Source organism: Mariniflexile fucanivorans, from assembly GCF_004341235.1.
Classification (GTDB): domain Bacteria; phylum Bacteroidota; class Bacteroidia; order Flavobacteriales; family Flavobacteriaceae; genus Mariniflexile; species Mariniflexile fucanivorans.
The window spans coordinates 288,356-331,442 of record NZ_SLUP01000006.1 but is presented as its reverse complement, the minus strand read 5'-3'; the positions used below and the strand labels follow the sequence as shown (position 1 = coordinate 331,442).

Below are 43,087 nucleotides of genomic sequence, written 5' to 3'. Positions count from 1 at the left end.
GGCTGTATCAAGAGGACGGCAAGTTTTGATATAGAACAGTACGATGCACTATCGATAACCTCGGCCATAGGAGAGATAAACGAGATTGTAGCCGTTGCAACGGGCGGTTCGGGCACCTACGAATATACCCTTAACGGGGAAGCTTACGGAAGCACCAATAAATTCTTGATCTATGAATCGGGCAACTATACGGTTTCCGTGACCGACAGTTATGGATGTTTTGCCTCGGAGACCAAGTATTTTGAGTTCATCGATCTGTGCATCCCAAATTATTTCACCCCGAACGGTGATACCGTTATGGACACGTGGGCACCGGGATGCGCATTGCAATACCCGAACATGAAGGTTCTCATTTTCGATAGGTACGGAAGAAAATTGGCCACTTTGGGCGTAAACGATACCTGGGACGGTAAGTATCAAGGAAAAGGCCTTCCATCGGGCGATTATTGGTATAGCATCAAGCTGAACGATAAGAGGTACGATAAACAGGTCGTTGGACATTTTACAATATACAGATAAAGAAAAAGGGCAACCAGTGGTTTTTTTTTGACCATTGAAAAAAACAAAACATTATGCGCAAAACAATCATATACCTACTTTTTATGGCCATTGGCACGTTGCACGGTCAAGAGCTGAACCTACCGGTATTCACGCAATATCTGGCCGATAACAACTTTGTGGTCTCACCGACCTATGCGGGGATCGGCGATAACTTAAAGATTCGTGCCAACGGCCTCACGCAGTGGGTGGGGATCAAGGACGCTCCGGACAACCAATCGCTGTATGCCGATTTTAGGATCGCGGACCGCTCGGGCGTAGGGTTTTCATTTTACAACGATAAGAACGGTAACACGATCCAGACGGGCGCCAAATTTTCCTTTGCGCACCATCTAACGTTGGACTATTACTCCAAGCAGTACCTGTCCTTTGGGATTTCGTATAATTTAAACACCTTTAGGATTGATGTCAACAACTTATATGGCTATGACGAAAATAACGGGACACCAATACCTTCGGGCTTAACGGATGATAGGCGTACGGCCAACAACAATTTCGATGTAGGTATCCTGTATAGGAACAAAGGGTTCTTCGCAAGTTTAAACGCGAACAATATCTTGGAAAAGAATATAGATGCGGATATTCGAAAAACCGAGCCTATCATGCTGCTCAACTACCAGATCTATTCGGGGTATACCTTTAAGGGCCCCAAGAACAGCGGGCTGGAGTTCGAGCCATCGGTGTATTACCAGATGTTCAGCAGCGACAAGCGCTCGAGTACGGACGTGAACTTCAAGTTCCGGAAATACAACAGGAACGATGATTATTATTGGGCGGGACTATCGTACCGTTATTTGAATGATCAGTTTTTCAAGCCCTTGAACGTAGGCCCTATGGCGGGTTTCAAGAAGAGCAACTTTTACTTTGGCTACGCCTACCAGATCACCATGAACGAGCTCTCTGGCTTTAACTCTGGCACGCACGTAATAACCATCGGGCTTGATTTTCTACAGGGCATCAGCAATTGTCCCTGTACACAAAACCCTGTGCATTATTAGTGTGATTTTCACTAGTAAAACCAAAGTGTTATACTATTTTTGCAACTTGAAAAGAAGGAGTCAATTAAATCTTTCTTGAAGTTAAATTATTATAGGTAGCAACAATGGAATTAAGGAACATACAACGTATCGCATTAAGTACTTATTTTTTCTTATCAGGTATTTGTTTTGCTTCGTGGGCATCACGTATTCCAACGATTAAAGATTTTTTTAATTTGAATGAAGCCGAACTAGGTACCATTCTTTTGGCAATGCCAATAAGTTCTTTAATTGGGCTTCCTTTTTCAGGATGGTTGGTATCAAAGTTTGATAGTCGCGTACCTCTTATTGTTTCATTCATTTTTTTCTCGATAGCTTTAACGTGTATTGGCTTTGCTACAACAACTTTTTGGTTAGTACTTTCGGTTTGTTTGTTTTCGTTTTCTATGCGAATTTTAAATATTTCGGTAAATACCCAATCTATAACGATACAGAAAAAGTTCGAAAAACGTATTGTTGGTGCTTTTCATGGGCTTTGGAGTACGGGCGGATTGGTAGGTGTTGCCTTTTCTACACTCATGGTAAAAATGGATATTTCTATGCAAATTCACCTATTAAGTATTTCAATATTTAGCTTAATAGTAGCATTAATAACTTATCAATTTGCTGTTAAAGGTGATATTTCTACTACGGGTAATAAGCTGATAATCGGTAAACCGGATCCCTTTATTTTATATTTAGGCATTATAATATTCCTAGCTGCTATTTGTGAGGGAGGCATGTTCGATTGGAGTGGGGTGTACTTTAAAGATGTTGTAAAGGAGGAAGTATTTACATATGGTTACCTTGTTTTTATGGGCACCATGGCGCTATCAAGGTTTTTTTGTGACAGACTAGTAGATGTATTTGGATTGCAGAAAACGTATATTTTAAGTTCGTTACTTATAGCATCGGGTATTGCAATTGCAATAATATTCCCATTTTTCTGGCCAGCTTTATTGGGTTTTTGTTTTGTAGGTTTTGGTACAGCGGCCATTTTTCCTGTAACATTTTCCTTGGCAGGAACATCAAAAAAATATTCGCCTGGTATGGCAATATCTATAATAACCACTTATGCTATTGCAGGAATGTTAATTGGACCACCATTAATAGGCTATTTGGCACATGCTTTTAATTTACGAAGTGCCTTTATAATTTTTATCCTACTTGGTTTTATATTTATTCCAGTATCTCGCGCTTTTTTTAAATTTCAATCTAAACAGATTCTATAAGTCATGATTTATAGTAGCCAAAATTTATATTATTTTACTTTATCAAAATGTTATGTTTTTAATAATGGGCTTAAAAATACTTGTGAAATTTAAATCTTAATCTTAAATTGCCTTTAAGGCGAATCTTACTTTCATGAATATTTATATTATTATACTTATAGAATTTTTATTTGTTGCAGCAAGTATACTTTTATTGTTTAGGCTTAGGTCTAAATTGGGCTTAGCACCACTTTATCTACTGTTGGGGTCTGTCAAGTATTTGTTAAATAGCTTAAGTACTACGTTAAGTTTTAATTTTTTTGGAGAGTATGTTATTTACCCAGGCTCGGTGGTTTTATTTAGTGCTGTTTTATTTGCCGTTTTGTTAATTTATATAAAAGAAGGTGTTTCAAGTGCCCGAACGCTTATTGTAGGAATTATTATTTCCAATTTTGTTCTAACAGTGTTATTTGATATTACGTACGCTCAAGATTTAATAATGAGTAATGCTACTGATATAAATTTAAATTCAGCTTTCATAATCGATTATAAGTATTTTATAATAGGCAATGTTTTATTGCTTTTAGACTTTTTTTTAATAGTCATTTTGTATCAATATTTAATTCTAAACTTTAAAAGGCTTCACTTTTTCTTAATCATTTTTATATCGCTCTTTAGTGTTTTAATTTTCGATGCTATTATTTATAATATAGCTAAGTTTTACGGTACACCTTATTTTATAAATTCAATGATAAGCCACATCATTGGTAAATCAATTTCCTCTCTAATATTTTCAATAATACTTTACGTGTATTTAACATTTTTAGACAAAGAGAAAAATAAAGCAACTTTTATAGCAAATCAAGAACGCAATATTTTTTCAATTTTAACATATAGAAAAAAATATTTTAACTTAAAAGTAGAGAAAAATGTAATAGAACAAAAGTTAACATCTCAATTAGAAACCACATTAAATAACATTTCAGATGGTTTTATTTCTTTGGATACCAATTGGTGCTATATATATGTAAATGGAAAAGCTTGTGAATATTTAGGAAGAACACCAAGTAATATATTGGGAAAAAATATATGGACAGAATTTCCTGAAAAGGCTAAACAGCCACTTTACAATGTATACCACAAAGCCGCAGAAACGCAAGAAACACAATATTATATAGAGTATTCCAAATTGCTTGACAAATGGTATGAAAGAAGAATTTATCCGTCTCCAGAAGGACTAACTATTTATATCACAGATATAACAAAGCAAAAAAAAGCAGAAGGACAAATAATAAAAAATGAGAAATACTTAAATAATATTTTAAATAATATTGGAGACCCCATCTTTGTAAAAGATGACCAAAGTAAGATACTTTTAGTAAATAATGCGTTTCGCGAAATTTTTAACATACCTGAAGAAGATATAATAGGAAAATCATTAATTGATGATGTACCTCCAGAAGAAAGAGATAACTTTTTAAGCATTGATAAACAGGTGCTCGATTCGGGTATTGAGAATGTTAATGAAGAGACTTTCACTTTTAGAGAATTGGAAACACGAGTAATTTCTACAAAAAAATCAAGATTTCTTGATGATGCTGGAAATAAGTTTTTAATTGGAACCATTAGAGACATTACCGAACGTAAAAAAGCAGAGATAGCAATAAAGGAAAGCGAAGAAAAATTCTCAAAAGCGTTTGAATCTAAAGTTATTGGTAAAGCAATTCTCAATAACGAAAAAAGAATTATTGAAATAAATGAAGCATTAACTAACATTCTTGGATATAAACGAGAAGACATGTTAGGAAAAACAGCTGAAGAAATAGGTTTTTTCAAATTAGATAATGAGAGAAACCAAGAAAATGAAAAAATGCTTTGGACAGAGTTTGATAAAAACGGTTACACATCAAATGTGGAGTTAAATTACAAAATGCACTCTGGAAAAGATAAATTCTTATTAATCTCTTTTCAAAGGCTTAAGTTAGTTGGAGAAAACCATATTTTAATAACGGTTTTAGATATAACTGAAAAGAAAAATGCTGAACAAGAACTAGAACAGTACAGAAATAATCTGGAAAATTTAGTAAAAACAAGAACAGAAGAAGTAAATTTAAAAAATGCCGAATTACAACGTATGAATAAATTGTTTGTAGGCAGAGAATTGAAAATGAAAGAGCTTAAAAATATTATTAAAGAATTAAAGTTAAAAATCGATAATTAAATAAGGTATTTAAAAAAAATATCCATTTAATTTTGTTTAATTATGAAAAGAAACACCCTTTATCTTTTTTTTAAAAAACCCTTAATAGCAGGTTTAGCAACATTTGTTGCTTTACTTGTTGTTACTCAATATATTGCTTATCAAAAGTATTTAATAAACGAAAATGAACAAAAAAAGAAAACAACCAATGAAATAGAGACTATAAAACAGAGACTATTAGCGTTAATAATGTATAATAATTCTGCTACAAAACATCTAGCATATATTGTAGAAAGAAATGGAATCCCTGACGATTTTGATAAGATAGCAAATGAATTACTAGAAATAAATAAATATTTTTCTGTTGTAGAATTAGTAGATCGTAATGGTTTTATAACACACGTGTATCCCCAACAAGATAATGATATAATAGGTTTTAATATTTTAAAAAACCCAAAAAGTGGTGATGGAGCATTTGCGACCATAAAAAGGAAAGATTTTTTTATGGCAGGTCCTGTTCCTTTAAAGCAAGGTGGTGTAGGTATGGTAAGCAGACAACCTATTTTTATAGATGGCGAATTTGCTGGATTTTCTGCAGTTGTTTCTAAACTTTCTGATTTTCTTAATGATTTAGGTATAGACCCCTCCAATAATAAAGATTTTAAGTACCAACTATCAAGGGTTAATCTTGAAACTGGTAATGAAAACTTTTTTTTAGAAACCGACATGTCTCCTTATAAAAAAAATGTGCTTCCCTTTAAAATGTTTGCAGGCGAGTGGAAATTATATGTGATTCCAACGGAAAAAAACATATATCCAGTTGTATGGTTTTCAATATTTGGTATTTTAATTTCAATAGTAGGTGGCTTCGGTATTTGGTATTTTTTGGGAGAATCAGAGCGGCTACAAAAACTTATTAGCAAGAAATTAATAACACAAGAATCGGAATTAAAATTAGTTCATGAGATTACCAGTGAGAAAATAAAAAAAAGCGAGGCAAACTTAATTGAAGCACAGCATATAGCTAAACTTGGAAGCTGGGAATTTGACATAAAAAACGCTAAATTATCATGTTCACCTGAAGCGTATAGGATTTTTGAAAAAGACCCAGAAAAATTTGAAGTCACCCTTGAAGCATTCCACAAAATGGTACATCCAGCCGATAGCGAATTACTACTTAAAACCTATAACGATTCTGTAAAAAACAACAAACCATATCAAATAACATATCGATTAGTGTTTGATAATAATCGTATTAAGTATGTTGATGAACAAGGCGAAACTTTTTACAATAATAAAAAAGAACCTATAAAATCTTTTGGTACCATTCAAGATATTACAGAAAGAAAGAAAACAGAAGACATATTAAGAAATAGCGAGTTGTTATACCGTACACTAACCTCCAATGCACCCGTTGGAATTTTTAATGCAGATGCTCAAGGCGCTTGTACTTATGTTAATGAAGAGTGGATGAAGTATTCAGGTATGACCTTTAATGAAGCGATGGGTACAGGTTGGAAAAACGCCGTACACCCTGACGATTTACAGGAATTAATTGCTGTAACTAAAAAATCATTCTTAAATAATAATGTATTTAAAACTGATTTACGATTCTTGCATAAAAACGGAAACGTTATTTATCTTCAATCAAAAGTCACTAAATTGTTTGACAGCAATAATAATTTATATGGTTATATAGGAATTTTAATAGACATAACGGAACGTGTTAATAATGAAAAGGAATTATTAATTTACAAAAATAATTTAGAGAAACTAGTAAACTCAAGAACAGAAGAACTTAATGATAGTAAGGAAGCACTATTGAACCTTCTAGAAGATATTAATTTACAATCTATTGAATTAGAAAAAGAAAAAGTAAAAGCTCAATCGGCAGATTTAATGAAATCTGCATTTTTAGCCAATATGTCGCACGAACTTAGAACCCCCATGAACTCCATTATTGGTTTTACCAGTATCCTATTAAAAGAATTTGCTGGTCCAATAAATGAAGAACAGGCAAAACAATTGGGGATGGTTAAAAAAAGTGGACAACACTTGTTAAGTTTAATTAATGATGTTTTAGATATTTCAAAAATTGAAGCAGGAGAACTGGTGGTTTCATTTGAAACTTTTGATTATTTAGAATTATTAAATAGTACCATTACTTTCATTACACCACAAGCTTTTAAAAAAGGTCTAAAAATCAATTCAGAAACCTCTTTACCAAAAATTATGCTTCTAAGCGATAAAAGGCGTGTGGAGCAAGTTTTATTAAACTTACTTTCAAATGCCATTAAATTTTCAAATAAAGGAACCATAGTGGTAAAAGTGGAAGTTGAAGATAATATGCTTACTACACATGTTATTGATGAAGGCATAGGTATAAGCAAACCAGGATTAAACAAATTATTTAATCCTTTTATTCAGCTTGATGGTGGACTCAATAGAAGCCAGGAGGGAACTGGTCTCGGTCTATCAATAAGTAAAAGTTTAGTAGAAAAATTAGGTGGTACCATAGAAGTGGTAAGTGAACTTGGTAAAGGAAGTGATTTTTTATTCAAATTGCCTCTAAATCAAAACGCTAATGACTAATTTTTTAAATTTAATATCTTAAATTCATTACATTTATAAAATAACATAATAAAATCTCTCACAAACATGAAATTATCCATTTTAATAATTGAAGACAACGAACAAAATATGTACATGCTATCTTATCTTCTTGAAAAAAGCAACTTTAAGGTTTTAAAAGCATACAATGGTATTGATGGCTTAAAATTGGCAAGCGAAAACAAGCCTGATATTATTTTGATTGATATTCAATTACCCGATATGGATGGTTATGAAATATGCAATAAATTATCACATAATGGGCTTTCTAAAAACACGGTGTTTATAACAGTCACTTCTTACGCTATGGGAGGTGATAAAGAAAAATCTATGGAAGCAGGAGCAGATGGTTATATTGAAAAACCTATAGACCCTGATACTTTTATTGAGCAAATGATGAGTATATATAAAATAAAAAATAAAAAACTTAATGAAAACGATTCTAATTGTTGATGATAGTGATGCAAACCTATACTTACTAAGAGTTATCCTTGAAAATGCTGGCTATTCGGTAATAGAAGCTAAAGATGGCAGGGAAGGGCTGCAAAAATTATATCATTCGAAAACAGATATGATTATTTCTGATATTTTAATGCCAATCATGGATGGGTATTTATTTTGTCAGGCTTGTAAAAAGGAAAAACTTTTTAAAAAAATCCCATTTGTATTTTATACATCAACATATACAGAACGTACAGATAAAGAATTTGCTTTAAAATTAGGAGCAGCTAAATTTTTAAATAAATCTATAGACCAGGAAGAGTTAATAGAAATAGTTAAAGATATTTTTGAGAAAACCCAAACTCAGAAAGATTATGTAAAAAAAGTAAGAATTAATGATGAGGAAGTATTAAAGCTTTATAGCGAACGCCTAATTAATAAGTTAGAGGAAAAAACCTTAGAACTTAAAATTGAAATTGTAGAGCGAAAAAAAATTGAGCAAGTTTTAATTCATGAAATTGAAGTCATGGATTTAATTAACTTAAACACACCTTTAGATAAAATTCTAGATCATATTATATTAAATTTTGAATCTACACATCCTGGGTATTTTGGTTCTGTAAATTTAGTAAACCAAGAAGGTACGCATTTGGAACCTATTTCTGCTCCAAATATGTCTAAGGCTTACATTTCAGCTTTTAGTAAAATTCGAATAGCTAATAATGTAGGATCTTGTGGTACAGCCGCTTTTTTAAAAAAACCAGTAATTGTTTCAGATATTAGTAAAGATCCATTATGGGAAACAAGTAAGAGCGTTGCTTTAAAATATAATTTAAACTCATGTTGGTCTGTTCCAATACTTAATAAGGAAAAAAAAGTATTAGGTACGGTTGCAATTTATAGCCATATTATTCAAAGCCCTTCATTAAACGATATAAAGGATTTAAACTTCGCCGTTAATTTAGCCAATATTGCCATTGAGAAAAAAAATGCCGCTAATGAAATAAAGAAAAAAGAAGAATCTTACAAATCGTTATTTGAACAAGCGAGTGATGCTATTTTTACATTTACTTTCGATGGTAAATTTCATAGTTTTAATCAGTCTGCTTCAACTATTTTAGGGTATTCAAAAGAAGAATTTGAAAAATTAAGTGTGCCAGATATCATTGAAGGAGAGTTTATTGAAAGTACATCAAATTATGAAAAGATACAAAGTGGAATACCAGTCATTGTTTATAGAAAATTAATAAGGAAAGACCGTACTATTATAGAAACAGAGGTATCATTAAAATTACAAACAGATGGAAGGGTTCTTGGTATAGTAAGAGACATCACCGAGCGCAATAAAATTAAATTAGCCTTAGAAGAGAAAAATCAAGAATTAATTAAAAAAAATCAAGAATTAGACAATTTTGTATACAGCGCGTCTCATGATTTTAGAGCGCCTTTAACCTCTTTAAAAGGTTTAATTAATATCACAGAGTCAAGTTTAAATCCAGATCAAGAAGAACAAAAAAAACAACTTCAAATGATGCTGAAAACCATTGGTAAGATGGATGTTTTTATTGACGATATTTTGGATTACTCTAGAAATTCCAGTACCGAAATTGATCATGAAAAAATTGATTTCGAAGCATTAATACAATCAATATGCGATAATTTAAAATATAAAGATTGTAATGAAACTCATAAAAAATCGGTTCATATCGATCAATCTGTAGATTTTTATTCAGATAAACATAGAATTGAAATTATTTTTAATAACATTATTTCAAATGCCATTGAATATTCCGACGCTACCAAAGATGAAAATTATATAAATATAACCATTAATTCAAATGCTGAAGAAGCAACAATTGTTATAGAAGACAATGGCATTGGTATTGATAATAAACACTTAGATAAAATATTTGGTATGTTTTATAGAGCAACCAAGTTTTCCAAAGGATCTGGCATGGGTTTATATATAGTAAAAGAAACTATAGATAAACTTAAAGGATCTATAACCGTAGAATCTAGATTAAACGAAGGTTCTAAATTCACAGTCTCTCTCCCAAATTTAAATTAACCTACTAAATATAAGGAAATGAAAGAGATTTTATTGATCGATGACAATATTATAGATAATTACATAAATGAATTTATTATAAAAAAAGCCCAAATAGCAGAGACTATTACAGTAAAAACATCGCCTGTTGAAGCTTTAAACTACTTGAAAGAGTTGACAGATGATTTTCCAAAGCTTATTTTTTTGGATATAAAAATGCCAGAAATGGACGGTTTTGGTTTTTTAGAAGCTTTTAATAATTTTTCTGAAGAACAAAAAGGACATACAAACATAATTATGCTTACATCATCCTATAATATTAATGATGTTCAAAAGGCAAATAAAAACCCTTATGTGAAGAAATATTTACTTAAACCTTTGGATGCCCTAAAATTAAGTGAAGCCCTAAAAGATGTGTTTTTATAATAATGTTGGGTGTAATTTGCGAAAACGACCAAGATTTGGAGTTTTTACCAATTTTTGGTATATTTGAGAAAAATATTAAAAATGAAAAATACATCAATATCACTCGGAAATTATTTTGACCAGTTTGTAAGCAGTCAAGTTTCTGCTGGACGATACAAAAATGTCAGCGAAGTAATTAGAGCTGGACTTCGACTCTTGGAAGATGAAGAAAGTAAGGTTGTTGCATTAAGAGAGGCCATTAGAAAAGGAAAAGAAAGCGGTATAGTAGAAGACTTTGACCCAATTCAAAACCTTAAAAATCTAAAAGCCAAACACGGAATTGATGCCTAAATATCGATTGACAAGTCTATATAATCAAGATATAAACGAAATTTGGGAATATACATTTCATAAATGGTCGGTTAGATAAGCGGATAAGTATTATGACTTATTGATTGAATCCTTTTATCAAATTACGATTGACCCAAATTGCGGTAAGAATTACGGAGGAGTAGAACCAAAACTTCGTGGACTCAAAACGGGAAAACATATTGTGTTTTATGAAATTATAGATGAAGATACAATTGAAATTAACAGGGTTTTACACCAAAGTATGGATATAAAAAATAAGTTTAATTAAATAAAAACTACACCCAAAAAAGGCTATAAGTCATTGATTGTTTTCGCCTACTTCTGTGAAAATCATCACGGATTTTCAGTTTGGTCGTACTTGCAAAGTAAAGTGCTAAGCCATGCAACTACTCATGCGAGCCGAGACCGATATAAAACTAGTGCTGTATAATTTCAACCTCAAAAAGTTTGTCCCAACGTTTTCCTGTTACAAAAATGGTTTTGGTTTCTGGGTTGTAAGCAATACCGTTTAGTACATCTAAACCTTCGTGTTGTGTTACTAATTTTTTTAATGGTGAAAAATCAATAACACCAATTACGGCTCCGTTTTTTGGGTTAATTAAAGCAACACCATCTTTCTGGTAGCGATTGGCATAAATAATGCCGTTAATCCACTCCATTTCATTAATCTCAACAATTTTACCTTTGTTGGTATATACCTGTATGTGGTCTTCTTCAGCCAAAGTATCCGGATTTAAAACCCAAATATTTTCGGTACCATCGCTTTTGTAAAGTTTCTTAGTATCATTGCAAATACCCCAACCTTCTTTACTGTTTCCGTATTTAAAACTATTAAGTTTTTCAAACGTATTCACTTCATAAACAAAACCAGTACCTGCTTGCCACGTAAGTTGGTAAATTTTATCGTTAAGTACGGTAAGACCTTCACCAAAATAAGCATCGGCTAAATTAACGTTCTTTATAATTTCTCCTGTTTTATAATCTACCTGTCTTAATTTCGATTCTTTACGCTGTCCGGTACTTTCATATAAATTACCTTTATAAAATTCAAGCCCTTGGGTGTACGAAGTAATGTCATGCGGATATTCATTAATAATTTTATAGGTATAAACCTTGGGAACTTCACTATTCAAAATAGTGATTGTTGAAGTAGCTATTTGTTTTTCATTGTTAAAATAAACAGTGGCCTCAATAGTGTGTTTACCTAATTTAAAGGTTTCTAAAGGAGACGATTCATCAATTTTTTTTCCGTCTAGTGTATAGTTAACAGAATCTATAGTATGATTTTTTTTATTTTCCAAAGAGATTTTTAAAGTCTCTTTATTAGAAATATCACCTTTTAAAGCATTGGTATTTATACTAAATTCACTGTTATTATGCCCAGTATTAGATCCACAAGAAATAATTAAAGCGCCTAATGAAATGATTAATAAGTGTTTAAATGTTTTCATTTTGAAAATAAATTTTAAGCAAGATATTTATTTAAAATCAGTTTAAAAAATGATTGTGATATTTTTAAAAGGTTGTATCTTTGCAGCGGCAAGTCCTACACAACCAGCTCCTGTTGAATCCTCCAGGGCGGGAACGCAGCAAAGGTAAATGGTCGTAGCGGTGTGATGTAGGTAGCTTGCCTTTTTTTGTACCCTTTACTTTCCTAAAAACTTTTACAATAGTAACTTTACAATCTCAATAATATAGATCATATGGCGCAAGTTGTTTTAATTACGGGAGGTTCTTCGGGTATCGGTAAATCGGTAGGTGAATTTCTTACTACAAAAGGTTTTATTGTATATGGTACCAGCAGAAACCCTGAAAACTACAAAGAAAGTAAATTTCCTATTTTAGAATTGGATGTAAAAAAGATTGAAACCATTAAACAAACCGTAAAAAAAATTATTGATAAAGAAGGTAGGTTGGACGTGGTTGTAAATAATGCTGGAGCAGGAATTACAGGTGCTATTGAAGAAATACCCGAAGCTGAAATTAAAGCAAATTTTGATACAAATTTTTTCGGACCTATAAATGTCATTAAGTCGGTTTTACCACAAATGCGTAAACAGCATGCAGGGTTGATAATTAATATTACTTCTATAGCAGGTTATATGGGTTTGCCCTACCGCGGTGTTTATAGTGCTAGTAAAGGTGCTTTAGAACTGCTAACAGAAGCTTTTAGAATGGAATTGAAAGATTTCAACATAAAAATGACTAACATTGCCCCTGGTGATTTTGCAACCAACATTGCCGCTGGTAGATATCATGCACCACTTTTAGATGATTCACCATATAAAAAGCCGTATGGAGACACCTTAAATTTAATGAATACGCATGTGGATAACGGAAGCGACCCTAATATGATGGCAGAAGCTGTGTTAAAAGTTATAAATACTAAAAACCCAAAAGCACATTATAAAGTAGGAGAGTTTATGCAGAAGTTTTCTATTGTGTTAAAGCGTATTTTACCTGATAAAGTATACGAAAAGATGCTAATGAAACATTATAAATTGTAATTTAACCTATTGGATAAATTAATGTTTTAAAAGACAAATCTAAAGGAAATTGTTGAAGTTCTACTTTCTATTAATTGCTCCTAATAGTTGCTCCTCAAAATTTACTGAAAAAATATTGGTATTATTATACACAATTTTTTGATGCTTGTCTATAACAATGGTTTTGGTCATGGGTTGAATAGCTAAAGCTTCAATAGATTCTTTTGGATTTTTGAACTGATATTCATCTTTAAACTTAAACCTATTATCCTTTAATGAAGCCTTTGGTCTGTCCTGTCCAAAATCATCAATATTAATAACAATAAACTTAACTTCTGGGTATTTTTCTTTAAGTTCGTTAAGTTTATAATGACTTTCTTTAAAGTGATTATAGTATTGGTTGGACCAAAAACAAATAACCGTAGGGGTTTTAATAAGGGAATTAATTTCTAATTCTTCATTTTTATAATTAACAATTTTAATATCAGGAAAATTACCACCTTCCTTTAAATTATTTAAAGATGCAGCAAAACGTTTAATTTCGTTTTTACCTGTTTCATCGCTACTTTTACTTAAGTAAGAGTTTACAATAGCGTCGTTATTTTCAGTGTTGTTGCTTTTTGAGAGGTAATTAGCTGTAAAGTGATATAGGAGTTCGTTTTTTATGGTTTTGTTAATTATTAAACTATCTACAATTTTTAGTCTATCTAGATTGTAGCACAAGGAATTTCTTTTGAATTCACTATCTGAGCTATGATGTAAATGGTCTTGAAGTGCCAAATTATTAGCACTATACCTTAAAAAGGAGTTGTAATGGTTGTGTTCTTTAAAAAAATCGTCATTGTAATTAATGGATTTTCTGTAACTATAAAAATCTTTAGGAAGCGCTTTTACAATTTCTGCTTTGTTATTGCCATGATGCACAAACGGATAGACTTCTTTACTTGAAAAATAGTTATAATCTATGTTTGCTTTTGCTATTTTTTCAAATAAAGCAGAAGGATTGTATTTACTTTTAAATGTATTTAATTTATTTAATTTAAAAGCTTTTAAAGAATCAACTCTACTTTCGTAAACATGCGGCTTTAATTGACAAAATTTAAAAATCTTCTTTTCTTGGATCTCATTTTCAAGAAATTCATTCATTAAATAATTATTTTTTTTATCGCCAATACCTGTAAAAACCAACGATTCATCAAATTCTAAGGTGTTTAATCTAAAAAGTAAACTGTCTTTAGGTTCCAACAATACCATTTGCACTTCACCACCATGATAAAATGTATATAAGCCTGCTTTTAGGTTGTTAATTTTATATAGAAACCTGTTCCTTTTATCTAGTTTGATAGTGTCTACAACGACATCCGATTTTAATATAACAACAAAATCGCTATTAGGATTCATGATTTCACCTCCAAAATAAGCATAGTTATCTTCTGCATTATTGCCATCTTTTTTGCAATTAAACAGTGTTAAAATAACTAATAAGCTTAAAAAGTGTAATTTCATATAAAAATTTTCGTTTGTATTTAAAAAAAGGTTGAAGTTAAAACCTTTTTGTAATTCCATAGTATAGAAGTGTGCTTTTAAAGAATGAACAATTTACACATACAAAAATATGCTATGTATTTATAAACTGTTGTTAATGCGCTGTTAAATGTTACAATAAGTCCTTATAAAACATACACAAATCATATAAGTTTTAAATTATAAAATTAAGCAACTAAGTTTCGACTTACGGTTTGAATTTTTTACTTTTGCAGCAAAATTAAAATACCCTCTATGTTATCAGTATCAAACCTTTCAGTCCAATTTGGCAAACGCATACTTTTTGATGAAGTAAGTACCACCTTTAATACAGGGAATTGTTACGGAATTATTGGCGCTAATGGTGCTGGAAAATCTACTTTTTTAAAGATAATATCTGGTAAGCAAGACCCAACTTCTGGCCATGTACATTTAGAACCAGGTAAACGTATGTCTGTTTTAGAACAAGACCATAATTTATATGATGAGCACACCGTTTTAGAAACTATTTTAATGGGAAATAAGCCATTATATAAAATTAAGACGGAAATGGATGCGCTTTATGCGGATTATTCAGATGAAAATGCTGATAGAATAGGAGAGCTTCAAGTGCTTTTTGAAGAAATGAATGGGTGGAATGCCGATAGTGATGCTGCTGCTATGTTATCCAACTTAGGTATCAAGGAAGAATTTCACTATACTTTGATGGGTGATTTGGATGGAAAACAAAAAGTGCGTGTACTTTTAGCCCAAACCTTATTTGGAAATCCGGATGTGTTGATTATGGATGAGCCTACCAACGATTTGGATTATGAAACCATCTCTTGGCTTGAAAACTTTTTAGCAAATTATGAAAACTGTGTGATTGTTGTATCGCATGACCGTCACTTTTTAGATGCCGTTTGTACACATATTTCAGATATAGATTTTGGAAAAATTAATCATTACTCTGGAAATTATACTTTCTGGTATGAATCTTCGCAATTAGCTGCGCGCCAACATGCGCAACAAAACAAAAAAGCGGAAGAGAAGAAAAAAGAATTGGAAGAGTTTATTCGTCGTTTTTCTGCCAACGTTGCAAAAAGCAAGCAAGCAACTAGTAGAAAGAAAATGATTGAAAAATTAAATATTGCTGATATACGCCGAACAAGTAGACGTTATCCAGCCATCATTTTTGAACGTGATAGAGAAGCAGGTGACCAGATTTTAAATATTCAAGGGTTGGCAGCATCAAGTAGTGAAGATGGCGATGTTCTTTTTAAAGACATCGATTTAAACCTTGCTAAAGGAGATAAAGTAGTTGTGTTTTCAAAAGATTCAAGAGCAACCACCGCTTTTTATGAAATATTAAACAATAAAGAAAAAGCGGATGCTGGTAAATTTGATTGGGGAGTAACCACAACACAATCCTACTTACCATTGGATAACAGCGAATTTTTTAATAACGATTTAACGTTGGTGGATTGGTTACGCCAGTGGGCAACCACCGAAGAAGAACGTGAAGAAGTTAATATTAGAGGTTTCTTGGGCAAAATGATTTTTAGTGGTGAAGAAGCTTTGAAAAAATCGAATGTCCTTTCTGGAGGTGAAAAAGTACGATGTATGCTAAGTAGAATGATGATGGTAAGAGCCAACGTGTTGATGTTAGACGAACCAACAAACCACTTAGATTTAGAAAGCATTACGGCATTTAACAACTCGTTGACTAATTTTAAAGGCACCATGTTGTTTACAACACATGACCACGAATTTGCTCAAACCGTTGCCAATAGAGTAGTGGAGTTAACCCCAAATGGCGTTATAGATAGATACACTACGTTTGATGAATATATGCAAGATCCAAAAATAAAGGAATTGCGTAACAAAATGTATGGGGTTACAGCATAGATGAAATAAAAAAATATAAAAAAAGAGCGATTTTCAATTGAAAATCGCTCTTTTTTATTGGATTTAATCCTTAATTAAGAATCCAGATCTTTAGTGATCTTATTAATAACTTCGGTAGCTCTTACAAGTTCATCTTTATGAACAAAAACTTCCTGAAAATCGGGAGCAGACGTACCTCCAAAACCACCTAATATAGCAGATTCAGATTGGTCTTTAATAATAGGGTTGATGTTCAACGTGTTCAATTCCATGGCAATGTGCTTAACCACGGCAAAGTTTCCTGTATATACTTTTATAAAATTAGAATCTGTCATAATTTAGGTTTTTAAGCGTTCAATTAAATATACGTAATTTTTAATTAATTGTAGCAAAAATGTGTTTATGATGTTGTAATAAAACCTATCTATTTTTAAAATTATTTTAATAAAATAAGTCGGTATAAAAAACGACTTTAAATCTATGTATTGCTTATTCGCTTAACGCAATTCAGCTCCCAATTGGGTTTCAAATTGTGTTTGGAGTGTTTTCATTATTTTATCAATCTGTTTGTCTGTAAGTGTTTTATTTTCATCTTGTAAAGTAAAACTAACTGCATAACTTTTTTTGCCAACAGGTAAGTTTTTACCTTGATATACATCAAAAAGACTCACGTTTTTTAGTAGTTGCTTTTCGCTTTGTTTGGCAATTTTTTGAATAGATTCAAAAGTAACGTTGTCATCTAATAATAAAGCAAAATCACGACGCACTTCAGGGTATTTAGGAATCGCTTTAAAAGTAACATTGTTGCGTTTCACAATATCTAAAACGGTATCCCAATAAAAGTTGGCATACAGTACTTCTTGAGAAATATCAAAATGCTTTAAAATTGGTTTTTTAATCAATCCGAAATCTACCAACTTCATTTTGCCTAAACCAAAACTTAAACCTTCACTAAATAAATCGTTTTCAATAGCCGATTCATTAAATCTTGACACTCCTAAACGCTCTAAAACACTAATAATATTTCCTTTAAGGAAGAAAAAATCACTTTTTGCATTAGGTGTGTTCCAACTATCCATGGTTTGGTTCCCCATTACAAATAATGATAAATGTTTGAATTCTTCACGCTTGTTGTTGTATCCATGATAGGTTTTTCCGAATTCAAAAAGTTTTAAATCGGAACGTCTTCTATTGATATTGAACGATACTGCTTCCAATCCAGAAAATAATAAAGATTGTCTTAAAACAGATAAATCGCCACTTAATGGATTCAGAATTGTAATGTTGTGTTCTTCCTTCAATTGGCCGCTTAAAGCTGCATAATTAGGTGTCGTCAATGAATTTGAAAGTATTTCAAAAAAACCTTGCGATGCTAACTGGTTTCCTACTAAATTTTGAATTTTGTGATCTTCAAAGCGGGAAGAGTTAGAAATAGAAGCATTTAACTTTTCGGTAGTTTTAATATTGTTATAACCGTAAACGCGCAATATTTCTTCAATAATATCGGCTTCACGAGTTACATCGTTTCTGTATGCAGGCACGGTTAAACCCAATCCTGTTTCGGTAACGTTGTTCACTTTAATTTCTAAAGAAGTTAAAATACGTTTAATGATTTCCTTAGGAATTTCCTCTCCAATTAATTTCTTCGCATTTTCAAAACTTAAACGTACTTGAAAATCTTCTATTTTATTCGAGTAAATATCTACAATATCACTTGTTATTTCACCTCCAGCAACCTCTTGAATTAATAAAGCGGCACGTTTTAATGCATATTCAGTTAAATTTGGGTCAATACCACGTTCAAAACGGAAAGAAGCATCAGTATTTAAACCATGGCGTTTAGCCGATTTACGAACGCTTACAGGATTAAAATAAGCACTTTCTAAGAAAATATTGGTTGTTCCTCCAGAAACTCCTGAATGAATACCACCAAAAACACCTGCAATACACATGGGTTTTTCGGCATCACAAATCATCAAATCATCTTCATGTAGGGTGCGTTCAACACCATCTAAGGTTACAAATTTTGTACCTGCAGCTAAAGTTTTAACTTCTACTTTATTACCTGAAATTTTTGAAGCATCAAAGGCATGCAAAGGTTGCCCTAAATCGTGAAGCACATAATTTGTGGCATCGACAATATTATTTATGGGGCTTAAACCAATAGCTTTTAAGCGGTGTTGCAACCAAACAGGCGATTCTTTTACCGTAATTCCAGATATGGTAAGACCGCAGTAGCGAGGTGCTAATTCTTTATTTTTTACCTCCACATCCATTTTTAAAGTACGATTATTAACATGAAACGCACTTACAGATGGGGTTATAAACTCTAAATTTATTTCCTTTTGTATCAACCCTGCTTTTAAGTCGCGGGCAGTACCTAAATGGCTCATCGCATCGGCACGGTTTGGTGTTAATCCAATTTCAAAAACTTGGTCATTTTCAATATCAAAAATTGAAGCAGCAAGTGTGCCAACTTCAATGCTCTCATCTAAAACCATGATGCCATCATGCGATTTTCCTAAGCCAAGTTCGTCTTCGGCACATATCATACCATGACTTTCCTCTCCACGAATTTTTCCTTTTTTAATAGTCCAAGCTTCACCTGTTTCGGTGTATAAAGTTGTACCGATAGTGGCCACAGGTACTTTTTGTCCAGCAGCAACATTAGGTGCTCCACATACAATTTGTAGCGGTGTTTCTTCACCAATATTAACGGTAGTGATTTTTAATTTATCAGCATTTGGGTGTGGTATACAAGTTAAAACCTCGCCGATAACAATACCTTCCAATCCACCTTTAACCGATTGGTAGCTCTCTATTCCTTCAACTTCCAATCCTAAATCGGTAAGTAATTCGCTAGCTTGTTCTGGTGTCCAATCAATTTTAATAAATTGTTTTAACCAGTTGTATGAAATTTTCATAGATTAATTCCTATTTTAAAGTGTGCAAAAATACATATTTTATTTCTAAAAAACTTTATAAAACATGCTTAGAAACACTGATTTTTGAACATAATAAAGTAGGAAATAGAGATGAAAACGATAATTTTATTTTGGGTGTTACTTAAAATTTGGGCTTTTCACTGTATCTTTTTAAAAACATCATTATTCCGATGGCTAAGTACAAAGCAATTTGCCGATTTTTATTTTTTTAATTACTTTTTTCTACCTATAAACCTTATCACTTTTCCTGTGCCATTGTGAAAATCGCCTTCATTTAATTCAACATGTATTTCTTCAAGTAGGATTATTTCAAAATCAGGAAAATCTTTTTGTATAGATTCTTTTGAAAATAAAAGATCACTATTTTTTGGACCACCTAAGTTTGGGTTTTCTGCTGAAAGTTTTAAATGATCTTTACTAAAGCCCTCTAATAATATGATGCCATTGGGCAAAATAAGCTCGCTAATTTTTTTATGGTATTTTGACAAAATTTCAGGTGGAAAATGTGCAAAAATTAAAGCAGCGTTGTCATAGTTGTCGTTAATGATGTCTAACTCAAAAAAATCACCAACTTCATACTTAATTTTTACATTTTCTTTTTCACATAATTTTAAAGCTTTTTTTTTGCCTTCCAAACTAATATCGAAAGCTGTTACATCCAATCCATTTTTAGCAGCATATACAGCATTTCTTCCTTCACCTTCTGCCGGTAATAGCATTTTTCCTTTAAGATTATATTTCTTAATGGCATCCTTAAAGAAAACATTAGGTGCTATTCCATAGGCATATTCATCAGCGGAATATCGTTTGTCCCACATTTCTTTCATATGTTCATACTTAAATTAATATGATGCAAATATAAAGTTTTCAGCAACTAAAAGTTCATCAAATTACTTCATGGAGTGAATTCCAAACATGTTGCCTTCAGTATCGGTGCCCAAAACAATAAAACCGTGTTCACCAATAGACATTTTAGATGTAAAAACCTTACCGCCAGCAGGTGTGATGCGGGCTTCTTCCACACTACAATCGTCACTGTAGAAATATACAATGGTACTGTTACCACCAGCACTAAAACCATCCATTTTTACTAAAGCACCACTTGCTCCATAAGTATTCATGTTTGAGGGAAATGCATGCATGGTCATATCCAGTTCTTTAGTAGGTGTGGCGAGTGCTTCTAAAGTAGTTTTAAATACGGTTTCGTAGAACTTTGTAGCTCTCGGCATATCGTTTACATAAATTTCGAACCAGCTAACAGCATTTTGTTGGGTATTTTCCATGATTTTAAGGTTTTTAATTAGAATTCAGTGAATTAAATTTGTATCTAATTTAGTGTTTTAAAATCAAAAATTAAATTTGTGATATGATTTTGCTATAATTTACAAACTTTCAAGCATCAAATTATAATCATATTGTAAATCTTCGTGAAGTGTTGAAACTAATTTTTTTATCAATAGAACCTGCCTATTGTACATGTTTTGCAACTGTGTACTGTATTTAATACTTGGTGAAAAATCTTTTAATTTTTGGCAGAAATACAAAAGAAGTTCTGCTTCAGTTTCTTTGGTTTGTGAGTACCGAATGTATTTTTTTAGTGTTGGTTAATATTTTACGGGCACTTTTGCGGATGTAAAAATAACTAGCCGTGTTAATTTGTTCAAATTGAGTATCTATATAACTTTTCACAGATTCTATATAATCTTCTTCATTATGAGACTCAAAAAGTAAATAGGTGAGAAGTTCTTTATTTTCTTTTTTGAATCTTGAAAGGCGTAAACATAGTTCTGCTAATTCTTCGGAAGATTTATGGCTTAATTCCTTTTTTATTTCAACAATTGAAGCCGCTTTCAAACGCTTTTGTTTTTAAATCCGTCAATAGAATATTTGCCAGCATTCATTAATAAAATAGCTAAAAAGCCAATTAAAAACAGAATGGCTTTTTCTTTTACGTCAAAAGGTTTTTCAGCAAGAACAACAAAAGCAGCAACACACATGGTAATAATAACAGGAATAGTGGCTAATCTTGTTTTAAAACCAATTATGATAAAAATTGGAGCCACTACTTCGCCTATTAGAGCTAAAATTAAAGATGGAACTTCTCCAAAACCAATAGGATCTGCAAACTTTATAGGACTTTGAAATAATAAATTTAGTTTGGGGATGCCATGTGTAAGCATCATACCTGCAAAACCTAACCTAAGAATCAATAAGCCTAAATTGTTAAATTTTTTATTCATTTTGAGTGTAGGTTTCTATCGTAGTTTAGGGAATTCATTTGGGTTTGCCTCATGCATAACGCCATATACAGCTTCAAAAATATCTTCGGCAGATGGTTTTGAAAAATAATCGCCATCATTTCCATAAGCTGGTCTGTGTGCTTTTGCGGTAAGTGTTTTAGGTTGGCTATCTAAGTATTGATAGGCATTTTGAATGTTTAAAATTTCATTTAAAATATAAGCAGAAGCACCTCCTGGCACATCTTCATCAATAACCATTAAACGATTGGTTTTTTGGATGCTTTTAGCAATATCATGACTTAAATCGAAGGGTAATAACGATTGTACATCAATTATTTCAGCATCAATATTAACAGCTAACAAATCTTTTGCCACTTGCTCTACAATACGTAAGGTAGAACCATAAGAGACTAAAGTAATATCCTTTCCATCTTTTATGGTTTCAACCACGCCTATTGGGGTTTGAATGGCACTTAAATTACTTGGTTTTTTTTCTTTAAGTCTATATCCGTTAAGACATTCCACTACTATTGCCGGATCATCACCTTTTAAAAGTGTGTTGTAAAAACCTGCGGCTTTGGTCATGTTTCTGGGTACTAATAAATGAACGCCTCTTATAAGATTTAAGATGCCTCCCATTTGTGAACCTGAATGCCAAATACCTTCCAAACGATGTCCACGTGTTCTAATAATTAGTGGCGATTTTTGTTTGCCCTTGGTTCTGTAATGTGTAGTAGATAAATCGTCACTAATAATTTGAATAGCATAGAGTATATAATCTAAATACTGAATTTCGGCAATTGGGCGCAAACCACGTAACGACATGCCAATACCTTGGCCAATAATGGTAGCTTCTCTAATACCCGTATCGGCAACTCTTAACTCGCCATATTTTTCTTGTAAACCTTCTAAACCTTGATTTACATCGCCAATATTTCCTGTGTCTTCACCAAAAACAAGTGCTTCTGGATAGTTGCTGAAAATGTTATCAAAATTATCACGAAGAATGATACGTCCATCAACCAGATCTGCATCTTCACTATAAATTGGTTTAATTTCTTTTATTAGGATATTAGAACGATTGGTTTCAGAATATAAATGAGAACTGAAATTTGGTTGAATAGTTTCAAAGGTTTTATTGATCCAATTGATAAGTTGCTCTTTTTCTAAAAAAGATTCTTTAATTAAATGAACTAATGTTTTTCTTGCTGTAGATAGAATATCTTTTCTTGTTGGCTCATCAATGGATGCTAAATTATCTTTTAATTTTTCAATAAAAACACCATTTGTACTTTTTGAAGCTACTTGTTTCAATAAAGAAATTAAATCACTTTGTTCTTTAAGTATAGGTTTTAAAAAAGTATTCCAAGCATTTTTTCTAGCTTCACGAACCTCCCTTTTTATGGCTCTTTCAATTTCTAAGAGTGTTTCATTGGTGGCTATACCGCTTTCTATAATCCAATCACGCATTTTAGCATTACAATCGTGTTGGGTTTCCCAAGCTAAGCGTTCTTGTGTTTTATAACGTTCGTGCGAGCCAGATGTAGAATGGCCCTGTGGTTGTGTTAATTCTAAAACATGAATTAAAACAGGAACGTGCTCTTCACGAGCAATAGCTGCTGCTTCTTGGTAGGTTTCTACTAAATTAGCATAATCCCAACCTTTAACACGAAGTATTTCAAAGCCTTTTTGTTTATCGTTTCTTTGAAATCCTTTTAGAATTTCAGATATATTTTCTTTAGTTGTTTGGTGTTTGGCGTGTACCGAAATTCCGTATTCATCATCCCAGATACTAATTACCAAAGGAACTTGTAAAACTCCAGCGGCATTTATGGTTTCGAAAAACAAGCCTTCGCTAGTACTTGCATTTCCAATAGTACCCCAAGCGACTTCATTACCATTAACCGAAAAGTTGGTGGTATTAATCCCTTCAACTTGTCTGAAAATTTTCGATGCTTGAGCTAACCCTAATAAACGAGGCATTTGCGCTGCGGTAGGAGATATATCGGCACTGGAATTGTATTGGTTGGTTAGGTTTTTCCAACTTCCATCGTTGTTTAAACTATGGGTAACAAAATGCCCTCCCATTTGTCGGCCTGCAGACATAGGTTCCAATTCTAAATTGGTATTGGCGTATAAACCAGCAAAAAATTGCTCTATGGTTAGCTCGTCAATTGCCATCATAAAGGTTTGGTCTCGGTAGTAACCCGATCTCCAATCGCCTTTTTTAAAGGCTTTTGCCAAAGCTAATTGAGGAACTTCTTTACCATCTCCAAAAATTCCAAATTTAGCTTTTCCTGTTAAAACCTCTCGACGACCTAATAAACTACATTCCCTACTTTTTACAGCTATTTTATAATCGTTTAAAACTTCAGCTTTAAAATCGTCGAATGATATATTGTTTTTCAAATCTGGAATTGAGTGCATAAGTGTAATGCTTTGTCTTTTGCAAAAGTAGTTAAAGTTTGCGGTTTTTACAATTAAAAAAACAATACAATTAATTATGAAATCCTTAATAATTTAAAGCATTCATTTTTTTAAATTATTGATTTGTTAATAAAAATTATAAATGACTGGTAATAGTATAAGAGTTTTAACAATTAGTACCAGCGGCGTCTAAATAAACCTAAAAGTGCTTGTGGGTCTACGGTAAACTTAAAACGTATTTTTTGGTCGTAATTTGGCAGTCCAGTTTCCCAACCTAAATTGGAATAAATGGGTAAGTAAATTTCAAAGTAATCGGTAACTAAATTTATTCTAATCCCAGAATCATAAACAAAATGGGGATCATTAAATTTGTTTTTAACCAAACCTATATCACCATATAACAACACATATTTCCACAAGGTTGTGCTGGCGTTTGCAGTAGTAAGCCATTGATTGGCAAAAGGTGTATCTAATTTTGATTTAAAACCACCTTCGGCATCAATATATTGTTGACTAAAAATACCTGATTCTTCCGATCGTCCTAAATAGGGGTATTCAAATAAATAATCGGTGGGTCTATCTAATGCAAAACTGAAGTAATTGGAATTTGGGTCGTTATTGTTTTTTAAAAATGTACCCGCAAAAAAACGTAAGTTTAATTGCCTGTTACTTTCATATAAACGGCGGTATTCATAATTAAACGAGAGCTTACTAAAGTTTTTTGCAATTTGAACATCAGTATACCATTTACTGAAATTTATTAAGTTATCATCCGAATCAATATAACGGGCATTAAAAACGCCATAATTGGGTTCGTTTGATGTTAAAACGTTATTAATATCTTTATCTCTTTTAATATCTACATATCGTAGTGTAAGTGATTCTTTTTTATTTGAACGAAAATCGTTTTTCTCTCTAAAAAGAAACATTAATGATGGCGATAATTGCCTAACGAATAAATTTTCAGCATAAGAGGAATACCCGGCACTCATGCCGTAGTTAATGGCATAGAGATCGGAATTCTCTAAATAGTGCGTCATAAAAACAGCTGCAGACCCTGTAAATGTTTTGGATTTTAAAGAATATTGAGGTTCGAAACGATAATTAAACAGTTTTCTTAAAACGGTTTTGTTGTAAACTCTAAAACCAAGCGTAACCCCATCATAAATGTTGTTAAACTCAAGAATAGGCATAAAAAATACTTGGTTGTAATAGGGGTCTTCAATGTCTTGAAAAACTCTAAATTGTAATGGTTTATTATTAAAAAAGAATCCTTTTAACGATTTCCAATTGTCACGAGCATTAATTTCGGGTATAATGCTATTGTAATTTAAAACCAGTTTATTGGCATCATTTCTAGGGATGGTAATGGTTTTGTTTTCGGTTATGTTTTCAATCCAAGTTTTTGATATGATGCTATCATTATTTAATGTGTATAATGAAACAGGCATGCTGTTATTTTGCTTGTTTTTAATAGTTAAAGTAATAGAGTCTTCAGTTTTATGTACCTTTTTTATTTTAAAATCTATCTTCTTTCTGGTGTTCAAATAATCGGTAAAAAACCAATCAATGTTTTTATCTGTTTTTGATTTTATATAAGTTTCAAAATCTGTGGTTGAAACTGGTTTTAATTTGTTTTCAATAACAAATGATGCTAAGCTGTTTTCAACGACATCATGGTTTATAAAGTCATCCAAATATTTTAGACCTATTCCTGCTTTGTATTTATTGGCAATACTATTGTTGAATTTTAGCAACGAATCTTTTGCCATTGTTAAGGGCTGGTCTCTATTGGTTCTTGCCATTAGCATATAGGCCATGGTGTATTTTTCGTTAAATCTCATGTCGGCTGCATGAAATGAACGAATTCCCCAAACATCTGATAGGCCTCCTAAAAACTTCATATTTGGGTAATGCTCATCAACGTAATCAATTAAATAATACATTTGAATACCATCGAGCAACCATTGGTCGGTTCTAGGGTTTATAAGCAGGGTGTTTTCTAAATAGTTGCGAAGGGCTACTTTTAAAAGTTTCAATTCGTACTGAAAATGGTTGGGATATGGCTTGATGAAATTTGGTAAAAAGTTTAAACCATATAAAGGGTCTTTGTTGTAATCAATACTTGTTAAAAGAAGTTGATTGTGTGGATAATTTCCAAGTTTCTGTTGGATAAAAGTTGTTACTCTTTCAGTAATTAAAACCTTCTCAATCACGTCTAAACCTTCGTCATCCATATTGGATATAAGCGAAAAACCATCTTTTTGAATGGTATTGAATGTTGAAACTTTATTTAAGAACAATTTAGTGTTTAAAATATTTTTTCCTTTTAATTCAATAAATTGTTTATCAGTTGATTGTGATTGGTTACTTATATCTAATTCTGAAGTTAATTTGTAGCCTAAAGGGTACTCAATATCAAGATGCACATCGGCAGCCGGAATGTATAAATCGTCTAAATCTTTATTGCTGTAGTACTGCCATTGCCCATCGTAAATGGCAGGTGTAATATACCAATATCTCAAGTTTAAATCTCCCGTATTTGTAATACCATAACTTGTAAACTTATCGCTTGGTATTTGCACTATATATTCTAACTGAATGTTGTAAAACTCGTTAGGTTTTAATGGATTTTTAAGTTCAACCTTAATAATATCTAGTTGATTTTTTACTTGTTTAAACACTAAATCTTCACCCTCTTGTTTGATAGATATGATGACAGAAAAACCTCTGTCTTCATTTTTTGCTAAATGAAAAACATTTTTGTATTCGTCTGCCAAACGAATAGCTAGTGGTGTTTTTTTTGTTGAATAACTATTGTTCCAGTCGTTTAAATAAATACTTTGAAGCTCGTCTTGGGTTGTGTTTTGATATTGGATAGTTTGTGATATCCTTATTTGTTTATTTTCAATATCAAAAGCCGCCTTTAAATCAATTTTGTTTTGACCAAAGCTCGCATAACACATTAAACTGTATAGAATACAACTGAATACCTGTAGTTTCAATTTAATTTAAACATATATAGGATTAATAATTTAAAAGGCGCTGCAAGATAATAAAATATACTTAGCAGCTAAGTTTATCTGTTTATTTGGTTATTTGTTTAATGAAAAGTCTTAGAAATTAGGACTTAAATCAGATCCATTATAGAATGAGTCTAGGATTGCTACCACTTCATCTTCATTATCAACCAAATGAATTAAATCCAAATCTTTAGCACTTATATTTCCAAACGATTCTAAAAGTGTCGATTTTATCCAACCTAAAAGTCCTTCCCAGAATTTGGTGCCCACTAAAATAATGGGGAATCTTTCAATTTTGTGTGTTTGAATTAGGGTAATGGCCTCAAACAATTCATCCAATGTGCCAAACCCACCAGGCATGACCACAAAACCTTGTGAGTACTTAACAAACATGACTTTACGAACAAAGAAATAGTCGAAATCCAAGCTTTTATCAGAGTCAATGTATGGGTTATCATGTTGTTCAAAAGGCAATTCAATATTTAGGCCAACCGAGGTGCCTCCGCCTAAATGGGCGCCTTTATTACCAGCTTCCATAATACCCGGTCCGCCACCAGTAATAACACCGTAACCAGCTTCTACTATGCGCTTTGCTATGCTTTCGGCAAGTAGGTAATAAGAGTCTTCCGGTTTTGTTCTCGCAGAACCAAAAATAGATACACATGGACCGATTTTGCTAAGCTTTTCATAGCCGTTAACAAATTCGCCCATAATTTTAAAAATAGCCCAAGAATCGTTTGTTTTTATTTCATTCCAAGCTTTACTATGTTTTTCTAATCTCATATATGTTTATTCGTTTATTCGTTTAGTTGTTAATTTGTTTAAATTCAATTATCAATTATCAATTGCAAATTGAGCTAGTTCTTTCTTTAAAAACTTCGCAGTATAACTTTTTTTATGTTTAGCAACTTCTTCGGGAGTGCCTTCAACTATTATTTGTCCGCCACCTCTTCCGCCTTCATAGCCAACATCAATAATATGGTCTACAGTTTTAATAACATCTAAATTATGTTCAATAATTAATACGGTATTTCCTTTATTTGCTAGTTTATTAAGCACAATCATGAGTACTCGAATGTCTTCAAAATGAAGTCCCGTTGTAGGTTCATCCAATATATAAAATGTGTTTCCAGTATCGCGTTTGCTTAATTCGGTTGCTAATTTAATACGCTGTGCTTCACCTCCCGAAAGCGTGGTACTTTGTTGACCTAGAGTGATGTAACCCAAACCAACATCTTTAATGGTTTTAAGTTTATTATGAATTTTAGGAATGTGTTCGAAAAATGGCACCGCTTCATTAATAGTCATATCCAACACATCACTGATGCTTTTTCCTTTATAACGAATTTCTAAAGTTTCACGGTTAAAACGCTTGCCTTGGCAAGTTTCGCATTCTACATATACATCTGGTAGAAAATTCATTTCAATTACTCGTAAACCACCACCTTGACAGGTTTCGCAACGGCCACCTTTTACGTTAAAACTAAAACGGCCTGCCTTGTAACCACGAATCATAGCTTCGGGTATTTTAGCAAACAAACTTCTTATTTCGTCAAAGGTTTTGGTGTAAGTCGCTGGATTGCTTCGTGGTGTTCTACCAATGGGCGATTGGTTAATATCAATTACTTTATCAATATGCTCCAATCCTTTTATGCTTTTATAAGGCATTGGTTTTTTAACGCCGTTAAAATAATAAGCATTTAAAATAGGGTAGAGGGTTTCGTTAATTAATGTTGATTTTCCACTGCCAGAAACGCCCGTTACACCAATCATTTTTCCTAAAGGAAATTTAACTGATACATTTTTTAAATTATTACCCGTACAGCCTTTAAGCTCAATAAATTTCCCATTGCCTTCTCGACGTTTTTTAGGAATCTCAATTTGTTTAGTGCCATTTAAGTAATCGGCGGTTAAGGTGTGGTGAGTTAGAAGTTCTTGTGGTGTGCCGATGCTTATAATTTCTCCTCCATATTTTCCGGCTTTTGGGCCAATATCAATAACGTAATCGGCACGTTCAATCATGTCTTTATCGTGTTCAACAACAATTACTGAATTTCCAATATCACGAAGTGAAATTAGGGAATTAATCAATTTTTCATTATCGCGTTGATGCAAACCAATACTAGGTTCATCTAAAATATAAAGCACACCCACCAACTGCGAACCAATTTGTGTCGCCAGTCGAATGCGTTGTGCTTCACCACCCGATAGGGATTTTGAACTTCTATTTAATGATAAATAATCTAAACCTACATCCAACAAAAACTGTAATCTGGCTTTTATTTCTTTTAGAACTTCTTCAGCAATTTTAAATTGTTTATCTGAAAGATGTTTGTGCAAGTCGTTAAACCAAGCTGCTAATTCTACAATATCTGCATTGGCAAGTTCTGCAATATTTTTTTCGTTTATTTTGAAGTAAAGCGATTCCTTTTTTAAGCGAGATCCTTCACATTCAGGACAAACTACTTTATCCATATAGTCTTTTGCCCAACGTTTTAATGATGTAGATTCGGCTGTTTTATATTGGTTTTCAATAAAATTGGCAACACCTTCAAAATCTATTTTATAATCGCGGGTAACGCCCAATGTTTTACTTTCAACCGAAAATTTTTCATTGCCACCATACAGAATCATTTGTTTTGCTTCCTGTGGAATGTCTTTATAAGCATCTGTTAATTTAAAGTTGAAACGTTGTGCAATGGTTTCAAATTGTTTAAAAATCCAACTGCTTTTTTCTGGTCCATGTGGAGCTAAAGCACCCGCTTTTATAGAAAGGCTATCATCGGGAATAATTTTTGTTTCATTTACTTTATATAAAGTTCCAATACCATTGCAGGTATCGCAAGCACCTTTTGGTGAGTTAAATGAAAAATTATTAGGTTCAGGATTTGGGTATGAAATTCCCGAAGAAGGGCACATTAAATTACGGCTAAAATAACGTGTTTCGTTCGTATCTTGATCAATAATCATCAACACATCTTCACCATGATACATGGCGGTGTTAATGGTTTCCGTAAGGCGTTTATCATTATCTGAAGTACCGTCTATAACCAATCGGTCTATAACAATCTCAATATCGTGCGTTTTGTATCGGTCCAACATCATGCCTTTGGTGATGTCTTTTATCTCGCCGTCTGTTCTTACTTTTACAAAACCTTGCTTTCCAATTTGCTCAAATAATTCGCGGTAATGCCCTTTACGAGAGCGTATTACAGGGGCTAAAATATTAATGCGTTTGCCTTTGAAGTCGGCTGTAATAAGTTCTTTAATTTGCTCGTCGCTATAACTTATCATTTTTTCGCCTGTATTGTAACTATAGGCATCACTGGCACGGGCAAATAATAAGCGTAAAAAATCGTATATTTCAGTAATAGTTCCAACGGTTGATCGAGGTGATTTACTGGTTGTTTTTTGTTCTATGGCAATTACCGGACTTAAACCATCAATTTTATCAACATCTGGTCGCTCCAAGCCTCCTAAAAATTGACGTGCATACGCAGAAAACGTCTCGATATAACGACGTTGTCCTTCGGCATAAATAGTATCAAAAGCTAATGATGATTTTCCACTACCAGATAAGCCTGTAATAACAACAAGCTGCTCTCTGGGAATGGATACATCTATGTTTTTAAGATTGTGGACTCTAGCTCCTTTAACTTCAATAAAATCGTTGAATTGGCTCATAAATTGGCAAAAGCGCAAAGTTACAATTTTAGTTGTTAAATTCGTGTGAAGATTTATTTCAGATTATTAAAATGAAATATTTGAATGAAATTATAATTTTAAAAAGAGTTGCCTTTTGTTAATTTCCAGAATTAATCTTCAATAATATCGAGATGCACAGTGAGGTAACCCCGTAGTTTGTACTTGGCAATTTCCATAAAGGCAGCTTTCGATAAATCGATTTCCCTACCCTTAACAAACGGCCCTCTGTCGTTAACCGTTACAACAACCGATTCTCCATTAACCGTATTGGTAACTTTAATTTTAGTACCAAACTTTAGGGTTTTGTGTGCAGCAGTATATAGATTATTGTCAAATAATTCCCCACTTGCCGTTTTTCTGCCATTAAATTTATCGGAGTAATAAGATGCATGTGCATTTTCTTTAAAAGGGGTATAAATTACCAAAGAAGAATCTATTGTTATGCTATCGATTAAAACCGAATCGTTTTGTGTAATGTTGAAAGGAGTGGAATTTTGAATGAAATTACTAGATGATTTGAAACTGCTTAACATAATTAGCAATCCTATAAAACTTATAATTTGAGTCGTTAACTTCATCTATTTTAATTTATTTCATTCCTTAAAACGCAGGAATTGATTTTTAATTATACGGCCAATTTAACGTTTTAGCCTTCATGTTTCGAAAAAAAAAGCTACATCAAGTAGATATAGCTTTATTATGTGTTTGTTTTTAAATGTATTTAAGGATTTACCTTGGACATCTCACCAGAAGTAATTGACTTTTCATAAGTCGCTTCTACGTGTCTTAGAAACCCGAAAAATTTACTTTTGTCTTCATTTTCAATTAGAATTTTAGTGTTACCGTTGTCGTTATTTAATACCTCTTTAACCACAACACGTTTTCCATGTACACTTTTATAATTTGCAACATTACCACGTTTTGCAACAATATTTAATTGAGGAAAATCAATATGATTATATTTAACGTTTGATGTTGAATTTATAACTAAAACATCACCAATTTTTGGGTCGTTTTGTTTAAAATCTGTTGGGTTTGTGTTGTTTGCAAAAGAGAAACTACCTGCTAGCAATAATAAGTAAAAGATTTTTTTCATAGCTAAAATTTTAAATGATTATTAATGTTCGCCTACTAAAATAATACTGAGAAAATAATTTTTAAAGCGCTTTAGAAATATTTAACTTTTATAGAATTTTACAATAAAACGTGCCTACCCCTTAATACAATAGGGTAAGAATTTTTAAAAGCGCTATACTGTTATTTGTAGCCTATTTTATAATGACTTTCCTTTCTAAAATTTCATATTTATTCAATATTTGCCCTAATAAAATAGGGGATGAGTAAAATTGTGCTGTTTGTGATATTTAACAGAATATTAAGATGTTTAATTAATAATAGACAAGATATTAACTCTTATAATTTATTAAGATTTAGTATAATTGTAAACAGAATTTAAAACAGAATTTATATATGAAATTATTAGGAATAGGCTCAAGAATAAATCATGCTGAATACGGAAAAGGCGTAGTTACCAATGTAACATCACAACATTATTGGGTTACTTTTATAGAAAACGGATTGGAAACGATTGATTTAGATAGCAATTTTGAAGTTATTGAAGCTGCCGATGGTGATGTAGATGCTGTTAGCTTTTTTGATGTTGAAAGTAGCTTGGTAAATATTTTAAAAAAATGGAGCGATGCCAGTGAAGTTGTGCCCATTGCTGATAAATATAAAGGAGGAAAACTTATTTTAGAACCTGCCGATACTAATTTGAAACCTTATGAATTACCAATTGACACCTTTTTTCATAAAATAACCATGGTACGCGACCGTTTACGTGTTATGGAACAACGTATAAATGCCAGCGATTTGGATGAACAAGGAAAAATAGATTTACAGCAATACATTACCAGAATTTATGGGAGTTTAACCAGTTTTAATATTTTATTTAAATCCGATAGTCATCGTTTTGTAGGGCAGAAAGGGGGATAATGATTAGTTTTTAGTCGCAGTCTCATTTTTCATTGAAAATTCCCATCTCTGAGAAAAACTGAAACAGCGACTAAAAACTTATTTGGTTCCTTTAATGTGGCTTATTTCCAAATTAAAAACTCCAAACTCATGAAAACTTGGTAGTTGCGCACCACTTTCGGTGGTAACCCAATCGTTCCATGTAGCTGTTAAGCCATCAATAGGTAAAATATCGACCCACATTTGAAAACTTGTAGGTTTTCCGTTCTTATCAAAATGCCATAAGTATGAATCTCCTGGTGTTGTGCCACCAGAGGTGTAGGTTACCAAGAGGGCTTTTTTATTGTTTTCTAAGGTTACCAATCGGCGTTCAGTGCCTTTATCGAATATTTTATACGGAGCTACTAACCAAAATGAATCATTATTGAAATATTTACGGGCTTTTTCAATAAGTTCTTTTGATAAATCGTCGTCCATAACTTTAAAACTGTGAACAAACGCTTGGTTTTGAGACGCATCGTTTAAGTTGAGACTTACTTTATACTCTTTCCAGTATACATCGCAGGTGCTTTTATTTTTTTTCCATTTATAGTAATGTTTTCTTTTAAAAGTCCACTCTATATAATTGGTGTTTTTATATGCCTCATGGTTTAAAGCATCTAGCATTTTGTAAGCTAAAGCATCAGCTTCTGTGCCTTGAACGCCAGTAGGTAAATCTTCATTATATTTAAAATATAAAAAACCAAAAAACAGTAAACTGGGTAGTGTTAAAAACACAAGAGTACCCGTTATGATTTTTATAATTTTTTTTAATTTCATTTTAAGTAATTTCTATAAATATGGGTCTAAATTATTAATTGTTAACTAACTAATCAAAGAAAATGGCTAAAATCGGATAGCGGTTTGTTGTATTCGTTAATCTGCAAAGCGTTTTACATTTAATCTAAAAAAATAGAATTCTACCGAATCTTTTTTATTTCAAATTTAATGTTAGTTCTGCTAATTTTAATTTTGAAAAAAAGATGAGCTCATCAAAAAAAGATGAAAATTCATTTTCAAAATCAGAATAAAATTCTTCTAATTCTTTTACGGCTTCATTCATGCCCGAACGGTTTTTGGTTCGCCTATTCATGCCTTCTAAAACTCTAGAAATGCCATGTATGGAAGCATAATTTAGCAGCCAATTATCCGTTAGCATATAAGGCATCATTTTTTGAATGCGTAATGGAAGTATATCGTAGTGAATTTCTAAGGAATTATAAAAATTTCCAACATATTCATTTAGAGGAACATCACTATAACGACTCCAATTTTTTGCTAAAAAATGGTCATATAAAATATCTACAATAATACCTGAATAATGCCCATATTTTTCGTGTAACCGTTTGGTACTTAGTCTAACTGTTGGGTGCGCATCAGTAAATGTATCAATATTTCTGTGAAGTAAAATGCCAGTTTGAATATTTTTTTGGTATTTTTTATATGATTTACCTTTAATGCCATCGGCTATAAAATTCCCTATGGTAACTAAATCGTTTTCACCCGATAAATATATATGTGCTAAATAATTCATTTGTGAAATTTACGAATTCCTATTCACGAAAAACAATTTTGAAATCGTAAAAAACAATATGCTTATTAAATTAAGTACTAAAATAACATGGAATGATACCATATGACCTTTAAAAAACAATAATATATTTCATATGAAATGGTATATTTGTTTATCAATTTGAAAAAAATATATGACACTAATAAAATCAATTTCAGGAATTAGAGGAACCATTGGCGGAAACGTTGGTGATAATTTAACACCTATAGATGCTGTGAAATTTGCAGCAGCCTATGGTGTTTGGTTAAAGCAACAACGAGAAAAAGACACTTATAAAGTGGTTGTTGGTAGAGATGCGCGCATATCTGGAGCCATGATTCAAAACTTGGTAATGAATACATTGATAGGTTTAGGAATTGATGTGGTTGATTTAGGCCTATCTACAACCCCAACCGTAGAAATGGCAGTACCTATGGAGCATGCCGATGGTGGTATTATTTTAACAGCAAGCCATAACCCAAAGCAATGGAATGCTTTAAAACTACTTAATTCAAAAGGAGAATTTCTTGATGATGTTGAAGGTTCTAAAATTTTAGTCATTGCAGAAAGTGACAACATGAGTTTTGCCGATGTAGATAGTTTAGGGAAAATCACAAAAAATAAAGCCTATATAGATTTACACATTATTGAAGTTTTAGATTTACCATTGGTAACCGTTCCTGCAATTGAAGAAGCCCGTTTTAAAGTGGTGGTAGATGGCGTAAATTCTACCGGAGGTATTGCCATTCCGTTACTTTTAGAGCGTTTAGGGGTTGAAGTTGTAAAATTGTATTGTGAACCAAACGGACAATTTCCGCACAATCCAGAACCATTAAAAGAGCATTTAACCGATTTATCTGAAGCCGTTAAAAAACACAACGCCGATTTCGGAATTGTAGTTGACCCAGATGTAGACCGTTTAGCGTTTATGGACGAAAATGGCGACATGTTTGGTGAAGAATATACCCTAGTTGCCTGTGCAGATTACGTGCTTAGTAAAACACCAGGCAATACGGTAAGCAATATGAGTTCTACTAGGGCATTGCGCGATGTTACAGAAAAACATGGAGGTACTTACGAAGCGAGCGCTGTGGGCGAGGTGAACGTAGTTAAATTAATGAAAAAAAATAAAGTAGTTATTGGCGGCGAAGGTAATGGGGGTATTATTTACCCAGAATCGCATTACGGTCGTGATGCGCTAGTTGGTATTGCGTTATTTTTAAGTTTATTGGCAGAAAGAGGTATTTCGGTAAGCGAACTTAGAAAAACTTACCCAAATTACTTTATGAGTAAAAAGAAGATAGAACTAACGCCTGGGTTAGATGTAGACGGTATTTTAAAAGCGATGGATAATCGTTATCAAAATGAACAATTAACTACCATCGATGGTGTTAAAATAGATTTCTCTGAAAGTTGGGTACACCTGCGTAAGAGTAACACCGAACCTATTATTAGAATTTATACCGAAGCAAAATCGCAACAAGAAGCCGATGCGTTGGCAGATAAATTTATTGAAGAAATAGAAAGTATTGCAAAAAGCTAAAAATCACTCATAATTAAAAATAAATTAAACATGGAAAAAATAAATAAGCTAGTAGCATTAATAATTATTTCGCTTTTTATTTATTCATGCGATGAATCGAAAGTAGTAAGTTCCATTGATGCTACAAACTGGAAAAAGAGAACCGTTACCCATTCTTTAAGCGATAGTTTGGTGCACGGAAAAACCTATTTGTCTGTCTATTCTCAAATATACAGTGAAACCGAGCATAGAATACATAGTTTAACGGCAACCGTTAGTCTTAGAAACATCAATATCAATGACACTATTTTTATAAATAAGGCTATATATTACGATACCCACGGGAAGGCTATAAGAACCTATTTTGATAATCCCATTTATATAGCACCTATGGAAACTGTAGAAATAATTATTGATGAATCGGATAAAGAAGGGGGCACAGGCGCCAATTTTTTGTTTGATTGGAGCGTTAAACCAAATTTAAACGAACCTTTTTTTGAAAGTGTTATGATTTCTACATCAGGTCAACAGGGTATTTCATTTACAACCCAAGGAAAAATTATAAATTAGTATATTAACAGCAATAATAAAAATTTTAGTTATGATTGCTGTAATTGATATTCTTGCTTCTTATGCAGTACAAAGTATTTTGAGTGGATTAAGAGATTTTTTGTAATCTTAAAATAAAATCTTTCTTATTATGAAAATAAAAAAGGAGTTATCTTCCGAAGAACAAAACCAACTCATTGAAACATTAAAAGATCGTTTTGAAAAACATAAAAATCGTCATAAATCTATTTCGTGGGTTCATGTGGAAGAAAAACTACGTTCAAATCCCGAAAAATTGTGGTCGCTTAATCAAATGGAAAATACGGCAGGCGAACCCGATGTGGTTGATTATGATCAAGCGGCCAATGAATATGTTTTTTATGATTGTTCCGCAGAAAGCCCCGAAGGAAGAAGAAGCATTTGCTTCGATCCAGAAGCTTTAGAAGCTAGAAAAAAATTCAAACCAAAAGACAGTGCCATGGGTATGGCGACCGCTATGGGTGTTGAACTTTTAAACGAAACACAATACAGAGCGTTACAAAAACTTGGCAATTTTGACCAGAAAACATCTAGTTGGATAGAAACACCTGAAGAAATTAGAAAGTTAGGTGGTTCCCTTTTTGCCGATTTTCGTTTTAATACCGTGTTTATATACCACAACGGGGCAGAATCTTACTATGCAGGAAGAGGTTTTAGAGGTTCGCTAAGAGTTTAATCTATAATGAAAGTAATCTCTCAAATTGAAGTTTGCATCAATTAAAAAATTATTAACGAGTATGTTTCCAGCGCTTATGAGTCCAGAAATAGTATTCAGGAGCTTGATAAATTTGTTTTTCAACTTCTCGTAAAAACATATCGGTTAATTCGTAGTCTTTATAGTCATTTGGGTTTTCAGTTAGTGTAATAACTTCCGCCTCATAATAACCACGTTTCACTTTATTCACCTTTAAATAAACAGTTGTTAAATCTAACTTTTTAGCCAACCGTTCTGCGCCAGTAAAGCAAGGTACGTCAATACCCATAAATGTCCCCCAATATACGTCTTTTGTTAGTCTGGGAGATTGGTCACTTAAAAAACCAGTAACACTTTTTATCCCTTTAGCTTCCATATCATTAATAGTATGAATGGTTTCTTTGGTACTTATTAAATCGGTATTAAATTTTGAACGAATATCTTTTACCAATTTATCAAAATATCTATTTGCAAGCCTCTTATATACTGCCAACCCTTTAAAATTAACATAGTTTTGAATAACGATGGACCATTCCCAACTGGCATAATGCCCAAAAATTAAAATCACGCTTTTGTTTAAACTTTCCAAACGTTGAAATTCCTCGGGATTTAATATCTTAAAACGCTTTTTCAATTCTTTTTCAGAAATAGTCATGGTTTTTGCCATTTCTAAAAACATATCGCATAGATGCTTATAGAATTTTTTTTGAATTTTTTTTAATTCAGTTTCAGATTTCTCAGGAAAAACAAGTTTTAAATTGTTGTAAACTACCTTTTTACGATATCCAATTAAATAGTAAAGCAATAGATATAAACCATCGGAAACCAAGTAAAGTAATCTAAACGGAAGTATGGAAACCAACCATAAAATGGGATAAATAAGAATATATGCTAATAATTGCATGAAATAATTTTAGATTTGTAGCAGCAAATATATGCTAATTTTGAACTTAAACCTTGACACTACATGGGCAATTTAGATTTACTAACCGTCATTATTATAGCAGCAAATGTTATTATATCCTATAAGGGCTTTGGCGATTATGCTTTTTTTGATAAATATAAATTTAATGTAGGTGGTGTACAAAGAGGCGAAAAAATACGCATGTTTAGTTCTGGATTTCTGCATGTAGATACGCAGCATTTGTTGTTCAACATGCTAACTTTATACTTTTTTGCTGGCCCTGTTATTAATTATGTACAACCGCTTGGGTTTATTATTATTTATATAGTGAGCTTAGTTGCTGGTAGTTTACTTTCTTTATTATTTCATAAAAATGAATATCATTACAGTGCTGTTGGAGCTAGTGGAGCGGTTACAGGTATTTTATATGCCGCTATTTTGTTGCAACCAGGAATGAATTTATATATGTTTTTTGTACCTATTCCCATTCCAGCTTATTTATTTGGCATCGGATACCTATTATATTCTATTTACGGAATGAAAAATCGAGTAGGTAATATTGGTCACGATGCGCATTTTGGTGGCGCCATAGGTGGTTTTATAACCACATTAATTTTAGCACCTTATTTATTTCAAACCAATTTACTTATGATTGGTTTATTGTTAATACCCATCATTTTATTGTTTATTTTGAAGAAAGCAGGTAAACTTTAAAATAAAGCTTATCCAAAAAAACAAATGCTTATTCAAAATTAATGAATAAGCATTTGTTTTAAGGGTATTTGGTTATTATTCATAATAGAAGTTAATAGTTTCTGTTTGTTGTTCATCCAAAACCCCGTTATTATAATACTTGTTTATAGCTGATACAGGATAGTCATTTTCATTATATATATACTCAGATGTAGTGTGATTGGATTGTTGATCATATATTTCTTTATCGATAGTAATATTATTAGTGTTACCCATTATATATGGTCCAAATTCATTTTGCGATAAAAGATTTAGAACTTCGATGGCATGTACATTTTTAAACATTCCATTTTTATCATCGTAAGAATATAAATATTCAGTAACGTTATCATTATCTTTTAATTTTGAAATATTTTTTCCATCGAATGAAATTAACTCAGTAAAATAAAGTTCAGTCTGCGAATTATGGTCACCTGTGTAAACGTCATTTGTTATCGTTTTATCACTGTTATAGGTTAATACATGTTTGTATGTACTTTCTGGTAGACCAGATGAATCTAACCAATACTCTTTATATTGTACTAACACACCAACAGAGTTGTATTCTAATGTAACATAAGCACCAAGTTCACCATCCAAGAAACTCTCTTCTTTAACTAATAAATCACCTTCATAGGTATAAACGTTTTTGTAGCCATCTTCACCCTCAAGCTTAGTTAATTTGTTCTCATCATAGCTATAAGTTACTATATATTCATCTTCTGTATCTTTATCGTAAATTACTTTTTTTAATAATGTTGAATCGGTAGTTTCTTTTTCGGAATTATCCAAAGATTCGGTACTACAAGAAAAGATAGTAATGCATAATGTAAATAGTAATAATTGTAATTTCATTTTTATATTTTATTTAAGATTTAAGCCGCAATATAGAATTAAAATCCTACAATATTTGATTCTTTTAATGAAATTAGATGAACAGCATTGTATGATTGGCATGAGTATTGAAAACATATAATGAATAAATATGATACGTTTATTATAATGTATTGATATTCAGAACTATATTATTTTTTGTAAATTATTAAAAATTAAGGATTCAATTGTTTTTATGACAAATTGACCTAAATACATATATGAAAAAATCTAATTTTATATCTCTAGACAGTTTGTCATTACAGGATTTTGATGAGAATTCAGAATTAATCCCATTAATGACACCTGAAGACGAAGCAGAAATAAACAACGAAAAATTACCCGAAACACTACCTATTTTATCTTTGCGGAACACGGTATTATTTCCTGGGGTGGTTATTCCTATTACAGCAGGTCGTGATAAATCAATCCGATTGATTAACGATGCGAATAAAGGTAATAAAGTAATAGGTGTGGTGGCCCAAAAAGATGAATCGGTTGAAAATCCTTCGGCAAAAGAAATTCACGAAATAGGTACTGTTGCCAAAATTTTACGTGTTTTAAAAATGCCCGATGGTAACGTAACGGTTATCATTCAAGGTAAAAAACGCTTTAAAGTGGCTGAAGTTCTTACGGAAGATCCCTATATGAATGCTACCGTTAGAGACATTCCAGAGGCAAGACCTGCACAAAAAAATAAGGAATTTTTAGCTATTATTGAATCTATTAAAGAATTAGCACTTAGTATTATTAAGGAAAGCCCGAATATTCCAAGTGAGGCGTCTTTCGCAATAAAAAATATTGAAAGTGATTCTTTTTTAATCAATTTTGTGTCATCAAATATGAATCTTTCAGTTGATGAAAAACAAGCACTTTTAGAAATTGACGATCTTAAAAAACGTGCACTTGCAACACTTAAGTTTATGAATGTCGAGTTTCAAAAATTGGAACTTAAAAATGATATTCAGTCTAAAGTGCAGATGGATATGAGTCAGCAACAACGCGAATATTTCTTGCATCAACAAATGAAAACCATTCAAGAGGAATTGGGTGGTGTTAACCATGACGAAGAAGTTGAGGAAATGCGTTTACGTGCCGATGAAAAAGTTTGGGATGAAAAAGTAGCTAAACATTTTGAAAAAGAACTTGCTAAAATGCAACGCATGAACCCGCAAGTGGCAGAATATTCCATACAGCGTAATTATTTGGAACTTTTTTTAGATTTACCTTGGAATGAATTCAGCAAAGATAAATTCGATTTAAAACGCGCCATGAGAATTCTGGACCGCGATCATTTTGGTTTGGAAGATGTAAAACGACGCATAATTGAATATCTAGCGGTCTTAAAATTGCGTAACGACATGAAATCGCCCATTTTATGTTTGTACGGTCCTCCGGGAGTTGGTAAAACATCTTTAGGAAAATCGATTGCAGAAGCGTTGGGTAGGGAATATGTACGTATTTCGTTAGGTGGTTTGCGTGATGAAGCGGAGATTCGAGGCCATAGAAAAACCTATATTGGTGCTATGCCGGGGCGTATTATTCAAAGTTTAAAAAAGGCGGGAACATCCAATCCGGTGTTTGTTTTAGATGAAATTGATAAATTATCGAATTCACATCAAGGAGATCCTTCTTCAGCAATGCTTGAAGTGTTAGACCCGGAACAAAATAGTGAGTTTTATGATAACTTTTTAGAAATGGGTTACGACCTTTCTAAAGTCATGTTTATTGCTACTTCAAATAGCTTGTCAACCATTCAGCCAGCACTGAGAGACCGTATGGAAATTATCAACGTAACTGGTTATACTATTGAAGAAAAGGTTGAAATTGGGAAACGCCATTTACTTCCTAAGCAATTAAAAGAACACGGCTTAACCGATGCTAACCTTAAAATTGGCAAAGCACAATTAGAAAAAATTGTTGAAGGTTATACGCGAGAATCTGGTGTGCGTGGATTGGAAAAACAAATCGCAAAAATGGTGCGACATTCTGCCAAAAACATTGCGATGGAAGAAGATTACAATATAAAAGTAACTAACGAAGATGTTATTGAAGTATTGGGCGGCCCTAAAATGGAACGTGATAAATATGAAAATAATAATGTTGCGGGTGTGGTTACTGGTTTAGCATGGACGAGTGTTGGTGGTGATATTTTGTTCATAGAATCTATTCTTTCAAAAGGAAAAGGTACCATGACCATTACAGGTAATTTAGGTACGGTTATGAAAGAATCGGCAACTATTGCTATGGAATATATTAAATCGAACGCTGATGAATTTGGAATTAATTCGGATGTTTTTGAAAAATATAATGTGCATATTCACGTACCAGAAGGTGCAACACCAAAAGACGGACCCAGTGCGGGCGTTACGATGTTAACCTCATTAGTATCTTTATTCACGCAAAGAAAAGTGAAGAAAAGTTTAGCGATGACGGGCGAAATTACATTGCGTGGAAAAGTGCTTCCTGTTGGTGGTATTAAAGAAAAAATTCTGGCGGCAAAACGTGCTCGAATTAAAGAAATATTGCTTTGTGAAGAAAACCGACGCGATATTGAAGAAATAAAACCAGATTATGTAAAAGGATTAACGTTTCATTACGTATCCGATATGAGTGATGTTATAAAGTTAGCGCTCACAAATCAAAAGGTTGCAAAAGCAAAGACACTTTAAAAAGTTAAGCTAAAAGACCTCGATTCACTTCGAGGTTTTTTTATGATTTAAAATAAAAGATTCATACAACCGTTTTAAGATAGATTTACTTACTTTGTGTCGTAAATATGCTGAAGAAAATTATTGCTACTTTTTGTTTGTTTTTTACGAGCTTAACCTATGCACAGGTTGGAGGTGAATCTACCTATCAATTCCTGAATTTGGTGTCGTCTCCTCGTCAAGCAGCTTTGGGAGGTAAGGTACTAACTATAGTAGATTACGATGTAACACAGGCGCTCTATAATCCAGCAACCATAAATGTTGATATGGATAACCAATTGGCATTAAATTACTCTAGTTATTTGGGTGGTATTAGTTACGGTACAGCGGCTTACGCCTATACGGTTGATAGACGCACACAAACTTTTCATGCTGGTATAACCTATATTAATTATGGCTCGTTTGATGGTTATGATGAAGAT

At 32.4% G+C, this 43,087-nt stretch carries 35 protein-coding genes, 1 other RNA gene and 2 pseudogenes (1 of these 38 only partly in view); 20 read left to right on the top strand and 18 right to left on the bottom strand.

Features of this window, described 5'->3' with window-relative positions; genetic code table 11:
• The 10 genes and pseudogenes from EV196_RS13885 to EV196_RS20160 form a co-directional block, all read left to right on the top strand.
• The coding region (locus tag EV196_RS13885) for a T9SS type B sorting domain-containing protein (RefSeq protein WP_132218373.1) at window positions 1-519 on the top strand (519 nt) is incomplete at its 5' end.
• 53 nt (window positions 520-572) lie between these two features.
• Window positions 573-1,556: a PorP/SprF family type IX secretion system membrane protein gene (locus tag EV196_RS13880; protein WP_132218372.1), complete on the top strand. Its 984-nt coding sequence runs from the start codon at window positions 573-575 to the stop codon at window positions 1,554-1,556.
• Between the two features lie 104 nt (window positions 1,557-1,660).
• Window positions 1,661-2,806, top strand: a complete 1,146-nt coding sequence (locus EV196_RS13875) for an MFS transporter (protein WP_132218371.1) — start codon at window positions 1,661-1,663, stop codon at window positions 2,804-2,806.
• 133 nt (window positions 2,807-2,939) lie between these two features.
• Complete coding sequence (locus tag EV196_RS13870; RefSeq protein ID WP_132218370.1) at window positions 2,940-5,006, top strand: PAS domain-containing protein; 2,067 nt, start codon at window positions 2,940-2,942, stop codon at window positions 5,004-5,006.
• Window positions 5,007-5,048: 42 nt separating this feature from the next.
• Window positions 5,049-7,577 (top strand): sensor histidine kinase, encoded by a 2,529-nt coding sequence (locus EV196_RS13865; RefSeq protein WP_132218369.1) that lies wholly within the window; start codon window positions 5,049-5,051, stop codon window positions 7,575-7,577.
• A gap of 66 nt (window positions 7,578-7,643) precedes the next feature.
• A complete protein-coding gene (locus tag EV196_RS13860) occupies window positions 7,644-8,048 on the top strand; it encodes a response regulator (protein ID WP_132218368.1) in 405 nt (134 codons plus the stop codon).
• A complete protein-coding gene (locus EV196_RS13855) occupies window positions 8,026-10,104 on the top strand; it encodes an ATP-binding protein (protein WP_132218367.1) in 2,079 nt (692 codons plus the stop codon). Before EV196_RS13860 ends, EV196_RS13855 begins: the two co-directional genes overlap by 23 nt.
• Before the next feature lie 18 nt (window positions 10,105-10,122).
• Window positions 10,123-10,509: a response regulator gene (locus EV196_RS13850; RefSeq protein ID WP_132218366.1), complete on the top strand. Its 387-nt coding sequence runs from the start codon at window positions 10,123-10,125 to the stop codon at window positions 10,507-10,509.
• Window positions 10,510-10,590: 81 nt separating this feature from the next.
• The gene (locus EV196_RS13845) at window positions 10,591-10,839 is read left to right on the top strand and encodes a type II toxin-antitoxin system ParD family antitoxin (protein WP_132218365.1); all 249 of its coding nucleotides are present in this window, start codon (window positions 10,591-10,593) and stop codon (window positions 10,837-10,839) included.
• Between the two features lie 91 nt (window positions 10,840-10,930).
• Window positions 10,931-11,128: pseudogene (locus tag EV196_RS20160) on the top strand (type II toxin-antitoxin system RelE/ParE family toxin); the annotation flags it as partial.
• 148 nt (window positions 11,129-11,276) lie between these two features.
• Here the strand turns inward: EV196_RS20160 and EV196_RS13835 are convergent.
• Window positions 11,277-12,311 carry a glutaminyl-peptide cyclotransferase gene (locus EV196_RS13835; RefSeq protein WP_132218364.1) on the bottom strand — a complete coding sequence of 345 codons (1,035 nt, stop codon included), beginning with the start codon at window positions 12,309-12,311 and terminating at the stop codon, window positions 11,277-11,279.
• An 86-nt stretch (window positions 12,312-12,397) separates the two neighbouring features.
• Here EV196_RS13835 and ffs point away from each other — a divergent pair.
• An RNA gene (gene ffs / locus EV196_RS13830) (signal recognition particle sRNA small type) lies at window positions 12,398-12,496 on the top strand.
• Between the two features lie 67 nt (window positions 12,497-12,563).
• The gene (locus tag EV196_RS13825; protein WP_132218363.1) at window positions 12,564-13,367 is read left to right on the top strand and encodes an SDR family oxidoreductase; all 804 of its coding nucleotides are present in this window, start codon (window positions 12,564-12,566) and stop codon (window positions 13,365-13,367) included.
• Window positions 13,368-13,427: 60 nt separating this feature from the next.
• Here the strand turns inward: EV196_RS13825 and EV196_RS13820 are convergent, their stop codons facing one another.
• Window positions 13,428-14,852, bottom strand: coding sequence for a TlpA family protein disulfide reductase (locus EV196_RS13820; RefSeq protein ID WP_132218362.1), 1,425 nt, complete (start codon window positions 14,850-14,852; stop codon window positions 13,428-13,430).
• A 273-nt stretch (window positions 14,853-15,125) separates the two neighbouring features.
• On the opposite strand from EV196_RS13820, the gene EV196_RS13815 reads away from it, so the two are divergent.
• The gene (locus EV196_RS13815; protein WP_132218361.1) at window positions 15,126-16,757 is read left to right on the top strand and encodes an ABC-F family ATP-binding cassette domain-containing protein; all 1,632 of its coding nucleotides are present in this window, start codon (window positions 15,126-15,128) and stop codon (window positions 16,755-16,757) included.
• A 74-nt stretch (window positions 16,758-16,831) separates the two neighbouring features.
• On the opposite strand, the gene EV196_RS13810 is transcribed toward EV196_RS13815, so the two are convergent.
• The 12 genes and pseudogenes from EV196_RS13810 to EV196_RS13755 form a co-directional block, all read right to left on the bottom strand.
• Complete coding sequence (locus tag EV196_RS13810; protein WP_132218360.1) at window positions 16,832-17,071, bottom strand: DUF2007 domain-containing protein; 240 nt, start codon at window positions 17,069-17,071, stop codon at window positions 16,832-16,834.
• 162 nt (window positions 17,072-17,233) lie between these two features.
• Window positions 17,234-19,660: a phenylalanine--tRNA ligase subunit beta gene (gene pheT, locus EV196_RS13805; protein ID WP_132218359.1), complete on the bottom strand. Its 2,427-nt coding sequence runs from the start codon at window positions 19,658-19,660 to the stop codon at window positions 17,234-17,236.
• Window positions 19,661-19,893: 233 nt separating this feature from the next.
• Entirely contained in the window at window positions 19,894-20,508 is a 615-nt protein-coding gene (locus EV196_RS13800; protein ID WP_132218358.1) for a class I SAM-dependent methyltransferase, read from the bottom strand.
• 63 nt (window positions 20,509-20,571) lie between these two features.
• Entirely contained in the window at window positions 20,572-20,964 is a 393-nt protein-coding gene (locus EV196_RS13795; RefSeq protein WP_132218357.1) for a VOC family protein, read from the bottom strand.
• A 99-nt stretch (window positions 20,965-21,063) separates the two neighbouring features.
• A pseudogene (locus tag EV196_RS13790) lies at window positions 21,064-21,535 on the bottom strand (hypothetical protein).
• The gene (locus EV196_RS13785; protein ID WP_132218356.1) at window positions 21,532-21,921 is read right to left on the bottom strand and encodes a DoxX family protein; all 390 of its coding nucleotides are present in this window, start codon (window positions 21,919-21,921) and stop codon (window positions 21,532-21,534) included. The pseudogene EV196_RS13790 and the gene EV196_RS13785 overlap by 4 nt, the downstream one beginning before the upstream one ends.
• A 15-nt stretch (window positions 21,922-21,936) precedes the next feature.
• The gene (locus tag EV196_RS13780) at window positions 21,937-24,348 is read right to left on the bottom strand and encodes an alpha-ketoacid dehydrogenase subunit alpha/beta (RefSeq protein WP_132218355.1); all 2,412 of its coding nucleotides are present in this window, start codon (window positions 24,346-24,348) and stop codon (window positions 21,937-21,939) included.
• Window positions 24,349-24,521: 173 nt separating this feature from the next.
• Window positions 24,522-27,353: a gluzincin family metallopeptidase gene (locus EV196_RS13775; RefSeq protein WP_132218354.1), complete on the bottom strand. Its 2,832-nt coding sequence runs from the start codon at window positions 27,351-27,353 to the stop codon at window positions 24,522-24,524.
• Window positions 27,354-27,464: 111 nt separating this feature from the next.
• Window positions 27,465-28,154: an LOG family protein gene (locus EV196_RS13770; protein WP_132218353.1), complete on the bottom strand. Its 690-nt coding sequence runs from the start codon at window positions 28,152-28,154 to the stop codon at window positions 27,465-27,467.
• A 51-nt stretch (window positions 28,155-28,205) separates the two neighbouring features.
• Window positions 28,206-31,055: an excinuclease ABC subunit UvrA gene (gene uvrA / locus EV196_RS13765; protein WP_132218352.1), complete on the bottom strand. Its 2,850-nt coding sequence runs from the start codon at window positions 31,053-31,055 to the stop codon at window positions 28,206-28,208.
• 131 nt (window positions 31,056-31,186) lie between these two features.
• The gene (locus tag EV196_RS13760) at window positions 31,187-31,654 is read right to left on the bottom strand and encodes a septal ring lytic transglycosylase RlpA family protein (protein WP_132218351.1); all 468 of its coding nucleotides are present in this window, start codon (window positions 31,652-31,654) and stop codon (window positions 31,187-31,189) included.
• 143 nt (window positions 31,655-31,797) lie between these two features.
• Entirely contained in the window at window positions 31,798-32,172 is a 375-nt protein-coding gene (locus EV196_RS13755) for a hypothetical protein (RefSeq protein WP_132218350.1), read from the bottom strand.
• Window positions 32,173-32,546: 374 nt separating this feature from the next.
• Between EV196_RS13755 and EV196_RS13750 the strand changes: the two genes are divergently transcribed.
• Window positions 32,547-33,071, top strand: a complete 525-nt coding sequence (locus EV196_RS13750) for a hypothetical protein (protein ID WP_132218349.1) — start codon at window positions 32,547-32,549, stop codon at window positions 33,069-33,071.
• Window positions 33,072-33,149: 78 nt separating this feature from the next.
• On the opposite strand, the gene EV196_RS13745 is transcribed toward EV196_RS13750, so the two are convergent.
• Window positions 33,150-33,869 carry a hypothetical protein gene (locus EV196_RS13745; protein WP_132218348.1) on the bottom strand — a complete coding sequence of 240 codons (720 nt, stop codon included), beginning with the start codon at window positions 33,867-33,869 and terminating at the stop codon, window positions 33,150-33,152.
• A 154-nt stretch (window positions 33,870-34,023) separates the two neighbouring features.
• A complete protein-coding gene (locus EV196_RS13740; protein ID WP_132218347.1) occupies window positions 34,024-34,623 on the bottom strand; it encodes an acyl carrier protein phosphodiesterase in 600 nt (199 codons plus the stop codon).
• A 172-nt stretch (window positions 34,624-34,795) separates the two neighbouring features.
• Here EV196_RS13740 and glmM point away from each other — a divergent pair, with 172 nt between their 5' ends.
• The 3 genes from glmM to EV196_RS13725 all read left to right on the top strand — a co-directional run bounded on the left by glmM (window position 34,796) and on the right by EV196_RS13725 (window position 37,427).
• Complete coding sequence (gene glmM / locus EV196_RS13735; protein WP_132218346.1) at window positions 34,796-36,184, top strand: phosphoglucosamine mutase; 1,389 nt, start codon at window positions 34,796-34,798, stop codon at window positions 36,182-36,184.
• Between the two features lie 30 nt (window positions 36,185-36,214).
• Window positions 36,215-36,733: a DUF3124 domain-containing protein gene (locus tag EV196_RS13730; RefSeq protein ID WP_132218345.1), complete on the top strand. Its 519-nt coding sequence runs from the start codon at window positions 36,215-36,217 to the stop codon at window positions 36,731-36,733.
• A gap of 130 nt (window positions 36,734-36,863) precedes the next feature.
• On the top strand, window positions 36,864-37,427 hold the full coding sequence (locus tag EV196_RS13725; protein ID WP_132218344.1) for a DUF4256 domain-containing protein: 564 nt from the start codon (window positions 36,864-36,866) through the stop codon (window positions 37,425-37,427).
• Window positions 37,428-37,479: 52 nt separating this feature from the next.
• Here the strand turns inward: EV196_RS13725 and EV196_RS13720 are convergent, their stop codons facing one another.
• Entirely contained in the window at window positions 37,480-38,349 is an 870-nt protein-coding gene (locus EV196_RS13720) for a lysophospholipid acyltransferase family protein (RefSeq protein ID WP_132218343.1), read from the bottom strand.
• Between the two features lie 63 nt (window positions 38,350-38,412).
• On the opposite strand from EV196_RS13720, the gene EV196_RS13715 reads away from it, so the two are divergent.
• Window positions 38,413-39,063, top strand: a complete 651-nt coding sequence (locus EV196_RS13715; protein WP_132218342.1) for a rhomboid family intramembrane serine protease — start codon at window positions 38,413-38,415, stop codon at window positions 39,061-39,063.
• A gap of 75 nt (window positions 39,064-39,138) precedes the next feature.
• Here EV196_RS13715 and EV196_RS13710 read toward each other — a convergent pair whose 3' ends face one another.
• Complete coding sequence (locus EV196_RS13710) at window positions 39,139-39,936, bottom strand: hypothetical protein (RefSeq protein ID WP_132218341.1); 798 nt, start codon at window positions 39,934-39,936, stop codon at window positions 39,139-39,141.
• Between the two features lie 239 nt (window positions 39,937-40,175).
• Here EV196_RS13710 and lon point away from each other — a divergent pair, with 239 nt between their 5' ends.
• Entirely contained in the window at window positions 40,176-42,626 is a 2,451-nt protein-coding gene (gene lon / locus EV196_RS13705; RefSeq protein WP_132218340.1) for an endopeptidase La, read from the top strand.
• 107 nt (window positions 42,627-42,733) lie between these two features.
• A protein-coding gene (gene porQ, locus EV196_RS13700) for a type IX secretion system protein PorQ (RefSeq protein WP_132218339.1) crosses the window boundary here: on the top strand, window positions 42,734-43,087 show its start. Its footprint extends 666 nt past the window's final position; the window shows 354 of its 1,020 coding nt (coding positions 1-354); its start codon is at window positions 42,734-42,736; the stop codon falls past the right edge of the window.

Excerpts from the sequence above, each read along its gene's own strand:
- EV196_RS13750 (WP_132218349.1), top strand. The coding sequence starts at position 32,547 with ATGAAATTATTAGGAATAGGCTCAAGAATAAATCATGCTGAATACGGA.
- lon (WP_132218340.1), top strand. The coding sequence starts at position 40,176 with ATGAAAAAATCTAATTTTATATCTCTAGACAGTTTGTCATTACAGGAT.
- EV196_RS13860 (WP_132218368.1), top strand. The coding sequence starts at position 7,644 with ATGAAATTATCCATTTTAATAATTGAAGACAACGAACAAAATATGTAC.
- EV196_RS13760 (WP_132218351.1), bottom strand. The coding sequence starts at position 31,654 with ATGAAGTTAACGACTCAAATTATAAGTTTTATAGGATTGCTAATTATG.
- EV196_RS13815 (WP_132218361.1), top strand. The coding sequence starts at position 15,126 with ATGTTATCAGTATCAAACCTTTCAGTCCAATTTGGCAAACGCATACTT.
- EV196_RS13710 (WP_132218341.1), bottom strand. The coding sequence starts at position 39,936 with ATGAAATTACAATTATTACTATTTACATTATGCATTACTATCTTTTCT.
- EV196_RS13880 (WP_132218372.1), top strand. The coding sequence starts at position 573 with ATGCGCAAAACAATCATATACCTACTTTTTATGGCCATTGGCACGTTG.
- EV196_RS13740 (WP_132218347.1), bottom strand. The coding sequence starts at position 34,623 with ATGAATTATTTAGCACATATATATTTATCGGGTGAAAACGATTTAGTT.
- uvrA (WP_132218352.1), bottom strand. The coding sequence starts at position 31,055 with ATGAGCCAATTCAACGATTTTATTGAAGTTAAAGGAGCTAGAGTCCAC.
- EV196_RS13745 (WP_132218348.1), bottom strand. The coding sequence starts at position 33,869 with ATGAAATTAAAAAAAATTATAAAAATCATAACGGGTACTCTTGTGTTT.
- EV196_RS13825 (WP_132218363.1), top strand. The coding sequence starts at position 12,564 with ATGGCGCAAGTTGTTTTAATTACGGGAGGTTCTTCGGGTATCGGTAAA.
- EV196_RS13720 (WP_132218343.1), bottom strand. The coding sequence starts at position 38,349 with ATGCAATTATTAGCATATATTCTTATTTATCCCATTTTATGGTTGGTT.
- pheT (WP_132218359.1), bottom strand. The coding sequence starts at position 19,660 with ATGAAAATTTCATACAACTGGTTAAAACAATTTATTAAAATTGATTGG.
- EV196_RS13810 (WP_132218360.1), bottom strand. The coding sequence starts at position 17,071 with ATGACAGATTCTAATTTTATAAAAGTATATACAGGAAACTTTGCCGTG.
- EV196_RS13800 (WP_132218358.1), bottom strand. The coding sequence starts at position 20,508 with ATGAAAGAAATGTGGGACAAACGATATTCCGCTGATGAATATGCCTAT.
- EV196_RS13785 (WP_132218356.1), bottom strand. The coding sequence starts at position 21,921 with ATGAATAAAAAATTTAACAATTTAGGCTTATTGATTCTTAGGTTAGGT.
- EV196_RS13865 (WP_132218369.1), top strand. The coding sequence starts at position 5,049 with ATGAAAAGAAACACCCTTTATCTTTTTTTTAAAAAACCCTTAATAGCA.
- EV196_RS13795 (WP_132218357.1), bottom strand. The coding sequence starts at position 20,964 with ATGGAAAATACCCAACAAAATGCTGTTAGCTGGTTCGAAATTTATGTA.
- EV196_RS13725 (WP_132218344.1), top strand. The coding sequence starts at position 36,864 with ATGAAAATAAAAAAGGAGTTATCTTCCGAAGAACAAAACCAACTCATT.
- EV196_RS13730 (WP_132218345.1), top strand. The coding sequence starts at position 36,215 with ATGGAAAAAATAAATAAGCTAGTAGCATTAATAATTATTTCGCTTTTT.
- EV196_RS13875 (WP_132218371.1), top strand. The coding sequence starts at position 1,661 with ATGGAATTAAGGAACATACAACGTATCGCATTAAGTACTTATTTTTTC.
- EV196_RS13855 (WP_132218367.1), top strand. The coding sequence starts at position 8,026 with ATGAAAACGATTCTAATTGTTGATGATAGTGATGCAAACCTATACTTA.
- EV196_RS13820 (WP_132218362.1), bottom strand. The coding sequence starts at position 14,852 with ATGAAATTACACTTTTTAAGCTTATTAGTTATTTTAACACTGTTTAAT.
- EV196_RS13715 (WP_132218342.1), top strand. The coding sequence starts at position 38,413 with ATGGGCAATTTAGATTTACTAACCGTCATTATTATAGCAGCAAATGTT.
- EV196_RS13850 (WP_132218366.1), top strand. The coding sequence starts at position 10,123 with ATGAAAGAGATTTTATTGATCGATGACAATATTATAGATAATTACATA.
- EV196_RS13755 (WP_132218350.1), bottom strand. The coding sequence starts at position 32,172 with ATGAAAAAAATCTTTTACTTATTATTGCTAGCAGGTAGTTTCTCTTTT.
- EV196_RS13870 (WP_132218370.1), top strand. The coding sequence starts at position 2,940 with ATGAATATTTATATTATTATACTTATAGAATTTTTATTTGTTGCAGCA.
- EV196_RS13845 (WP_132218365.1), top strand. The coding sequence starts at position 10,591 with ATGAAAAATACATCAATATCACTCGGAAATTATTTTGACCAGTTTGTA.
- EV196_RS13780 (WP_132218355.1), bottom strand. The coding sequence starts at position 24,348 with ATGCACTCAATTCCAGATTTGAAAAACAATATATCATTCGACGATTTT.
- EV196_RS13770 (WP_132218353.1), bottom strand. The coding sequence starts at position 28,154 with ATGAGATTAGAAAAACATAGTAAAGCTTGGAATGAAATAAAAACAAAC.
- glmM (WP_132218346.1), top strand. The coding sequence starts at position 34,796 with ATGACACTAATAAAATCAATTTCAGGAATTAGAGGAACCATTGGCGGA.
- EV196_RS13835 (WP_132218364.1), bottom strand. The coding sequence starts at position 12,311 with ATGAAAACATTTAAACACTTATTAATCATTTCATTAGGCGCTTTAATT.